Origin of the sequence: Ensifer sp. ENS10 (genome assembly GCF_014852025.1) — a bacterium.
GTDB lineage: Bacteria > Pseudomonadota > Alphaproteobacteria > Rhizobiales > Rhizobiaceae > Ensifer.
In genome coordinates this window covers 172024-229694 of the sequence record NZ_JACVAS010000011.1, presented here as the reverse complement: position 1 = coordinate 229694, position 57671 = coordinate 172024, and the positions used below count along the sequence as shown (strand labels likewise).

Below are 57671 nucleotides of genomic sequence, written 5' to 3'. Positions count from 1 at the left end.
TCTTGCCAGCGCCGCCTTGACGCCCTCGCGGATGCGGCGATGCGCGACGGCCGGCGTCAGCGTGATCGCCGATTGCGTGCTGTAGACCTGCTTCACCGGCACCGTCACGATGTCGCCGATGCGCTCCCTGATCTCGTCCAAGGCAATGTTGTCGCCCGAGGCGAGCAGCACCGGGACATTGAAATGCCCGGCGATGGCCGCATTGATGCCGGCCTCCGGCATGACGACGCCGTTGATCCGCACCTCGGCGAAGGCTGTGCCGCCGATGGTGTGCGACAGCACGCCCCCCGAGTGGCTTGCCCCGGCGTGATAGCCGAGAAGCATGGCGCCGACGAAGGACCCGAGCTCGATGCCCTGCATCATCATCAGCGGCCGCGGCCAGCTACGCACGACCTGCACATAGTCGGGCAGGCGGTCGATCAGGATGCTCTCGCCATTTCCATGAGAATCGCTGAGGATGACTTCCTCCACGCCTTCTTCACGCGCAGCCTCGCAGGCATGGACCACTGTGTCCGTCATCCAGCGCCGGGCGTTCTCATACTCGAAACCTTCGGGCATCAGCTGGTCGCGGCTGACGACCCCAACGATGCCCTCGATATCCGCGGAAATATAGACGCGCATTCCTGCCTCCCCAGTCAGCCGCGCGAAGGCGCGGATAATGCATTTGACTTTCCGACGATAAACATAGTTTTATGATTAGAAAATATCTTTCTTGATAGGCAAGAGGTAAAAATGAAACTGTTCATCGCTGGGCTGGACACCGAGACCAACACATTTTCGCCGATGCAGACGGGCCTTGAGGCCTTCCGGGAAAACCTGATCGCCTACGGCGATGCCACCAGCAGGCCGCGCACCTGCTGCTCGTCGCAATTGTCTGTCTGGCGCAAGGCCGCTCAAGAAAAGGCCTGGTGCGTGGTGGAGAGCCTGTGCGCGGTGGCCGAGCCAGGCGGCAGGACCACGCGGGCGGTCTACGAGAGCTTCCGCGCCACCATCCTTGGCGACCTCAAGGCGGCCATGCCGGTCGATGCCGTCATGCTTGCCCTGCACGGCGCCTGCGTCGCCGAAGGCTATGACGATGTCGAGGGGGATCTGCTCGAGCATGTGCGCGGGCTGGTCGGGGCGAATGTGCCGGTTGCCGCCGAACTTGATCTCCATTGCCATATCACCGACCGCATGCTCGCCAATGCGACCATGATCGCCACCTACAAGGAATATCCGCATACGGACATCGAGGAGGTAGCCGGCCAGTTGTTCCGGCTGGTGGAGCGGACCCTCGCGGGCGAAGTGCGACCAGCCATGGGCGTTTATGACTGCCGCATGATCAACACCTTCCACCCGCATCGCGCGCCGTTGCGCGGCATTGTCGATCGCATGAAAGCCGTGGAGGGGCAGGATGGCGTGCTGTCGGTCTCCTTCGGCCACGGCTTCCCCTGGGGCGATGTCGAGGATGTCGGCGCCAAGATGCTCGTCGTCACCGACAATGACCCGGAAAAGGCTGCGCGCACCGCCCGGTCCTTCGGTCGGGAGATATTCGATGCGCGCGAAGAAATGCGCGGAGACTATCTCGGTATCGACGCGGCGCTGGATCGGGCCATTGCCGCGAAGAGCGGTCCGATCGTGCTTGCCGACGTCTCCGACAATGCAGGCGGCGGAGCGCCTGGAGACTCGACCTTCATCCTGCGTCGCATCATCGAGCGCGGCATCGAAGACGTGGCGACCTGCCTCTATTGGGACCCGATTGCGGTGCGCATGTGCCGCGAGGCGGGAGAGGGGGCCACATTGGCGCTGCGGATCGGCGGCAAGGTCGGGCCGGCTTCCGGCGATCCGCTCGATCTGACGGTGACGGTCAGGCGTGTCGCTTCGGGCATCACACAGCGCTTCGGGCCGACGCCGCTCGGCATCGGCGATGCCGTCTGGGTCAGTGTCGGCAACGTCGACATCGTGCTGAACACCGTGCGCACACAAACCTTCCACCCGGAATGCATGACCGCGCTCGGCCTGGACCCGGCGCAGAAGAAGATCGTCGTGGTGAAATCCAGCAACCACTTCCGCGCAGGCTTCGAACCCATCGCGCGCGAAATTCTCTACGTCAGCGCGCCCGGTGCCTTGCAGCCCTCATTCGAGAAACTGGCCTTTACCAAGCTGAAGCGACCCTATTGGCCCAGGGTCGCCAACCCATTCGAGGGGTAGGGCAAGGGCGGTATCGATCCGAAGACGATCGCGGGCAGGGTTGTCGCCGGCACGCATTGCCTTCGAGGCAATGTTGATTTCGGCCACGTATTATAGGAAATGGTTTTCCTATCATGCCAGTCGGATTCTGCCGCGTCGCGGGCTGAGCCGAAATCGGCACGCGGTCCGGAACGGCTGCAGGCAAATTGGAGACGCCAACGATGACCGATGCGAAATCCAGCCTCGGCGATATCCTGAAGGAGATTCGCAACCGCAATCGCTGGACGTTGGCAGAGGTGAGTTCCATGACCGGGCTTGCGGTCTCGACCCTTTCCAAGGTTGAGAACAACCAGATGCAGCTCACCTACGACCGACTGATCCAGCTCGCCCAGGGCCTGAAGGTCGACATCGTCGAGCTTTTCGGGACCATGGCGGGCGCTGAGGAAGCCCCCAACATGCTGGGGCGGCGCACCTACACCAAGTCCGGCGACGGGCGGGCGATCATCACGCAGAACTACGACTATCTTTATGTTTGCACGGAGATTTCTAAGAAGTCGATGGTTCCGATCGTGGCGGTAGCCCGGGCACGCACACTTGAGGAGTTTGGGCCGCTTATCCGGCACAAGGGCGAGGAGTTCTTCTACGTTCTCGAAGGGGAACTGGAGCTTCACACCGAGATCTATGCGCCTTTGCGGCTCAAGAAGGGCGATTCCTGCTACTTCGACGCGATAATGGGTCACGCCTATCTCAGCGTCAGCGAAGAACCCGCGCATATCCTGTGCGTTTGCTCGACCCCGGAAACCGAGCTGGTCTCCACACTGGCGAACGCGCAGACGATCAAGCTCAAAAGCTGATCGAAACTAAAAAACAAATACGATAAGAAAAAAATATTGCACTTAGGAAAAGCGTTTCCTAGTCTAGCACTGCGGTTGGTGCCGGGAGGGCATCGTGCGCCGCAGTTCTGGGGAGGACTACGAGATGAACGGTTCCAAGTGGAAATCGATCGGCGTTGCATTGCTTCTGGCGTCGACGCCTCTTTCCGGCGCGATCGCAGCGCAGGACGTGCTGGTGATGGCGCGAGCGGAAGATCCGCCGACCGCCGATCCTGGAGTTGAAATCAGCAACAGCGGCTACACACTGATTTATGCCGCCTACGAAAGGCTCGTCGCCTACAAGGGCGGCTCAACGGAGGTCGGGCCCGAACTGGCTGAAAGCTGGACCGCCGACGATGCCGGCCTCGTGTGGACCTTCAAGCTCGCCAGCGGCCACAAGTTCGATGACGGTTCACCGGTCGATGCCGCGGCCGTCAAATTCAGCTTCGACCGGCTGATGAAGCTGAAGGCCGGACCGTCCGACGCGTTCCCGGTGCTCAAGGAGGTCGAGGTCGTCGATCCGCAGACTGTCAGATTTCATCTGACGGCGCCGTTCGCGCCGTTCATTTCGACGCTGGCCGTCTCCGGGGCAGCGATCATCAATCCCAAGGTGATGGAGCATGAAAAGGACGGCGACATGGCGAAGGCCTGGCTTGCCGAGCACTCCGCCGGCAGCGGGCCCTACCGTATCGCCTCCTGGGAGCGGAACCAGAGCATCGTGCTCGACCGCAACGAACATTACGCAGGCACTGAGCCGGCGCTGAAACAGGTCGTCATTCGCATCGTCGGCGACGTGTCGGCCCGCCGCCTTCAGTTGACCAACGGCGATGCCGACATCATCGAACAGATCCCGCTCGATCAGGCGGAGGCGCTGCAAAAGGACGCTTCCGTCGTGGTCGAGAGCAATCCCAGCATGTATGTGAACTACATCTACATGAACAACCGCCAGCCGCCGCTCGACGACGCCAAGGTTCGCAAGGCGATTTCCTATGCGGTCGACTATCAAGGCATCATCGACGGCATCATGCTCGGCCAGGCCAAGCAAATGCGCGGCGCGGTGCCGAGCGGCATGTGGGGACACGACCCGCAGGGCTTCCAGTACACATACGACATCGAGAAGGCCAAGGCTCTGCTTGCCGACTCCGGCAAGAGCGATATTCACCTGACCTATACCTTCTCTCAGGCGGACCCTGCCTGGGAGCCGGTTGGGCTGGCGCTGCAGGCGTCACTGGCTGAAGTCGGCATCAAGCTCGATCTGCAGGCGGTCGCCGACACGACCAAACGCGAACTGGTGGCCAACGGCAAATTCGATATGGCTCCCGGTGCCTGGACGCCTGACTTTGCCGACCCCTACATGTTCATGAACTATTGGTTCGACGCCGACAAAATGGGCGGCCCGGGCAACCGTTCCTTCTACGGCAACAAGCAGGTGACCGATCTCGTGCGTGAGGCGGGATCGATCGTCGACGAGGTCAAGCGCAAGGCTCTTTACATCGAGGCGCAGAAGCTTTCGACCGAGGACGCGCCCTATCTCTACATCATGGAGAAGAATGACATCTTCGCCCGTCGCGCCGTGGTGAAAGGCTATGTCTACAATCCCATGCTGATCCAGGTCTACAACTTCGGGACGATGTCGAAGACGGAGTGAGGGGCCGGATTGAAGCGATCCTCTCGCTCAACAGGCCTCAATCCACGGAACACCTGCCGCCGGCCCCAACGGCTGTGACGGCAGGGTTTCATCGTTTCCCAAGCAAGGTTTTCCTGCTGGAAAGGCTGACGTCCATGGCAATCACCCGCATCATCATTCCGCGTCTGATATTGCTGCTTTTTGTGGTGCTCGGGGTCGCGGTCATCACCTTCACGATCTCTCACCTCATTCCGGGAGATCCCGCGCGCATGATTGCGGGCGATAGGGCAAGCGCCGAAACGCTTGAGAACGTCAGGCGCAACCTGGGTCTGGATCGCCCGGTCGTCGAACAATTCACCATCTATATCGGCAATCTCCTGCAAGGCGATCTGGGAACGTCCTTGCGGACCAACCGCCCGGTTGCAGCCGATATTCGTACCTTCTTGCCGGCAACACTGGAACTCGGAACGGTCGCGCTCTTCATTGCGATCTGTCTGGGCGTACCACTCGGCGTGCTGTCGGCCGTCTACAAGGACGGCCCGATCGACCAGATCGCGCGGACGGTCTCCGTCTGCGGCATCTCAATGCCGGTGTTCTGGTTCGGCCTGATCCTGATCTACCTCTTCTACGCCAAGTTCCAGATACTGCCCGGCAGCGGTCGCCTGGCCATGGGCATCGTTGCACCCGAACGCATCACTGGGTTCCTGCTGATCGACTCGCTGCTGCAAGGCCGCTTCGATGCCTTTTGCAGCGCCGTCTACCACATCATCCTGCCGGGCTTCGTGCTGGCCTTCGCCAATATGGGCGTGATCACCCGCCAGATCCGCGCCTCGATGCTGGATGTGCTGCAGGAAGATTATATCCGCACCGCCCGCGCGAGCGGCCTGCGCAAGGGCATGATCGTCTTCAACTACGCACTCAGAAACGCGCTGATCCCTTCGATCACCCTGTTGGGACTGGCGCTTGGCGACCTTCTCTATGGAGCAGTGCTGACCGAGACGATCTTTGCCTGGCCGGGCATGGGCACCTATGTCGTGACCTCCATTCAGACGCTCGATTTTCCCGCCATCATGGGTTTCACGATCGTCGCATCCATCGGCTATGTGCTGATCAACCTCCTGGTCGATCTCGCCTACATGCTCGCCGACCCGCAAATCAGGGAGGTCTGATCATGTCCGCCGTCATGCCGACAGAACCTGCTGCGTCGAGTGCCGCGATGCGCAGGACCAAGTCCATCTCCGAGCGGCTGCACTATCTGTGGTACCTCAGCCGCCGCAGCCCGCTGACCCTCGTTGGCGCTGCCATCATCCTGCTCGTTCTCATCATGATCATCGCCGCACCGGTGGTCGCACCGTACAATCCCGACAAGGTTTCCCTGACGGCGCGCCTGTTGCCGCCAAGTGCCGCGCATTGGTTCGGCACGGACGAGGTTGGCCGCGACCTGTTCTCACGCGTGATCTATGGGGCGAGGGCGTCCTGCGGCGCCGCCTTCATGATCGTCCTGATTTCGATGTCGGTCGGGGTGCTGATCGGTTGTTTTTCCGGCGTGGTCGGCGGACCGGTCGACACCGCCATCATGCGGCTCATGGACGTCGTTCTTGCTCTGCCGGCGCTGGTGCTGGCCATGGCGCTGGCCGCAGCCCTTGGCCCGAGCCTGTTCAACTCCATGCTGGCCGTGGCGATCGTGCGTATTCCCGCCTATGTGCGTTTGGCCCGCGGTCAAACGCTTTCCTTGCGCGAGCAGGTCTTCGTGAAGGCGTCGCGCACCTTCGGCGCTTCGCCGTTCTACATCCTTCGCTGGCATATCCTGCCAAACGCGATGTCGCCGATCATCGTGCAGGCGACGCTCGATCTTGGCGGCGTCGTGCTGATCGCAGCCGCGCTTAGTTTCATCGGCCTCGGTGCCCAGCCGCCGACCTCCGAATGGGGCGCCCTGGTTAGCAGCGGCCGCAGCTACATGCTCGATCAGTGGTGGTACGCGACCTTCCCGGGTCTCGCCATTCTGGTCACGGCGATGGGGTGCAATCTGGTTGGCGACGGCATTCGCGATATGCTCGACCCGCGCTTGAGGGGCAGATGATGACAGGCACGGCAGAACGACGCGGCCAGGCGCTGGCCATTCACAACCTGTCTCTGGAGTTTCCCACCTTCAGCGGCGCGATCAAGGCGCTCGACAATGTGTCGATCAATGTCGGAAAGGCTGAGATCGTCGGGATCGTCGGCGAGTCAGGCTGCGGCAAATCGGTGACGACCATGGCCGCGACTGGGCTGCTGCCCAGGGGGCGCTACAGGATCACCGGCGGCTCGGTCAGGCTCTTTGGCCATAGCACCCTCGCCATGGACGACAGTCAGTTGCAGGATGTGCGCGGCAAGGTGTTCTCGACCATCTTTCAAGAGCCGATGAACGCGCTGAACCCGACGATCCGCATCGGCAAGCAGCTGACTGACGTCATCATGCGTCACGAGGAGACAAGCTTGCCGGATGCCAGGCGCATTGCGCGGGATATTCTCGCCGACATGCTGATCGGCGAGCCAGAGCGGGTCATGAAGCTCTACCCGTTCGAACTCTCCGGCGGCATGCGGCAGCGCGTGCTGATCGCCATGGCGTTCTCATGCAATCCCGGCCTCATCATCGCCGACGAGCCGACGACCGCGCTCGATGTCACCGTGCAGGCGGTGATCCTGAGGCTGATCCAGAACCGCGCGCGCCGCACCGGCACATCGGTCATCTTCATCTCGCACAACGTCGCCGTCGTGTCGCAGCTCTGCGACCGGCTCTACGTGATGTATGCCGGACGGATCGTTGAGCATGGTGCGACCCGCACCGTGCTCGAGGCGCCGCAGCACCCCTATACCCAGGCGCTATTGCGCTGTCTGCCGGATCGGGTGGCGCCAAAACAGGAGCTCGAAGCGATCCCAGGCGCGGTGCCTAATCTCCTGCATCCACCGGCGGGCTGCTATTTCCAGCCGCGATGCAAGGAAGCGGTTGATCTCTGTCGATCCCAGTCTCCGCAATTGGCTGGGGCCGATCGCCAACAGGTGGCGTGCTGGCGGCGCGGTGACGCGCGAGAACTGTCAGAGCAAGGGAGCCGGAAATGACCGCAGGCGTTGAAACGATGGCGCGGCCGGTTCTGGAGGTTTCCGATCTCCATGTCCGCTTCCCGGCGTCCCGCAACTGGCTCGGGCGCCCCACCTCGCATGTGCACGCAGTCAACGGCGTCACCCTTAGAGTTCGTGCCGGCAGAAGCCTCGGCATTGTCGGCGAATCCGGTTGCGGCAAGAGTACGCTCGCCCAGGCGATCATCGGACTTGCGCCTTACGAGCAGGGTAGGGTGGCGATTGACGGTCAGGATTTTCAGGCAGCGCAGGGCAGAGAGAAGCGCCAGCTGCGGCAGAAGATGCAGATCGTTTTCCAGGATCCGCAATCCTCGCTCGATCGGCGCCTGCCGGTCTGGCGGCTCATCAGCGAGCCGCTGCATATTCGCGGCGGGCATAGCAACGCCGAGCTGCATGCGAAGGCGGAACAACTGGCGACCGCTGTCGGTCTTAGGCCGGAACATCTCGATCGTCTGCCACACGAGTTTTCAGGCGGACAGCGCCAGCGCATTGCCATCGCCCGCGCCATCAGCACGGACCCCGACCTCATGGTGTTGGACGAACCGACATCGGCGCTCGACGTGTCGGTCCAGGCGCAGATCATCAACCTGCTTCTGAATCTGCAGCGGGAGCGGGGGCTCGCCTACCTCATGATCTCGCACGATGTCGCACTGGTGCGCCACTTCTGCGACGATGTCGCGGTGATGTATCTCGGCCAGATAGTTGAATCAGGCCCGGCCGACGTGGTGCTGGGCGATCCTCGGCACCCATATACGCAGACGCTTCTGGCCGCGGCTCCGAGTTTCGCAAGTCCCTTGCCGACCATTGCGGAGGTGCGGACCGCCGAGCTTCCAAACAACCGAAAACTGCCAACCGGTTGCTTCTACAAGGAACGCTGCGGCAAGGCTGCAGCCGGCTGCGAGGCGCCGCAGGTTCTCCAGCACCTAGGCGAGGGCGCACGCTGTGCAAGGTGTCATCTGGCGCAGGGGTGAGGCGCAGACGAGCGTTATAGACACACTCCGCCGACCGTTGGCACGGCTGGCGGGGTGGCCGCTCCATATCATTTGATGCGCTGTTCCGATATTTTAAGAAAGATAATTTTCGTATCGGAAAAATAATTTGATTGATATTTCCGACTGTGCATATTTGGAGCGGATCCCACCACTGCACTCGAACGAAGCGCGACCTACGCCGCCGGAGACTACATTGACCTGACCGATGCCGATCGGTGCCCCTGTCAGCTGCCGCTTCCGCATCTTTCCCCATGTCGGCGGACGCCGTCGCGCGTGCGGCAGTCCACGCGGCTACGAGCCGAAATGAATTTGATCTGATGAAAGAGGCCTAAGATGAAGAAGGAAGTCGAATGGGCGCGCATGACCGCACCCAGCCTGCGTGAACTCGCCGGAAAGCCGGGCGCGCTTGCCGTCCTGCCGATCGGTTCGCTGGAACAGCATGGGCCGCACCTGCCGGTCATTACCGACACAGCCAGCGCATCGGCCGCGGCCATCCGTGCCGCCCGTCTCGTGGCCGACGACATCCCGGTCGCCGTTCTTCCCGGCCTGTGGCTCGGCATGAGCGAACACCACCTGCCTTTCGGCGGCACCATCACGCTGGACTACGATACGCTGAGCCGCGTCATTCGCTGCATCGTCCGATCGCTGAAGACGCTCGGTTTCTCGCGGCTGTTCATCGTCAACGGTCACGGCGGCAACATGGACCCGCTCGCGGTTGCCGTGCGCGAACTGGCGGTCGAGTTCGCCATGCCGATCGTCGCCACAACGCCGTGGATGCTGGCGCCAGAGGAGGCCAGCAAGATCTTCGAGGTCGACACCGGTGCGCACCATGCCTGTGAGGGCGAAGCGTCGGTCATGCTGGCGATCGTTCCGGATGCGGTAAAGACCGAGATGTTCGGCCAGGCCTTCGGCAACCAGCAGCATCCCGTTGACGTACCTGCGGACGTGTCGCGCTTCTATTCCTTCGCCGAGCGGGCGCCGGTCACCGGCACCTGGGGCGATCCTCGCAGCGCAACCGCCGAAAAGGGCGAGCGCTTCCTCGACCTGCAGGCGAACGAGTTGGTGAAGCTGATCCGCAACGACGTGCTTTGGACCGCGCCAGACCCGGTCTGGACGCCAGGCCGTGGCCTCGGCACGACGGCCGGCAAAGCCGATTGACCTCAGCCGGCGAGACATCCGCCGGGCATTTCGCATTCCATTCCCAAGGGAGGACACGCCAATGACTTTGAAATTCGCGCGGACGCGCAAAACCCTTGTTTCCCTGTTTGCAGCAACCATGCTTTCGGGCGTGGCGCTGACGCCTGCCATGGCGAAGACGCTCGTCTATTGCTCGGAGGGCGCGCCAGAGGGGTTCGACGCAGCGCTCTACTCGGCCAACAGCACGTGGGATGCTTCGGCCGAGACGATCTACGATCGCCTCACTGAATTCGAGCCCGGCACCACCAACGTCGCCCCGGGCCTCGCCGAAAGCTGGACCATTTCCGAGGACAATCTCGAATACACACTGAAACTGCGGGAAGGCGTGAAGTTCCAGACGACGGATGATTTCACCCCGACACGGGATTTCAACGCAGACGACGTGCTCTTCACCTACATTCGCCAGTTGGACAAGGACGACCCGTGGAACAGCTACTTTCCTGGTGCGAACTGGGAAATGTTCAACGCGATGGACATGCCAACGGTCATCAAGGACATCGTCAAGGTCGATGAAAAGACCGTCAAGTTCGTGCTGAAGCAACCGGATGCGTCGCTTCCGGCGAAGCTTGCCCTGAACTTCGGCTCGATCATGTCGAAAGAGTATGCCGACAAGCTGGCGGCTGAGGGACGGCGCGAGGACCTCGACCGCAAGCCCGTCGGCACCGGGCCGTTCCGGTTTGTCGACTACCAGCAAGATGCGGCGATCCGCTTTGCAGCCAATGCAGACTATTGGGCCGGCGCGCCGAAGATCGACAATCTCATCTTCGCGATCACCACCGACCCGACGACACGCATGCAGAAACTTCAGGCGGGCGAATGCCATATCGCGCCGTACCCGGCGCCGGCCGATGTTGCCGGGCTGAAGGCAAAACCGGACCTGACGGTATTGGAACAACCGGGTCTCAACGTCTCCTATCTCGCGATGAACACCTTGGTCGCGCCGTTCGACAAGCTTGAGGTGCGCCGCGCCATCAACATGGCGATCGACCGCAAGGCGATCGTTGATTCCGTCTATCAGGGCATGGGCCAGGTCGCCAAAAGCGTCCTGCCGCCGACGATGTGGGGCTATAACGGCAGCATCGAGGGCTACAGCTACGATCCGGAAGCGGCAAAGAAGCTTCTCGACGGAGCCGGCGTCAAAGATCTGAAGATGAAAATCTGGGCGATGCCCGTCAGCCGTCCATACATGCCGAATGCTCGTCGCGCGGCCGAGCTGATGCAGGCGGACCTTGCCAAGGTCGGCATCGGCGTCGAGATCGTTTCCTATGAATGGGGCGAGTACCTGAAGAAGGTGCGCGACGAAGCGCGCGATGGCGCCGTCATCCTGGGCGGCACGAGCGACAACGGCGATCCCGACAATCTGCTCAGCTACTTCTTCAGCTGCTCGGGCGTTGGCGGCAGCAACAATGCCAACTGGTGCGACAAGCCGCTCGACGAGATCTTCCAGAAGGCGCGTACCAGCTCGGATCAGAGCGAGCGGACGAAACTGTACGAAGAAGCGCAGGCCATGATCAGCGACCAGGCACCTTGGGTTCCGATTGCTCATTCCACCGTTGTGCTGCCGATGTCGAAAAAGGTGAAGAACTACGTGATGGAACCCTTGGGTTCGCATCGATTCGACAAGGTCGATATCGAGGAATAATCCCAACACGTTGGGTTTCTGCGCGCCTGTTTCGGCAGGCGCGCACCATTGATATAATTTGAAAAAAGTCTCCCAGTTAAGTTCCATTGATGTGTCATCTGCGACGGCTGGCAGGTGAGTCTCGTATCCCGCTTAATCAGGTTCGTGGTTTCGCACGACAAGCAGAAGGGTCGCACGGTGTATCGACCGGAACAGGATTTTCTTGCCATTGGCTGGGGAAGTCCGAAGGCGCACAGAACGGCTCCGTCGCTTGAGAGTTCCCACTTTGCTTGCACATGCAACACGTCAAGCAAACCGTCTTACAATCTCAAGCAGGCGGTCGCAGGATCTCGCAAGCTGCCGTGGCGGCGCCGTGGCAAGGCCTAGAAGCAAGCCGGATTTTGCAGAATCCGGCGACGCGTACCAGGCCGAAAGCGGTGCGGGCGACATGCCGAAAGCCAACGTTTCTCTGGCAATAGCGAGATCCGGCGCCCCGTCCGGCAAACGCAACAGCACGGCCAATCCGGCAACTGTCGCTTCCTCTGGCCGCAGGGATTTCAGCAAGGCGTCGCGTTGGGCGGAGTAGACCCGCTTCGTCCGCCGGAGATGCCGCAAATAATGCCCCTCGCGCATGAACTCAGTGGCTGCAAGCTGCACGGACGGCCCGGGGGGCGGTGCGAGACAGGCTGCGACTTCCGCAAAACGGGAGGCGAGCGCCGGCGGCGCGACGAGAAAGCCGAGCCTGAGGGCCGGGCTGATGGTCTTGCTGAAGGAGCCGATGTGAATGACGCGTCCACCGCGGTCGAGGGAGGCGAGCGCCGGTGCGGCGCGGCCGTCGAGCTGCAACTCGCTGAGATAGTCGTCCTCGATCACCCAGGCCTGCGCCCCGGCCGCCCAGTCGAGAAGACGCAGTCGGCGTGCCAGCGATAGGGTGGACCCGAGCGGCGCCTGTTGCCCCGGGGTCGCGACAACCAGCGCTGCATCCGGGGCACGGCGTATGCCATGCTCGACGTTGACGCCATCGGCATCGACGGGGACCGGCACAATCTCCAGTCGCGCAAGCTCCAGCCCGCGCCGGGTGAATGGGAACCCTGGCTCCTCCATCCAGACCTTTTGCCCTTCGAGACCGAGGACGCGGAGCGCCATTCCAAGCCCGCTGGCGTATCCCCCGGTGATGATGATTTCGGAGGGCGAGCACTCGATGCGACGTGCGACGGCAAGATAGGCGGCAATTTCCCGGCGCAGTTCCAGTTCGCCGCGTGGGTCGGGATAGATCGCCGGAGCGCTCGTCTCCACGCGTACGGCGTGCGCGCGGATCCGCGCGAAGAGCGTTGCGGGAAAGGTTTCCTGCGCCGGTACGCCCATCTGGAAGATCGCCGGGCCGGCTGTCATCTCCCGATAGCGCTCCATGAACGAGCCGGGATCCGGCGGCGGCTCGATCCGCGCAACCGCTGCAGGACGAGCGGCGACGCGGGTCCCGGTCGAGCGTGAGGCGACGATGAGCTGGGCCGCGGAAAGCTTGTCGTAGGCCGTACGCACAGTGCCGCGTGCAACACCAAGCTGAGCGGCGAGATCCAGCCAGGACGGCAGACGCGCGCCTGGGGCAAGCACCCCGCTTTCGATCGCGGCGCTGATGCCCTTTCGTATCTGCTCGGCCAGTGGCGTCCGCGCCGACCGATCGAGGTTCAGTTCCAGCAGCTGATCCATGCTTTCCTGGTACACGTTGTTTGTCGGTTCTTGGTGCTTTTTTTAGAACCAGGAAGTCGTCATTTCTAGGGGCAGGAAGAAACGTCATCAGGACCACACGGAAAGGAGATCCCTGGCATGACCTTACGATTCTTCATTGGCGCTGCTGCCGCCGCCCTTGCAATCGTCACCACGCTGCCGGCCGCTGCGCATGATCCCGGCGACGTTGTCACGCCGCACTTCGAAAAGGCGATACCCAATATTCCGGGCAAGACCTTGACCGCCCTGATCGTCGACTATCCCCCAGGCGGTGCCTCGGTTCCCCACACGCATGCAAAGTCGTCCTTCATCTTCGCCTACGTTCTCTCCGGAGAAATCGTCTCCAAGGTCAATGACGGCCCGACGCAGACCTATCGCGCCGGCGAGAGCTGGTACGAGCCGCCGGCGTCCACCCACCTCGTCAGCCGCAACGCGAGCCAGACGACGCCGGCAAAGCTGCTGGCGGTGTTCGTCGCCGACAGCGATGAAAAAGAACTCACCACCCCGATCAAGTAGACCCGAACCCAAGGAACGGAACAATGAGCAAGCGTCTCGACTACAACCAGATTGCACCGGCCGGCGCCAAGGCCCTTGGCGGTGTCTACGGCTACGTCCTGCAAAGTGGCCTTCCGCCAGTGCTGGTCGAACTGGTCTATCTTCGCATCTCGCAGATCAACAATTGCGCCTACTGTCTCGACATGCACACCCGCGACCTCCTGAAAAAGGGCCAACAGATCGAAAAGATCGCATTGGTCCAGGCGTGGAGGGAAGCAGGCAACCTCTTCGACGCGCGTGAGCGGGCGGCCCTTGCCTGGGCCGAAACAGTCACACGCGTCGCCGAGACGGGTGTGCCGGACGAAGCCTACGAGGCTGCGTACGCCGAGTTCAACGAGCGTGAACTCACCGACCTCACGATCGCGATCGGCCTGATGAATGCCTACAACCGCATGGCGATCAGCTTCCGTAACACGCCACAGGCAGCACTTGAAAAGTAAAGGCGGGCGCACGCCCGAAACGCTCAAATTAAGGAGTTGGCTATGAAGATATTCATCGCGGGCGCCACAGGCGCCGTCGGCTCGCCGCTGGTGCGGGCGCTCTTGACCCTTGGCCATCAGGTGACCGGCATGACGCGCCCCGGCCCAGGCGTGGATCGTCTCCGCGAACTCGGGGCCGAGGCGTCGACCGCCGATGCCTTCGACCCCAGGCGGTCCATGAGGCAATCGCGGCAGCAGCGCCGGACGTCGTGATCGATCAACTTACCTGGCTTCCGGCCAACCCCGCCGACATCATCAAGGCCATGCCGGACGATACGCGCCTTCATCGCGAGGGCGGCGCCAACCTGCTCGCTGCGGCGGAGAAGCTGGGCGTTCGCCGCTACATCATGCAGTCTCGTGGCTTCTACCTCGATGCCCCGGCAGGACAACTCGCCGACGAGACCGCGAGGCTCAGCTACGACGCGCCCGGGGAGATCGGCGAGAGCACGCGCACCATCGGCGCCTATGAGGACCGTGTGCTCGCCTCGCCGTCGCTCGATGGCGTCGTCCTGCGCTACGGCTTCTTCTATGGGCCCGGTACCTGGTACCGGCCGGACGGAGCGATTGCCGATCAGGTTCGCAATGGCGAGGCGGTGATTATCGGCGAAGGAAATGCCGTTTGGTCGTTCGTCCATATCGATGACGCGATCGCTGCGACCGTCGCCGCGCTTACGGCCGAACCGGGGGTCTACAATATCGTCGACGACGACCCGATGCCCGTCGCCAAATGGCTCCCGGCTTTCGCTCGATGGGTTGATGCATCGGAGCCGGGGCGGGTCAGTGTGGAGGACGCGCTGAAGTCGGCCGGCGAGGAAGCGGTCTACGACCACACCCGTCTGACCGGCGCCGCGAACACGCGAGCGAAGGAAAAACTCGGCTTCGCACCCCGGCCGCTGCTATGGAAGTGCGCGTGATTGCCGCCCGACGGGGCAACGGAAATAGTCGGACCCGCTAGAGGGATAATTGCCACGACATCCAACCGCCGCCAACAACACAGAGGCGCTTCGCACGGACGTCGATCGCAGCGCTGCGATCATCGATCGCATTCCTGCTCGCCGCTGGGGCACCCCCGAGGATATCGGCGAGGCTGCCGTTTTCCTGCTGACGCCGGCTTCACGCTACCTGCATGGTGCCGTCATCCCGGCTGATGGCGGCTGGTTGGCGCGATGAACGGAGATTCGTTGGCGGGCCGTTCAGTGACGCGAGCACGAAGCGCTTCGAAGTGACCGGCTGGCGTTGGTGCGGCAGATGATGGAGCGGAAGCTGTCCGCCCGACGCACCTCGTCGAAACTGCCGGAACTGAGTGAGTTGGTCATGGCCATGCCGCTGGTCTCGGCCGGTATGGTCCACCAAGGCGTTCGACGTTGGGCCGAAGCAGCCCGCCGGATCGTCGGCGAGCTTGGCTTGCGGGAAATGACGGGAGGGGGAGGTCTCGCGCGTGGGGCGTCCTATAAAGATAACGAGTACCGAACGCCTGCCGCGGTATGCTCGCGGATGGAGCGGGATGCGGCGCGAGTACCATCGGTGTTCCGCACCCCGCTTTACTGACCCCGGGGAGGGTTAGCGAACGTAGATCGTCAGCCCGCCGTCAGTCGCCTGTTCAGCGCCGCCAATGTTGTCCATCTCGACGTTCTGCGCCTTCAGCTTTTCAGCCAAGGACTTGTTCGCTTTGACCGCCTCGAGAAGCGCCGCACGTTGTTCCGGCGTGGCATGCTCGACCCACATGCGCGTTTGGTTCTGCTCCGCAAGTGTGCTTACATCGACGACATTGATCTTGTCGCCGCTGTAGCTACGCACAGTTTGCTCAATCTCTTTAGGCCAGTCCATTGCGGCACCTTGACCGTGCACGATTCCAACGAAGCTAAGGGCGGAGAGGCTGGCAATCATAGAAAAAGTCGCAATGCGGTTCATTGTCATGCTCCTTCCTAGGTTTTGCGCTTGTGACGGGGTGGCAACCAAGCGCGGCTGCTCAAGCAACTCGTCCCAACTGAGATTACGCGAAACTCCACTGAGCGATATTGTCCTTAGGGGAAGTCGTCTGAACTTGCCGGCCGCTGGTAGGATCGACGGCCGATACTCTGCAAGTTTCACTGACCGGCTAAGGTCGGTGCGTCTTAGGATCATCCAGGGCCTCCACCGTCTCCAACACCGGCCCGAGGACCCAGTTGTACATCTCAGCGATATTGTGCTCCTCATGCGGATCCGGTTCGATGTTGAACACCTTAGGATAGCCTTTCATCGGTGCGGCACTGCTTCCCACGCCGCCCAGCAGCGTTGCGCCGCCAGGGCCGCTGCGGCTGGGTGCCACTTTGACGAAATAGGCCCGGAATTGCTTCCTGCGGACGGCGATCAGATCAGAGCCGACCAATGTCAGCAAATGTTCGCGACGTCCGCGTCATTGTCGCCGAGCAGCAGGTCGCTCAGGTCGATCCCGTCGAACGGCCGGTCGTCCCGGCACGTTGCCGCCCGCAAGCTTTGCGAATGTCGGGAAGAAGTCGATGATCGAGAACATCGCGTGGGAGAGTTGTGGCTTAATCCGTTGCGGCCGGCGGATCACCGGGGCCCATTGACGTAGAGAAAATACGTGTCTTGGGGCGCGCCCGGTGGATGCGGTAGCGAACGGGTCCCCGCAAGTTCGAGCGGCAAATCGGACAGGACGATGGCATGCGGCGAAAGGACCGCCGGGAGGCATCGGCTCAGTTTGGCGCTTGTCGCAATATTATTCGCTTCGACATATGAACCCATGTCCGCATGTGCCAGGATGACCTGTCCGCCAAAGCGGGTGGCTGCGGCAGCAAGCGTCTCCTCGATGTCGCCGAGCAGCAAATAGTTCTGTGGCGGCGTGCAGTCGGCGAAACAGTCGGTCTCGCGATCCAGCACATAGATCTCGCGCTCCGGGAGATGGATGCGCAAGTGGTCGTAGGTGCGACCGTGACCCAGACCCATCTCGAACACAATGCCCGGACGGCCGGCTATCTCTCTGAAGGCCCATTCGAGGCAGATGCGCTGGGCCTCCAGGCGGAAGAGCAATTTTTCGAGCCGGGAGTCCTTGCGTCTCCCTTCATCACGCGATTCTTTCGATCTGGCGTCCGTCGGCATACTTATCGTCCCTGGCGCGGTGCTATCATTTCTCAGGTGGCGGCGGCCTCTTTTCCAATCCGATCCATTGGTAGCGGTGAGCGGCTGAACCGACCTATGGTCCTTAGTCGGCCCTCGACCTACATCGGCGTGACGCCGTCGGTGGCAATATGATCGCGTTCAAACCAAAAGGCCCGCCTTCACAACGTATTGACGTTCAGAACCTCGTCATGTTTGCGGCGGGCGGATTGGGTGACCGCGCGAGGCTCGCCTTGTATTCCTCTACCGTCTTCAACAACGGCCCGAGGACCCAGTTATACATCTCGCCGATATTGTGCTCTTCGTGCGGATCCGACTCGATGTTGAACACCTTTGGGTAGCCATTCATCGGCGCAGCGCTTGATCCGACACCGCCCATCAAGATTGCACCGCCTGCGCCGCTGCGGCCAGGTGCTACGTCGGCAAAATAGGCCCGGAACTGTTTCCAGCGGACGGCGACCAGGTCGGAGCCGACGAAGGTCAGCAAATGCTGGCGATGTCCGCTGTCATTGTCGCCGAGCAGCAGGTCGCTCTGGTCGATCCCATCGAACGGCCGGTCGTCCGGCACCTTGCCGCCCGCAAGCTTCGCGAATGTCGGGAAGAAATCCATGATCGAGAACATCGCATAGGAGGATCGCGGCTTGATCCGTTGCGGCCAGCGGATCACCGCGGCGGTGCGGATCGCGCCCTCGCTGACGTCGCCCAGCGCGCCACGATAGGGTCCTGTCGTTCCCATATCCGGCATGTCGGTGCCGAACCGGCTCGCACCGGGGCCGTCCGGTCCATTGTCGGAGGCGAAGACCACGATGGTGTCTTCCTCAATGCCAAGATCCTTCAATGCGTCGAGCATCGTGCCGACGATCGCGTCGCCCTCCATCAGGGAGTCGCCGAACTGGCCGATGCGGGAAGCTCCTTCGAAGCGCTTCGAGGGGAGGTTCGGAAAGTGCGTCCGGGAAATCGGCAGATACAAGAAGAACGGCTTGCCGGCCGCCTTTTGGCGCCTCATGAAATCGACGCCGCGGTCCACCAGTTCCCAGTCGATCCCGCGACGCACTTCCTCGGTATAGGGTTTCACCAGCTTCACCGGCTCTCCCCGTTTGGCCTCGACGATGTGCGGCCCCTTGTCGAGCGGGACGTCGATGGACTTGGTCTGATGGCCCTGGCGGATCATCCCGAACGCGTCCCAGGTGTCACCAGGAGGGATTCCGTAAAACTCGTCGAAGCCCTGGTTCTGCGGCTGGCTATAGACCTGGGCGCCAAGATGCCACTTGCCGAAGATCGCCGTGGCGTAGCCGGCGTCGTGCAACATTTCCGCCATGGTGATTTCCTTGTCCGGCAGCGAGAAAGGCGTGCCTGCGACCGCGACCAGCGATAGCCCGGAGCGGATGGAATAGCGACCTGTCATCAAAGCGGCGCGCGACGGCGTGCAGGATGGCTCGACCAGGAACTGCGTCAGCCGCAGGCCCTCTGCGGCGAGCTGGTCGATGCGCGGCGTCGGCGACCCGCGCAGCTCCCCGCCGCCGTAGACGCCGATGTCGCCGTAGCCGATGTTGTCGGCGAGAACGAAGAGGATGTTTGGCGTCGATTGCTGCGCAGATGCTGTTCCGACAGGCAACGCATTGGCAACGAGACAGGAGCCGATCGCCAATACAAAGCACATTCCCCGCCACGGTCCGAGCCACTTCATGTTTCGTCTCCCCTTTAGAAACCGCCGTCCGCGAGTGCTGCTTCGGAGCGGCTTCCGCTGGCTCGTCATTCAATCGTCGGGCGAAACCGTCATCGCCCTTTCGATGGCGTCGATCAGGGATTCGGCCGGGAACGGCTTGTGCAGATAGGCGACGCAGCCCGCTTTGACCGCCTCCTGTTCGAGCGCCTGATCGTCGACGGCGGTGATGAAGATGACCTTTATCTTCGAGCCGCCGTCCTTCAGCCGGTGCCAGAGTTCGATGCCGGATATGCCGCCGAGATGGACATCGAGCACGATGCAGCCGATTTCGCTCGACGTGGCGCGGTTCAGAAAGGCCTCGGCCGAGGCATATCCTTCCGTCGCGAAACCATGCGCGTTCAACAGCCGCGCGACGCTCTTGCGCATGCTCGGATCGTCTTCCACGACGGCCACTTTGCGTGGTTGGCTTTCCAAGGGATGCCTTTCTGAGGCCCATGCGGAAAGGCATGTCCAGCCCCGATCATGACGATCGTATGACCAACGTCGAAGGCTGGATATTGTCCTATGGGGAAGCGCGGCGAACAGCACCGTGCGCATCATCAGACGGTTTTGCTGTCAGGTCGAGAAGTCCCAGTCTCTCTGCGATCGACACGGCCTCGGCCAGCGAATGCACGCCAAGCTTTTCCATGACGTTGTGCCGGTGCGCCTTGACGGTTCGTTCGGAGGTGCCGAGTTCGTAAGCGATCTGCTTATTGAGCTTGCCGCGGACGATCAGGCCGAAAACGTCGAACTCGCGTGGCGTCAGGGCGTCCAGACGCGCCTGGAGTGTATGGACGCGATTGTGTTCGGCGCGCCGTATCTCTGAGCGAAGCAGCGCCCGCTCGACGGCCCCCAGCAACGCCTCCCTCGAGGCCGGTTTCTCCAGGAAATCTTCGGCGCCGGCCTTCATCGCCCGGACGCTCGCCTTGATGTCGCCTCGCCCCGTCAGAAACACGGTCGGCAGCAGTGGTGCTTTCTCGGTGAGCCGGTCCTGCAACTCGAGCCCGCTCAGACCTGGCATCTGCAGGTCGAGGAGGATGCATCCGGGGTCGGAGCCCGACAGGTTGGCCAAAAGCTCTTCGCCCGAGCCGTAGGTGACGACGCGATAGCCGGATGCCTCCATCAACCGTGCCAGCGCGGTGCGATAGGAGTTGTCGTCGTCGACGATATGAATGATGGGTTCCAATTGGGTCATCCGTGCTGAGCAAGCGGCAGGACGAAACGAAACACGGCGCCGCCTTCGGCACGATTGTCCGCCCATATCTTGCCGCCATAGGTTTCGATAATCGCGCGGGCGATCGAGAGACCCAGCCCGGTGCCTGTCGGCTTGGTCGTGTAGAACGCATGGAAAACATGGTCGAGCTGGTCGCTCGGGATGCCGCGGCCGGTATCGGAGATCGACAGCTCGACCTCGGAATTCTCGATCAGCGCCGTCCGAAAGACCAGCTTCCGCTCGGTCGTCGCCGCATCGACCATGGCGTCCATCGCATTGGTGGCGAGGTTGAGAATGACTTGCTGGAGATGTACCTTGTCGGCCCGCACCGGCAGCGCCCGGGTCGGGTCGCTGGAGCTGACGACGATGCTTTTTTGTCCCGCCTCGGCGTGGAGGATATGGATCGCGCTGTTGACCACCTCATTCAGGTCGAATTCCTGCCAGTCGATCTCGCTTCGCTTCTGCAGCAGTCCCCGCAGTCGAACAATGATATCGCTGGCGCGCTGGTCGTCCTCGCGGATGTCGATGAGAATCTGCCGGATGAGGTCGAGATCCGGCTGCTCTTTCCGAAGCAGGATTTCGAGGGCATCGACATTGCTGCGGATCGCTCCGAGCGGCTGGTTCAGTTCATGGGCGATCGATGCCGACAGGGCTCCCGCCGTTGCCGACTGGTTGAGATGCACGAGTTCGAGCAGACGAAGCCGCGCTTCCTGCTCCGCGGCCAGCCGGCGCTGCCGCTCGACCAGAAGCACCGTGATGATCGCCCCCTGAAGCGCAAGCGCTGCAACGATGCCGATGATCGCCGCCCAGTATTCCTCCCAGAGGCTCTTCTCCTTGAAGCTCAGGACGGTTCCGGCAGGAAGCCCGCTCTCCGGCAAGCCCCAGCGCGTCAACTCTCTCGCATCGGCGACAAAGGTTTTCGGCACGTTGACGCTGGCGATCGGTTTTCCCGCGATCGCGTCGAGGGCGAGTTCGGCGACCGCCGTTCCGACCGACTCGAAGGTGACGGTATTACCGCCGACGGCGCCATGGCCGATATACGTGGAATAGGGACCGTAGACGGGAGCGCTCGCCTTGGCGGCAATCCGTTCGAGCGCGTTGCGCGGAATGAAGTTCCTGCCGCTGCGATCGGTAAAGACGGTCAGAACCAGAATGATGCTCCCTTCCGGCACACGCGAGGCGCGGTCTGCGAATTCATCGATGGTCAAATCCTCGACGTAGGTCGTTTTAAGACCGCTTGCGGGGCCGGGGAGATCCGAGCGCGCCGTCGCAAGCCAGGAGCGGTCGAAATCCGAGGACCCGCCGATGATGACGAGATCGCGGGCTTCCGGCTGGAGACCGCGCGCCATGAGAAGGGTTTTTGCGATGTCATACTCGCTGAAAGCCCCGACGACGTCGCTCGGCAGACTCAACTTCACGGCGTCCGCGCTGCTGAAGCCGCAGAACACGATCTTCGCATCCGGGGCGATCGCATGCCGGTACTTGACGATGAAGCCCGTTGCCTCCTCACCAAGCGCAATCACTACATCCGGACGTCGGTCGGCGTATTTCTCACTGAGATATCGCGCCATCCGGTCGATGTGAACCTTCTCGGGGAATCTGGAAAGATCGAGAAATTCCGAGAACAGATCGACCTTGCCCATTGTCGCCTGCTGCAGTCGATGTCTCAGGGTCTCGCCAGCAATGGTCGTTGCCGGGATTTTCTCGTCATAGGGATAGAGGATGAGGATGCGTGGCACCTGGTCCACGATCTCCGCCGACAAGGGCTCGGCCATCACAACGATCAAGAGCAACAGAAGGCAACGAAATGCGGATGCGATCCGGGTGAACGGGCTCGATGGTTTCGTCGATGCACGAGCCATATTGAACGTCCTTTGCGCCATTCTCCGTCAATGCGTTCGGAGGTGACGATGCGGCCGGGGCGATTGCCCGTCGGCGTTCAACTATTTCAAAAATTAGTCCGGCCCCCGCGCCGAAACCTTCCTGCCCTGCGTACGGCTTCCACACCCAATGCGATTGCTGACCGATCCATACCGCGCCAACTCGTGCGCGCTGCCCCAAAGGACAATACCGCCGAGGCGCGTTCCTGACTAGGCTGCGATGCGATGAATAGCTTTCGCGTAAGTAGCAATTGCGTGAACTCGGCGTAGTTCCAGTTTCGACGACAACAGACGCGCGGCGTGCTTCGGTGCATCCATCAATGCAAGGTCTGCATGTGGTCAGGCCACCGTCAGCTATCTTCGGCTGGCAGAGTGCGTCATCACACGTTCGTCGGGGGGACCGGCAATGAGTCGCACAACCATAAATTATGGTCTTGGTGCGTTGAGGAGAAGTGTCGGACACGCACGCTGAGAAGTCCCTTCGAGGAAACTGCTCCGCTGTGTCGACGATAACAATCGACCCGCCTGCGATAACTGGAAGATGCGGCATGAGGCGTTGCCATATGGGGCGCAGGCTGCCGGCCCATTTCGGGCAGCCAGGAAGGGAATCGAGACCATGAGCAAGATGAAAAACATCTGGTTTGGTCTGCTGGCTTCCACTTTTGTTGCGTCAGCAGCAATCATGCCGGCAGCCGCGCAAGATCAGCAAAAACCCAACATTGTCGTCATCATGGGCGATGATGTTGGCTGGTTCAACATTGGCGCCTATCACCGGGGCATCATGTCCGGGAAGACGCCGAACCTCGACAAGCTTGCCTCCGAGGGCATGCTATTTACCGACTACTACGCGGAAGCGAGCTGCACTGCGGGCCGAGCAAGCTTCATCACAGGTGAAATCCCGTTGCGCACCGGCTTGACGACGGTCGGACAAGCGGGGGCAGACGTCGGCATGCCGGACAAGGCCGCAACCATTGCCGCCGCCCTCAAGACCGAGGGCTACGCCACCGGTCAATTCGGTAAGAACCATCTCGGCGATTTGAACAAGTTCCTGCCAACGCTGCATGGCTTCGATGAGTTCTTCGGGTACCTGTATCACCTCGATGCGATGTCAGACCCCTACTGGTATTCGTTCCCGAATGACCAATCGTACCGGGACAAAGTGGGGCCGCGCAATTTGGTCCACAGCTTTGCAACGGACACGGACGACACGACCGAGCAGCCGCGTTGGGGCAAGATCGGCAAGCAGCGGATCGTCGACGAGGGACCTCTGGCGCCATTCGCCGACATGACCAACGTGCCGAACATGCATGACATCACGCCCAAGGCAAAGTACGACATGGGGACGTTCGACGAAGTGCTGGTCAAGGCCTCGTGCGACTTCATGGACAAGGCCAAGACTGACGGCAAACCGTTCTTTGTCTGGCACAACACGACGCGCATGCACGTCTGGACGTTTCTGTCGCCAAAATACCAGGCGCTCATGAACAGCGACAGCAATTACGGCCTCGAAGAAGCCGGCATGGCGCAACTGGATGACAGCGTCGGCGCCATCATGAAGTGTGTGGAGGATGCGGGCGAGACCGACAACACCATCGTCATCTTTACAACCGACAATGGGGCGGAGGTATTTACCTGGCCCGACGGTGGCATGACCCCGTTCAAGGGCACCAAGGGTACGGTGATGGAAGGCGGCTTTCGGGCACCGGCAATCATCCGCTGGCCGGGTAAAGTCAGGCCGGGCACTGTCGAGAACGGCATCTTCTCCGCTCTGGATTGGTTCCCCACGCTGGCGGCGGCAGCTGGCAACACCGAGATCACTGAGCAGTTGCTCAAGGGTGTGAAGCTGGGCGACAGGACCTACAAGAATCACCTTGATGGCTACAATCAGTTGGACCTGCTGGTGGGCAAATCCCCATCCGCACGGCATGAATTTTTCTACTTCGGCGGCCCTTCTCTGGGGGCGGTTCGCATCGACAACTTCAAGTTCCAGTTCTTCCAACAGCCGCAGGGCTGGCCCGGTGGGAAGGTCACAACGGACATGCCCACTATGGTGAATATCCGCCAGGACCCATTCGAGCGGACACCATCGATCGGCGGCCAAAGCCTCAATGACCTCGGCGGAGGCTATATGAATGACTTCTTCGCACGCGAGTTCTGGCGGTTCGTCAGCGTCCAGCAGGAGGTCGCAAAACTGGCGCTCACGGCGATTGACTATCCGCCGATGCAAGACCCGGCTTCGTTCAATCTTGATGCTGTCAAGAAGCAGATCGACGCCGCAATTAAGAACAAGCCAGGTAACTAGAAGGCCCGCTCAACACGACGGGCGGTTTTCCAGGGCCGCCCGTCTGGTTTCAAGGCACAGTCCTCCGCATGTCTCAAGGGACGATGCGGGAATCTGGACACCTAACCGATGGAGGGGTCGTTATGACTTTGGGACGTAACTTCCTCAGACTGGCCGGCGGAGTCGTGCTTGGCCTGGCAACGTTGTTTGTTGTTGCCTCGGCGCAGGCCCAGACCGCTCCGCTGCCGTCGTGGAATGACACCGTCCCGAAGGCGGCCATCGTCGCCTTCGTCGAGAAGGTGACCAAGGAAAACTCGCCCGACTTCGCTCCCGAACCGGAGCGCATCGCCGTTTTCGACAATGACGCCACGCTGTGGGTCGAGCATCCGATGTACACCCAACTCGCCTTCGCACTCGACCGCGTGAAGGCCGAGGCAGCTTCCCATCCCGAATGGACGGACACGCAGCCGTTCATGCGCTGCCCCAAAGGACAATATCGCTGAGGCGCAATCCTGACTAGGCTCCGATGCGATGGGTGGCGTTCGCATAGGTAGCGATTACGTGAACTGGGCATAATTCCAATTTCAACGGACAGCAGACGCGAATGCTCCGGCGTGCTTCCGGCGCATCCGTCAATGCAAGGTTTTACATGCGGTCGCCGAATTTCGATGGATTGTCGTCCATGCGTCCAGAGTGTCCTTTGTGCGCTCCCCCTTGAACGCGCGGCGCTCCAGCGCGAAGGCCACCGCAACGGATATCTTCCGAACGGGAGATGTGTATTCACCGGAGGAGCTGAAAATGATCCGCAAAAGCCTTAGTTACAGTCTCGGTGCGTTGACGACTGTGGCGTTTCTCTGGGGCGCGATCGCCCCGGCGCAAGCTCAGGAGACGAGAAAGCCGAACATCCTGTTCATCATGGGCGACGACATCGGCTGGATGCAGCCGAGCATCTATCATCAAGGCATTGCGGTGGGAGAAACGCCCAACATTGACCGCATCGGCAATGAGGGTGCGAAGTTCATGACGTACTACGCCGAGCAGAGCTGCACGGCCGGACGCACTGCCTTCCTCACCGGCATGCAGCCGGTGCGCGTCGGCATGGTCCTACCGGAAATTCCCGGAAGCCCGTCCTACTTGCGGACCGGCACGCCTTCGCTCGCCAAGTTCCTATTCGATCTCGGCTACAACACCGGCGAGTTTGGCAAGAACCATCTCGGAGATCACACTGAATCCCTGCCGACCGCGCACGGCTTCCAGGAGTTCTGGGGGTATCTGTATCACCTCGACGCCATGCAGGGAGTAAGCTTCCCTGATATCAACAGGACACCGACCGAGCAGACACTCGCGCCGCCTTGCAAGAACACGCCGATCCCAGGACTTGCAGAGGATCCCGCGGCCGTTGATCCCAAGACGACAACTTGCCTGACGCCACCGCGGCCGATGCTCGCGTGCACATCGTCCGACGGGACTGCGGCGAACCAAAGCTGCAAGGATCAGGGCCCGCTGACGCTGGAGCGATCGAAGACCGTGGACGAGGAGATCTCGGCCAAGGTTATCGACTTCCTCGACCGCAACGATCCCGAGAAGACGAAGAAGCCGTTCTTTGTCTGGTACAACCCGGCCCGTATGCACATCACGACCGTGCTCCCGGACAAGTACCTGGCCATGGTCGGCGAGCCTGGCGGCAAGGACTGGGGCGTCAACGAAGCCGGCATGAAGCAGATGGACGACAACATCGGCTACGTGCTGAAAAAGCTTGAGGAGATGGGTGAGCTCGACAATACCATCATCGTCTTCACCACCGATAACGGCGCCGAGACGATCACCTTCCCCGACGGCGGCACCACCCCCTTCAAGGGCGGCAAGCTGTCCACCTGGGAAGGCGGCATGCGCGCGCCGCTGGTTGTACGCTGGCCCGGGCATATCGAGCCCAGAACGGTGAAGAACGAGATGTTCGCCGCTCTCGACTGGCTGCCCACCTTGGTCGACATTGCCGGCGGCCCCAAGGGCAACGAGCTGAAGGCGCGGATCGAGAAGGGCGAGTATCCTGGCATCGCCAAGACCACGCTCGACGGGGTCAACCAGCGCGACTACCTGGAAGGCAAGTCGGAAAAATCCGCGCGCGACCACTTCTTGTACTACTCCGGTAAGGAGCCGTCGGCAGTGCGATACAAGAACTGGAAGATGTACTTCGCGATGGTGTCGGACGACCCGGCTGGCTTTATCACGGGCGTGGTCCCCTACGCCTGGACGCAGGTCGTCAACATCAAGCGCGATCCTTTCGAGACTTCGGTCGGACAACAGTTGAAGACGCTCTTCGGTACGGGCGGAGCCATCGCATCACCGTCCACCGCCTACGTCTACGATTGGAACATGCTACCCATCGGGCAGCAGTTGTGGCTGAAGCACCTCCAGACCTACGTCGACTTCCCGCCGATGCAGGACCCGGCAAGCTACAATCTGGAGCAGGTCATGCAGCAGGTCCGGGAAATGAAGACCGGTCACGACTGACGCGCCAATGGGCGTACGACATGGCGGGGCGGCCCAGGACGGCCGCCTGCCAACCGGACGCGCTGCGGATCGCTCTGTATTTTTCACGGGAAAGTAGCGGAACGACCCCCAAGGCGCTTGCCGTTACCGCGGCAACTGCTCGGCCAACAACAGGAGACACGACATGGGAGTGTTCCATCATTTCGAGCGCGGCCGTCGTCGACTGTTCGTAACGCTCGCGGCAATCTTGGTTCCGATCGCTGTCGCCTGCTCCGGCGATCCTTCCCAGGCCCAGACCGATCCGCTGCCGTCATGGAACGACACCGCCCCGAAGGCGGCCATCGTCGCCTTTGTCGAGAAGGTGACGACAGAGAACACGCCCGACTTCGTCCCGGAGCCTGAGCGCATCGCCGTCTTCGACAATGACGGCACGCTGTGGGTCGAGCATCCGATGTATACCCAACTCGCCTTCGCGCTCGACCGTGTGAAGGCCGAGGCTCCGTCCCATCCGGAATGGAAGGACACGCAGCCGTTCAAGGCAGTGCTCGAAGGCGACATGAAGACCCTTGCCGCATCCGGCGAAAAGGGCCTCATCGAGCTCATCATGACAACCCATAGCGGAATGACCAGCGACGAGTTCCAGAAAGTCGTTTCCGATTGGCTTGCCACCGCACGCGATCCGCACTTCAAGCGTCCCTACACCGAACTCGTCTACCAGCCGATGCTTGAACTGCTGGCCTATCTGCGCGCCAACGGCTTCAAGACCTTCATCGTATCCGGCGGCGGCATCGAGTTCATGCGGCCGTGGTCGGAACAGGTCTATGGCGTCCCGCCCGAGCAGGTCGTAGGCTCGTCGATCAAAACCCAGTTCGAGATGCGTGACGGGATGCCGACCCTGTTTCGCCTGCCGCAGGTCAACTTCATCGATGACAAGAGCGGCAAGCCGGTCGGCATCAACGAGCATATCGGCCGCCGCCCGATCGCCGCCTTCGGCAATTCCGACGGCGACCTGGAAATGCTGCAATGGACGACAATGACGGGTGGGAGCGTCCGTTTCGCCATGCTCATTCATCACACCGATGCCGAACGTGAATACGCCTACGATCGCGACACGGAATTCGGCCGCCTCGACGAGGCGCTCGATGCAGCGGCGATAAACAAATGGACCGTGGTCGACATGAAGGCAGATTGGAAAGAGATCTTTCCGAAGAAGTAGACTGCGTTGCGTGCATCGTGTGCGACCCTCTTGTGCAGTCAATGTCCATCCACGTTCGTGAGGCCATCAGGACAGGCGGCCCTGCCGCTTATCCCAAACTCGAAGGACATCCACGATGAAAATCAATCATGTCGCCGGCTTGATAGCCGTTGTCGGAGGCCTGGCACTGGCGGCAACCGCTGCACTCGCCCAGGATTCCACGAAGAAGCAGCATGTGCCGCTGGGCAAGGCGATCGGAACGGTCGCGCCCACCGGTCCGGTGCCGTCACTTGCGGTCATCAACTCGGATGGCGCCAAGATCGATGGTGACAAATTGGTTCTGACTGGCGTGTCGGCAAATTCGATCGTCTTTGCCGATCGACCGGTGCGGGCCGCCGGACATGTAACCACCGAACAGTTCATCATGCAGTGGGATGAGGGCAAGGACAACTTCGCCATCGACCCTCCAAACGCAACGGTGTCGGTGCTGGGAGGTGGCGGCTCGGACGTCAGTGACGTCGTGGTCACTCTGAAATCTCCAAAACTGGAAGGTACTACGCTCACATTCGATATTGCCGTTCTGGAAGGAAGTCTGAGTGGTGCGGCCGGACCCGCTGCGGTTTTCATTGATCATTTCGCCGGTGGTTTTGGCGGCGGTGGTTTTGGCGGAGGTGGCTTCCGCGGTGGGGACTTTGGTGCCGGCGGGTTTCATGGAAGCTATGCGCGTGTCGGGGACGCCAGTTTCGCCCATGTCGGAGGTGCCTATTGGCACGCGCCCGTCTATCACGGGGCTTGGTATCGCGGCGCTCCGGTTGCCGCGGGGGTGGTGGCTGGTGCCGCCGTCGGCGCTGCAGCAGCCAATCCGTATTACTACCCGCCGCAATGCGGCTACTATCCGTACCCGCCTTGCTACTAACCTGGCAGGTTGTTGTAGTCAGCACGAACACAGCCGCCACGAACAAAAAATGGAAAGCTCGGCTGATTGGGTTCTCTCAGTTGCTTTTCTGCCCGATGCTTTGGTCACGCTGCCGGGTGCAGCGAGACCTTTGTTCCAGAACGATACGGAGCGTTCGATTGACGGGGTTTGTTCTCTCAGCGGCATTTATTCGGGCAGCCCTATTGTTTGGCGCCTTGCTTGCGTTCGCCGCACAGACCGTTGCGGCCGAGACGGTTCCGCCTGCCGCCGATCCGCTGATCGCGATTCATGACGGGTTCGTGGCCGAGACGACATGTTCGTCCTGCCACGCCGATGAGGCGGCCGCATTCGCCACGTCGCATCACGCCAAGGCGATGGCCCTTGCCGACGACAAAACCGTGCGTGCCGATTTCAACAACACCCGGTTCGAGCGCGATGGCATTGCGGCAGAGTTCTTCCGCCGCGACGGTCGCTTCTTCGTCCGCACGGAAGGACCGGACGGCCGGCAAGCGGACTTCGAGGTTAAATACACTTTTGCCTACGAACCCCTGCAGCAATATCTGATCGATCTCGGTCACGGGCGATTGCAGGCTTTCGACGTCGCCTGGGACACAGACAAGCAGGCGTGGTTCTGGCTCGGCGAAAGCAAACCGGCACGGCCAGCATCCACCTATCATTGGACAGGGCCTTTCTATCGCTGGAACCGCACCTGCATCGACTGCCATTCCACCAACCCTCAGGTCAATTTTCGGCCGGAGACGAACGAATACAAGTCGTCCTACGTCGCGACCAGCATCGGCTGCCAGTCCTGTCACGGCGGCGGTGCGAAGCATGTCGAGTGGGCCAAGGCCAAATCCAAAGATGCCCCGACGGCGGCTCCCGGTCTGGGCCTGTCGAAGGTCGATGCAGGCACCTGTTTTGCCTGTCACGCGCGGCGGACCAAGCTTGTCGATGGCTATCGACCCGGAAACGCCTTCCTCGACCATTTTTCGCCGGCACTGCTCCGCCGGGACCTCTATTTTCCGGACGGACAGATTCTCGACGAGGTGTTCGAGTACGGCTCCTTCCAGCAGAGCAAGATGGCGAGAGCGGGCGTCACCTGCTTTGATTGCCACAAGCCACATGAAGGTACGGTCAAGGCCGTCGGCAACGCCCTATGCACGCAATGCCACACTGAAACGGCACCGGAGCGTTTTGAAAAATACGATCCCAGCGGAGTGTTCGACACGACGGCACATACCCATCACCCGACGGGGTCGCCCGGCGCGCAATGCGCCAACTGCCACATGCCCCAGCGCACCTACATGAAGGCGGATCCGCGACGCGACCACTCCTTCGTGATCCCGCGCCCAGACCTTTCCGAAGCCTACGGCGTCCCGAATGCCTGCACCTCGTGTCATGAAGGCAGGACAAACGCATGGTCAGCGGAGACCATGGACAAATGGTACGGCACGCACTGGCGCAATCGCCCGACGATCGCGCACGCCTTCGCGGCAGCGGCGCAGGACGATCGTGCAGCGATCGATGATCTGCGCAGGTTTTTGGCCGACCGCGAACAACCAGGCATCGTCAGGGGCAGTGCGATTGCCGAAATGACGAGGCTCGACGGAGTAGCCACGGCCGCAGACGTCGAAGTTGCAGCGAAAGACTCCGATCCGCTCGTCCGACTGGGGGCAGCAGAAGCGGCTGCCAGCTTGCCGCCTGAACTTCGATTGGCCGCGATCGGCGTTCTTCTTGGCGACGAAGCCCGAGCAGTCCGGGTGGCCGCAGCCAGGGCTCTTGGCAGCACCCCGTCACTGGACCTTCTCGGCGACCAACGCCGGGTCTTCGATGCGGCCGTCGACGATTTGCGCGCCTATGTCGAGGCCAACGCGGACGTCGCCGAGGTACAGAACAACCATGGGACCTTCCTGTTCGAACAGGGGCGCGACGCGGAAAAGGCGTTCCGCCAGGCGATTATTCTCGATCCGACGCTTTCGGGTGCGCGCATCAATCTCGCCGAGCTGTATCGTGCCAGCGGTGACAATGAGAAATCCGAACAGGCCTACGCTGAGGCGGTCGCCGCCAACCCGGATATGGCAGACCTTCGCTACGGACATGGTTTGTCGCTCGTTCGCCAAAAGGCGATGCCGGACGCGATCCGGGAACTGGAGGCTGCCGTGCGCCTGGCCCCTGCCAACTCCCGATACAGGACGACGGCAGCAATCGCGCTGGATGCGGTGGGCCGCACGGATGACGCTTTCGAACTATTCGATCCGACCGTTCCGGGGGGTGCGACTGACGCCAATCTGCTCGGCACTGCCATTCAGCTTGGACTCAAACTCGGCCGCTATGCCGAGACGCTTGAGTTTGCGGAGGCGCTCGCTCGTCTCCAGCCGAACGATCCACGGACCGCAGAACTCGTCAGGCAATTACAGGATGCAGTTCAACATGGCAGGTAAGCGCGCCTGTCGGACGAAGTGACCTATCCAGCAGTCAGAATTTTTGTGGGATCAATATCACCGGACCCAACGGGCTCACGTCGGCAGGCCAAAAATTGTGGCCGGGGAGCGACCGCAGTTTTCCCATCATCTCCATTACGAGGTACGGAGAACCGGGAGAATTGGGATATTTGGGGTTGCCCACAATCCGGATGAAGCCATTTTCGGTCATTGGGCAGGTCGCCTCGGCGAGCTGGCCAATCGCTGCGAACCATTCGTGCGCATCGTCATGGGTTACATGGCTTGGATCAAACAAAGCAATCAAAATATTGCTGTAAAACAATAATATAACGGCAATTCATCACACAAGACATTAATAACTTCGAGCGTTATTGGCGGCGCATCCAGCCGAGGTGACAGGAGAGGAACGCCATTGCGCTCGCCGCCACTGCGCGGCCGGCGCAGAGGCGTGGCTGCAACCTAAGCGCTCTTTCTCGGCTGGGTTGACGGTAAGCGTTCAACGCTGAAAAACGTTTCTCCGTTCGACGAAAGCGGTTTTCAGACCAACCAGCAACGAAAATTGTGAGCCACTATGTGATGGGGAGGTCGGAAATCAGGCGCGCTGACACCTTCCGAGCAGAAGTCCGCCGTGCCGTGCCAGGAAGTTCAACGACGGACATAATCCCTGAGGAAACGGAGCCAGGCGTGGATTTTCTGCGGGACCATCTGCATGGGCAGGTGCATCGCGTAAATCTGGTGATCGGGGAAGCGATAGGACGGCAGGGCGTCGGCCAACTTGCCCTCGGCGAGTTCTGGCGCCACGAACCAGTCAGGCAGAAGTGCTACGCCTGCGCCGGCAACCGCCAGCGCCTTGACGACCGACGCGTTGTTGGCAAGCAGCCGGGACTGACGAGGCACCTCGAATGTGCATTCGCGGCCGTCTTCGTCGTACATTTTCCAGCTTTTCACACGGTCGACGGTGGCATTGCTGATGTACGGCAACGCGCTCAGCATCTCCGGCGTACCAATAGCAGTTTCTTCGACGCCGGCGATGATGTCCGGCGACGCGACCAGCCTGATCTGATACGTCCCCAAATGCACACCGGCATATGGCGAGGTCTGGAATTGCTCGTTGCGCCCCAGCCGGATGGCGACGTCGAAGCGATCGCGCACGAGGTCGACATTCGTCGGATAGGCCTCGAACTGGATGTCGAGGTCTGGATGCAGCGCGGCGAATTCCTGAAGGGCCGGAGCAATCACCGCGACGCCATATTCAACGGTCGATGTCAGCCGCAAGCTGCCGCTCAGCACCGTTTGCTCCATGCGCGCTTCGGCAATCGCCTCATCGGCTTCCGTGAGAATGCGCAGGCAGCGCGCATAAAACCGTTCGCCGGCATCGGTCAGACCAAGGCTGCGCGTGGTGCGATGAAGGAGTGTGACGCCCAATTCGCTTTCGAGCTGCTTGAGGTTGAAACTGATGGCGGCTCTGGCCTGATTGAGTTGCTTGGCAGCCGCTGTGAACGATCCTGTTTCCACGACGGCTCGGAAAACAGTCAGGCGATCCAGACTCACCGCCATGCAGTACTCCAATTGGTAAAAATATACGACAGGTGATGTCTAATTGTATCGACTTATTCGACGGCATGAAAGGGAATATCCCTGCGGACGTCATTCCCATCGAAGGTTTTCCCGTTGTCCGCCCCCTCCCGAATTGCCACCCTCTACCTTCTCGGATTCGCCGTCGATCTCGCGAATATGTTCATCTTCAACGCCGCCCTGCCGGCGTTGCAACGCGAGTTGAGCGCATCGGTCGTGCAGCTCGCCTGGGTCGGCACGATCTACATGCTTGGCCTGACTGTCGCCATTCCGCTGGGGAGTTGGCTTGCGCGCCGGATCGGCGAACGCCGCGTGTTCATTGCCTCCCTGCTCATTGTTGCGGTGGGCGGTATCGGCGGAGGCAGCGCCACTGGGATTGAGACGCTTCTTGCCTGGCGCCTCGTTCAAGGTCTCGGCGGAGGACTGCTCGTGCCGGTCGGCCAGAGCATGGCCTATCGCGCCTATCTTCCGGAAGACCGCGCCCATCTGACGGCCGTGGTCATGACGGTCGCGCTGTTGGTGCCGGCACTTTCACCCGCCATCGGCGGGCTCGCGGCCGATCATGTGTCCTGGCGCTGGGTATTTATCGGCGTTGCGCCACTGGCAGCGGCGATAGCTGCGTTGGCCCTTGCCTGGGCTCCCGTCGATCGATTGGCGGAAGCGAAGCCGGCGCTCGACATTCCCGGCTTCCTGCTGAGCGCCATCACCCTGTTTTGCCTTCCCCTTGGTCTGACGCTCATTAGTCAGACGGGAAACGGCGTTCATGCCGCAATTGTCCTTGCCTTGGCGATCGTCGCGGGCGCTGCCTATGTCCGCCATGCGTTGCGCTCGCGCAATCCGCTGCTTGATCTGCATCTGCTTTCCGATCCGATGCTCAGGACTGGCAGCATCATCTACCTGTGTGTGCCGGGCGTTTTCACGGGCGTAAACCTGGTCGCCTCCCTGTACTTGCAGGACCGCCTTGGTCTGACGGCCACACAGACCGGCATGCTCATGCTTCCATGGGCAGCAGCATCCTTCGTCGCCATCATGTCGACGCGGCGGCTGTTCGCGTCCCGCGGCCCGCGCCCGCTCTTTCTCGTCGGCATGACGGTCACCTGCGCCGGCGTGCTGCTGCTGGCCACGCCATTCGCCGGAAAGTTCATCATCGCGTCCTTTGCTGTAATGGGCTTCGGGGCAAGCCTTTGCACGTCCACCGCCCAGACGGCAGCCTTTACGTCGGTTCGGACGGAACGGATGGCAGAGGCAAGTGCGCTGTGGAACATCAACCGTCAGCTCAGTTTCTCGCTCGGTGCGAGTGTGCTGGGAGGCCTGCTGGGGCTTTTCCTGGCGACCAGCGGCGGCGTGGCCGACGTCCTGCCCTACCGCTACTGCTTTGTGATCGCTGCCGTTCTGATCTTGTTGCCGCTGCCCTTCGTTCTGCGGCTGCCGCGAGCCAGTCAGCGCGCGTAACCCATTCTTTCAAGCTGTCCGACAAGGAGCCGAACATGACCGATATTGAAAAATTCTTCCGTGAAATTGTCGATCTCCACATTGAGATCGAGCGCTGGTTCACCGGGACAGCCCACCCCAACGATCTGGTGCAACTGCTCGAACGCTTCTCGCCTGAGTTTCGCATGATTTCCGTGCAAGGGACGGCTCTCGGAAAAGAGGGCGTGGGTGAATTGTTCGCACGTCTGCACGGGAAGCGCCCGGAGCTGCGGATCACGGTCGACGAGATGCAGATCAGTCAGGAATGGTCGGGCGGAGCCTGCGTCACTTATCGCGAGACGCACGCGGATGCGGGCGGGGTTGAAACAGCAAGACGCTCGACCGTCGTTTTGGAAGCTTCAGCGGATGGCTCGCTCCGGTGGCGGCATCTGCATGAAACGCCGATTGCGGCTTAGGCACGTCTACGATGCCCTGTGCGCACTATCCTCGCTGTACAGGAAGTGTGCTTCAACGATCGCATAAGTACGCGGTTCAAACCTGGTCAAGAGCAAGGGAATTGTTAGTCGCGGGGCGTGCAAGTCTCAGCTGGATCATAGACAAGTGAAACGACAGCGCTTATATTTAGCGCCTGGTATTACCTTTAACTAAGGAGGGTTGCCATGGCATCCCCGACCTCGCTCAAGCTCGATGATGAGCTCAAGGGCCGCGTTCAACACTTGGCCGAAATCCGCCGCCGGTCTTCTCACTGGATCATGCGTGAAGCGATTGCACAATACGTGGAGCGAGAAGAGAAGCGAGAGGCATTGCGACACGCCACGCTCAGCGCGTGGGAGGAGTATCAAGCAACCGGCCTACATGCCACTGAGGACGAGGTCGAAAAATGGCTATCCACGTGGGGAACGGACGACGAGAGCGCCGCACCTGAATGCCACAAATAGTCTTCTCGCCAGCAGCTGTTCGTGATCTTGAACACCTTCGCAAATTCTTGCAGGCCAAAAGCCCATTGGCAGCCAAGCGAGCAGGTGAAGCCATTCTGAAGGGTGTGCAAGCCCTTGGCGCACATCCTAAAATGGGGCGCCTCATTGATGATCTGCCTGATCAATATCGAGAGTGGCTCATTGATTTTGGAGATCGCGGATACATCACGCGCTACCGTATTGATGGGGACATTTTGACAATCCTCGCCGTGCGCCATCAGAAAGAAGCTGGCTTCTGAGAGTGCCGGCGGTGTCGTCTTTGAGCGATTGCTCGTCCTATGTGACTGTCCTCAATGCTGGACTGAAACGGGCTTCGCCGGTTTAGGCGGAAGTTTCACTTATTGCATGGGCCGATCACCAGCGGATGCACACGGGCTATACTGCATCCTTCCGCAAACCAAAGGTCAGCGATGGCTGGAACCTCAAGCGTTGAGCCAGGCAAGGCGCTCGACGAATACAGCTTTGGGGGCATGCGGCGGCCCGATAGAATTGCTGCTCCTACGCGAACGCCGCTCGCTTATGCTATATATTCCTAATCCATCATACATGCGAGCGGTGGGGGTGGCGGATGCTCGAAAGTCGGGTCAACAACCCACGACAACCGACGAAACCTTCGGGACGCAAGGGACGCCTCTCCGAATATGGAGGTGAGCGGCGGATCGTCACCGCCATCTGCTATGATCTCGTCGGGTCGACGAGACTTCTCCACCTGCTCGACATAGAAGACTATCAGGAACTGATCGTTGCGTTTCAGAATGCAGCGAAACACGCGATAATCTCTCATTCCGGCGTCATGCAGCTTGAGGCTGGAGATGGCGGCGTGGCGCTCTTTCCGATCGAGTTGGGTGCGAAGGATGCGGCTTCGCTCGCCATTCGCGCGGGTCTCGCGATCGTCGAGGGCTGCGCGGGCGTTGCCCGAGAAGCCGGGCGCGACGACTTGCACGTTCGAGTCGGGATCGCGACATCCGTTGCGCTCATTCAAGAGACGCAGGAGGAGAAGGGGGAACCGGTTACGGGTGCTGCACTGGCCATAGCCACCCGTCTGGAAGAGATTGCCGACCCAGACAGCGTTTTCGTTTCGGAGGACACGCGCGACCTGGCCGGTAGGTCGCATGCTTTCGTGTTCGAAGGCGCCAGGACGCTCAAGGGCTTCACTGTGCCCGAGAAGGTATGGCGCGCACTCGGTCACAAGATTGATGTCGACAGGTTCTACGCTTTCGGGAGCCTTGGCGGCCCCTTCATTGGCCGCGAAAGCGAGTTGAACACGATCGCCGCCTGTTGGGAAAAGGTCACCGCGCAAGGTGGCGAAATCCTCCTGCTCGAAGGAGATGCAGGCATCGGAAAATCGCGGCTTCTGCGGGAAGTCCGCAAGATGACGCGCGACCGGCGATCAGGGCTGTACTTCTTTCAGTGCCTGCCAGGCGGGCATCGCTCGACGCTGCATCCCCTGTTGAACAGTCTTATGGGCGCAACGTCGGGACAAGACGATCAACTGGGCCTGTCCGCCTCCGCTGTAGCAAACCCCTTTGAACGAAACGGCATTCGCGACGCAGAAACGATTGAAACATTCGCGTATTTGCTGGGTGCGCTGGGACGAAATCAACGGCTCGCCGACAACGACCCAAAAGCCATCCGGGAAAAGGCTCATCGCGCCGTGTTTCGCGCACTCGCGGCGTTGTGCGCGAACGGCCCGATCGTCCTGGCTGTCGAAGACATCCACTGGATCGATCCAACCTCCCGGGATTTGCTGGCGGAGGCCGCTCGGGTTGCACACCAACTTCCGATTTTCCTCGTCGCGACCTCACGTCTCGGGTTTGCGTCGGATTGGCTGGACGCGGCCAACCCCACGCGGCTGACGCTGCTCCCGCTTGATCGTGACGAAACACGACGGGCGATAGAGGCAAGATGGCCGGAGCAGAGGCAGGGCATGCTTCCTGAGCTCTATGACGTTATCGAGAGGATATCCGGCGGCGTCCCACTCTTCATCGAGCAGATCTGCCAATGGGTCTCGGAGAACGTTGCTGCAGACACTATGAGCCTGTCGGAAAACGTCAAACCCAGCCATGTGTCGGCATTCGAGGAAATACTGGACGCACGCCTCAACCACCTGGGCACGGCCAGAGACGTGGCGCGAGCGGGAGCAGTTGCGGGCAGCCGGTTCACGCTATCGTTGCTTCGCGAACTGCTGCCAGGGCTGGGCAAAAAGTCTTTGGTCAAGGCCGCCGATACCCTGAGTGATTCAGGGTTCCTGATGCGGATCAGGACGCGAGGGCATATCGCCTACGGCTTCCGGCACGTTTTGATTCAGGAAACGATCTACAATGGGCTCTTGCGCAGGCAGCGGCAGGCATTGCATCGGCGGCTGTTCATTGCTGTCAGTCAAAACCGCCAAATGGCCGCTTGGATGGACACCGGAACGCTCGCCGAACATGCGGAACGAGCGGGCTTCATCGAAAACGCAATCGAATTGTACACTGCGGCAGGGAAGGAAAGCTCGAGCCGATCGGCGATGGTAGAGGCGCGCAACTACCTGGAGCACGCCGTGGAGATTTGCGACCGGTTCGGCGCGGGACATGCGATCGAAACACTGCAGCTATCCGCGCTGATTTCGCTCGGCCCAGTTTTGACCGGTCTTGTCGGACTGAACTCACCTCCGGCTCGCAAGTTATATGAGGATGGCGTAGCCATCGCCCGCCGGCAACCGATGGAAGAGCAATCCAGATGGTTTCCGATCTATTGGGGGTGGTGGCTCACGGGAACAGACTTTCGCGTTATGCGCGAACGCGCTCTGCAAGTGCGGGCCATGCAGGCTGGGACGGAAGATCCGGAGATCAAGCTCCAGGTTAACCATTGCATCTGGGCCATTGCTTTTAACCTTGGCCACCATCGAGAGGCCCAGGATGCGATTAAGGCCGGACTGGCGCTTTATGACGAGCAATCGGCGAAAACCAACCGAACGTTATTTGGCGGCCATGACGCCAAGGTGTGCGGTCTAGGGCAACTGGCCCTTTCGCTGTGGCTGACAGGACAATCGAAAGCATCGGATTCGGCTCTTTCGAAGATGGTCGCGTTCGTTGACCGGATATCACACGCGCCCAGCAAGGCGCATTCGCTTGATACGGAAGCGGTGTCTGCGTTCTATCGGGACGACTATGGGCGTCTCACCGAAATTTCCAAGAGAATGGCAGACTTCGCGAGATCGCATGAAATGCAGTCGCTGTCCGGCCTGTCGCTGCTGTTTGCTGGATGGGCTCTAGCGCATGGGGAAAGCCTCACGAGCGGACATGCGATGTTTCGCGAAGGGCTGTCGCTCTTGAGAAGCCTCGGTGTCGTCGCAGATCTCCCGATTTATCTCTACATGCACGCCACGCTGCTCGGGCAAGCCGGCAACTATGAGTCAGCGCTCGAGGTCACGAATGACGCGATCGAAAAGGCGAAGGAAACCGGTCATGCCTATTGGCTCGCGGAGCTCTACCGTCGCCGCGCCGTTCTTCAGGCGCGGGGCAACACCACCAAGGATCCCATCATCCTCGACCTGCGCTCAGCCGTAGATATCGCCGAACGTCAAGGAGCAAAGGCACTTCTGCGACGGGCGAGACATTCAATGCAGGAGCTTGGCGTTGCCGGTCAACATTGAACGAACGAGGCAGAAAACCGACGATCCGTCAAACCTTGAGGGGATGCTTGCGCGTTTTCGCGACGCCATACTTGCCGGCTTAAGCAACCCGCTCTCTCCTCCCGCGGACCTAGAAGCCGAGCAATGCTTGCGCGCGATTTTACGGCTCTGTCGTCGTGCGGGCATAACCCGGCTTGGTGATCTGACCGGACTTGACCGGATCGGCCTGCCGGTGGCTCAAGCCGTTCGACCCGCCGCTCTTTCTGAAGTCACGTCGCACGGGCGCGGCCTTTCCATGGCGGGAGCGGCGGTGGGGGCGATCATGGAATCGCTTGAGCGGTTTTACGCCGAAGCCATTCCCTCGGGGCGGGTATTTTCCACCACGGCGGATGAACTCAAGATCGCCGACGGCCTGTTTGAAAACCTTCTGGCACCTGATCGCCAGGGGAACTGGCGGGTACGGGCGATACCCTGGATCACCGGCGTCGACATCACGGCTGGTTTCCCACAATCGGTCCCCCTGGAACTTGTTCACACCTGCTACACGGACCCGCCGCCCGCTCATGATGGCCTGTTCATGCGCACGACCACGGGTCTCGCCTGTCATATGACCGTCTTCGGTGCATTTGCGCATGGATTGTTCGAATGTATCGAGCGCGACGCCCTCGCGCGCGCCTTCGCCACCCACGGCTTCTTCGATCGAATGCGCATTTCCCCGTTCGGGCTGGGTGACGGAGTTGATCACATACTGTCCGTTGTGGGCGAGCACCATATTTCCTTCGGCCTTTGGCTAGCTCCTTCGCCGGCAGATGTCCCAGTGGTCTGGTGCCAGACGATCGAGACAGGCCCCGGCGAACCGATCCTTGCTCTTCCGACCGAGGGTTACGCGGCAGGACCGAGCATCGCCGCGGCAGCGGAGAGCGCGATGCTCGAAGCGCTGTCAGCGCGGGCCGGGGCGATATCGGGGGCGCGCGACGATCAAACCCGGGAGCATTACAGACGTAGCACCGACTCGGTCGTCGCCAAGGCCCGCCAGCTTATTCTTATGGGTACGTCCGGGTTGCCGCGTCAGGCAATCGAAGCACGCGCCGTTTCGGATCTCGGCGCGCTGATCGACAGGGTCCTATCCGCCGGCATGGGGCCCATATTGGCCGTGCCGGTGGGAACGGACGTCGAAACAGGCGTTCAGTGCGTGAGAACCATCCTTCCCGGAGCCATTCCCTTTTCCATCCTGCGGTGAGTGTTCACATGGTCGATGCGAGCGAGAAAGGTCCGATCCTGGTGTTTCTTGGTCCGACGCTTCGGTTGACCGAGGCGGAGCCGGTTCTCGACGCCACCTACCTGCAGCCCGCCGCGCAAGGCGACATTCTGCTTGCCGCCCACGCATTCCGCCCGCGGGCGATGGTCCTGATCGACGGGCAATTCGAGGACAGGCCGGCTGTCCGACACAAGGAAATCCTCTGGGCAATGGCACAGGGGATCGTCGTGATCGGCGCGGCAAGCATGGGCGCGCTCAGGGCGGCGGAACTCAGTGAGTTCGGCATGATCGGTGTCGGCCTGATCTACAGGTGGTATCGGCGCTGGCGGCTTGCTCCCGATGATGCGGTCGCCGTTCTTTCGGGGCCGCCGGAGCTTGGCTTTCTTCCTTTGACAGACGCCTTGGTCGATCTCCAGCGGACGTTCGCCAGCCTGACACGCCGGGATTTCATAACGGCAGCCGATCGCGACTTGCTCACAACAACTGCGCGAAACATGAACTTTCGAGAGCGCCGGTTCGAAGCGATTTTACGGGATGCAGGATGGCAGGAGGAGGGGCTCAAGCAATTGCAGAAGGAGATGGTGTGGCAAAAAAAACGGGACGCTCTGCTTGCGCTGCGAAACGCGCGGTCCCTCGTGATGCAGGAAAATACGGGTCCTGTGAGCTGTGCGTGGGTTGCAACGAACACCTTTGTCCGGGATCTTGAGGCGGGCGGCATTGACTCAACATTAGCAAACACTTATAAATTGAATCCTTAATCCCAGATTTTTCAATCGAGGGGGGCAATTGTGCGATGCGTCTGCTTCGGGACGATGCCCTCGACTCTGGAAATGCGCGTGTCGGCACGCGGTTTTGGATTTATCCGCAGCCCCCCTTCATTCCCGGATACGAACAGCCCGATCGTGTGTGGCTATCGATACCACGCGACGAATTAGGCGAGGGCCCCAGTGACCTCTCCATGTATGTCGCGGATCCGCTCTATGACAAGCAGCCCTATGGCCTCGCGAGCTTGCCGCCATTCGGCGGGGCGAAGCGCGCGCCGGTGAGGCCGGGTCCGGATCGTCACTTCGACAACATCGATCCGACCTCCCGGCCATTTCTTGCTGTTCACGCCTACGCCTGCGTGCGTTTCGTTCTCGACATTTGGCAGAGCTATTTGGGGCGGCGGGTCCACTGGTTCTTCGATCAGACCTTTCCAAGGCTAGAAATCGTTCCATTTGTCGATTGGGACAATGCTCAAGCGGGCTACGGTTTTCTGGAACTGGGTTGGTCCGACGTCGACGGCATCCTGAGACCTTACGCGTTGAATTTCGACACGATCGCGCACGAGGTCGGGCATCTGATCATGCTCTCGGAGACGGGTGTACCGACTGTGACATCGCCTGATGGCGACTTCTTTTCGTTCTCCGAAGCCTTTTCGGACTGTGTTTCACTGATCTCGTTCTTGCACTTTGATTCCGCGATTGACCGGCTTTTGCGGCGAACGAGAGGCAATCTGCTGCTCTACAACGAACTGAACCGCTTTGCGGAGACGAGCCCCGAAACGCAGATTCGCTTGGCCACCAATTTCCGGCGAATGTCCGCAACTACCCGCGAGGTGCACGACCGCGCGCTGCCGTTCGTTGGCGCCATCTTTGACAGCATCGTTGCACTTTATCATCGCGATCTGGTCGCGAACGGTTGCGCCGACAGGCGGCTTCTGGATGTCGATATCCGGGAACTGGCGCGGGACGAATTTGATACTTTTCGGCAGGCGACGGCGGAGGCCTTCGGCACCAAGCCATTATATTTCAAGCTGGCATTGACCGCCGCGCGAGACGCGGTGGGTGCGGCACTCGCGACGTCATTGAGCACACTCGATCTGAACACACTGCGCCTTGAGCAGGCGGCAGAGGCCATCGTCGCCTCGGCGGACGGGCCGGCCGCCGAATTGCTCGAAGAGAATTTCGCTTGGCGCGAAATCATCGCTTCAAGGTAAGTCAAGGGAGGAAAAAATGAGTGGTTGTTGCGCGAATCCTGTTGTTGGATATCCACTAGATCCAAAGGATCTAGAAGATGTAATTGAATATAAGTCGTATCGACCAGGAGATATTAGATTATATGGACGGCCGACAAGGTTTTATGAAAGGAAGAATAAAGATAAAAATATTAGAGAAGCTCTCGATGGGATTGAGAAGAAGCTAAGAGCCATTGGAGAAACGGGGATAATTGATGATATAAACAGGATGATAGAGGAGATTTTGGATTACATAAAGAAAAGCTCTGGAATTGTTGGCGATGGAGTAACGATCGCATTATTTGATGGAAAATACTATAGCTTCCTTCCCGTTAGTTTTGGGGGTGAAGTAGAGTATCTAAAGAGCATTGGCGTGATTTATGGTTATGCCTATGAGGGGCACTGCTACAAGCTGCCAAAACCGCAGATCATGTGTCTATCTGAAAGGCCGACGGCAATCGCCGACGGCGATTGCGGCTGCGATTGTGGATTTGACGCGAAATTCGGCTACGCTGTTTGGTCGATCGACAAACTCGAGCGGGCCATATCTCTCGACATCCGCGCCGACAACCTCAAGACGTTGGTGCTGGACGAAAACCTGCCAGGCAACCGGTCGCCGCTCGCCTATGCGCAGACGATGGCGTTGGCCCCACAGCGGCAACGCGACTGACGGGCGCGCCCTTTTATCCTCGGGAGCTCACGGCCTGCACCAGTGAGTTGCCAACCTTTCAGGTTGGCAACTGCGCGATTTTCGCCGGACCGCACAGACTTTGCAATGAACCACGCTACCATTCTTCGGCGAGTTCAGACCGGCCGGCAAAACAACACCCGCCTCCAACTGTTCGAAAGCTTCGGACCGCAGCGAGAGACGACATTATCGACATTGCCCGGTCGCTGGCGCGGCCGGGCAGGTGAGGGGCGGGGATTTATCGGTCCGCCTCGCATGTTGAGCGGGAGCCCGAACGCCTTGCCGTTCCAGCTCCGCGCGAGGGTTACTCCGCGAAATGAGTCAGCCAGTGGCGTGGCTTGTTGTCCGCCAGCTGAGCGACCCGGTCGATCCTGTTGCTCATCACCCAGGCCATGGGCTGCTGGTGCAACGGCAACATGATCATTTCGTCCTTGACCATCTGGAGTGCCTTGGTCTGCAGCTCGAGCCGTTTCGTCCGATCCATTTCGGTCGATGCCTGGATGACGAGCTTGTCAATCTCCGGATAGCTCCAGCCACCCCAGTTGAACACGCCCGCCTTGTCGCTCTTCGTCTCGATCATCTGGAGCAGGATCGAGTAGCTGTCGAGCATCGGCTCGTTCGCCCAGCCGATGATGTAGACGTCGGAGAGACCACCCGTGCGCTTGGGCGCCTGTGCGGCCGTCGGGCCGATGTCGAGTTGCGGCTTGAAGCCGGCGCGGCTCAGCATGTTGACGATGCTCTGGCAAAGCTCCTCCTCGTTGACATAGGCCTCGTTCGTGCAGACGAGTGTGAAGGGGAGGTCGGTTGCGCCGGCTTCTGCCAGCAGCTTCTTCGACAGGTCGGGATTGAACGGCACCACCTTGTCCAGTGCTTCGCTATATCCGGGAATCTCCGGCGCAATGATCGCGCCCGCCGTCCTCGACTTGCCGCGCATGACCCGTTTCTGGATGAGCTCCTTGTCGAGCGCGTGAGCGACGGCCTGGCGAACACGCAGGTCGTTGAACTTGTTGTCGACGCCGTCGGCCAGTTTCGGCTTGCGGTTGAAGCCCATCATGATGGTGCGCAGGTCGGTGCGCTCCATGACCTTCAGATCCGGCTGCGCGAGAAGGCGCGGTAGATCCTGCGCAGGCGCATTCTCGGTGAAGTTGATCTCACCCGACAGCAGTGCGGCGACGCGCGTCGCGGCCGAGACGATCGGTGTAAACTCGATACGATCTATGTTGGATTGCGACTTGTCCCACCACTTGTCATTCTTGACGAGAACGGTCTTGCTGTCGGGCGCGCGGCTCTCGAGCTTGAACGGAGCCGTGCCGTTGGTGTGGTAGGTGGCGTAGCCTTCGATCTTCTTGCCGACGTCGGTCGGCTTCAGCGAGTTGTTGTCGGTGAGCCAGGTAGCGTCGAAAATGTGGATGTTCGTCAAGTCGTTCAGCAGCAGCGGATAGGGTCCGACCAGTTCGATATCGACAGTGTGGTCGTCCACCTTCTTCGCCGACTTGTAGGCGGGAAGGTTGCCGCGGAGTGGAGACACCGGATCGCTGACCCGAGTGAGAGAGGCGATCACGTCGTCCGCGGTGAAATCGGCGCCATCGTGGAACTTGACGCCCTCGCGCAGATGAAACCGCCAGACCGTGTCTGATACCACCTCCCAGGACGTTGCCAGCGCCGGCTCGATCTTCAATTCGGCGTCAAAACGGACAAGCCCCTCATAGACGTGGTTGAGGAAGGACAGCGTGTAGCTGTCGCCATAAGAATAGGGGTCGAGCGAATAGATGTCGCGCGAGGCGCCCCATTTGAGCGTTTCCGCATGGCCCGGCGCGGAAAGCGCAGCCGACATGACGGCTGCGAGAATCAATTTCTTGAGCATTCTGCTGTTCTCCTTTGTTAAGGTCACCGGTCCCCTTGAACGGGAATCTTCTTCTTGAGAGGCAAGGACGGCTCACAGGCTGTCCGTCTCGCCGCCCGGTAGGGGGCGGCTAGTGGCGTGGTCCGTTGTTGGCGCGGGCATGGCCTGCTCGGTTGTGTCGATCACCGCAAAGGCCGTCGACGGCCCCCTGGGGATCTTGATTAACTGGCGTCCCTGGGCAGCGAGGCATTCAAGCGAAAGCCTCCCGGCGATGCTGAAGCGCCAAGTCCTGTCGTCGATATGGCTGTCATTCGATGGCCAGCGCCAAACGTCACCTCGAACAGGGGTAATCTCCGCACCGCTTTATAGATGCGGCACAGAAACCCAAGGTTCAGTGTTAGAAGCTGGAATGGCGATCGAATGAGGGGATGTCAGGCGAGCCGGCCGGGCGGTGCGGGCTCGTATGTGCGGCGCCGCCAAAAGTTGCATGAACTCGCTATCGCGGCGGTCTTCTGAAGCCCTTGCATCAACCTGCTCCTCCCTAGCTCGTTGCTGCTGATCGGCACCATCGCACGCCAAAAGTTTTTGTCAACGACTTTGTCGACAATATTGAATACGATCGCAGCGACAATCCAAAGCGACAACAAGATGGCGGTTGCGGCGAGCCCGCAGCGTTCGAAGCAAAGGAAAAAGCTGCGTTAGGTCGTCGCGCGCACCAGCCCGCTCGACGGGAAATGGCCGACAGTGGTCCAGCCCCTCTACTTCGCAGTGGAGGTCTTGTCGTTGCTGCTGCAAGCAAGGGCGTCGATGCGGGCGCGAACGCGGGCGACGCCCTCGGCAATACTGGTGCCTGGAATGGACGAATATCCCATGCGGAAAAAGCGGCAGGGCCGGTCGCTTCTAGGGAAGAAGGGCGAGCCGGATTCGACCAGAACGCCATCCTGGCGCAACTCGCTGACCAGACGGTCGGCGTCGAGCCCTTCCGGCCCCTCCATCCAGAAGGACGTGCCGCCGAAGGTCGAGGACCCGGCGACGGTCAAATTCTCCCGACGCAGCGCCTCGGCCATCAGCACGTGGCGCTTGTGATACTCGGTCCGCATGCGGTGCAGTACGGCGTCATAATGCCCAAGCGCCAGGAAATAGGCAGCGGTGCGCTGCAGGTGGCCGGGCGGGTGACGCAGCATCAGCGAGCGAAGCGCGCGCGCCTCGCGAATGAAGGGTGCAGGCGCCACGAGATAGCCGAGCCGAAGCCCGGGAAACAGGGATTTTGAGAAGCTGCCGATGTAGAGCACCCGGCCCGTCGGATCGAGCGCTTTCAGCGCCGGCGAGGGCGGAGCGAGGTAGCTGATCTCGAACTCGTAGTCGTCCTCGACAATGACGAAGTCTTTCTCCTCCGCAGCTACAAGCAGTTGCGTTCGCCGGTCGACCGGCATGGTCGCGCCTGTCGGCGAATGGTGGCTCGGGGTCACGAAGACGGCGTCGACTTTCTCCGGTAGCGCATCCGGCGACAGGCCCTCGCGATCGACATCGACGGTCGTGACGTCAGCACCGCTGAGCAGGAGCGAGGCGCTGATATCCGGGTGGCAGGGGTTTTCGCAGACGGCGGCTGAGCCCTTTTCCAGGATCAGTCGGGTGACGATCCAGAGCGCATTCTGCGCGCCGACGGTAACGAGGATTTCGTCCGGAGTGGCGTGAATGCCGCGCCGCGGCAGCGTGCGCGAGCAGATGTAGTTGACGAGCCGCACGTCGTCGGCAGCGGCAAAGTCGCTCGCCATCAGCACGAAGTCCTCGCGCGCAAGCGCCCGGCGGGCGCAATCACGCCAGGCGTTAAGGTCAAACAGCGTGGGGTCCATCTGGCCGTAGAGGAAGGGGAAAGGGTAGCGTCGCCAGTCCAGCGGTTTGTGGACTTGGCGCACGACATCGAAGCTCATCTTGATCTTGCGGCTCCAATCGACCGGATCGGCGCCGCCCGATGGGCGTTCCCCTTCCACATCCATGCCTGGCGGATTGCCGGCGATACGATAGGAACTGCGGTTGACGGCCTCGACATAGCCTTGGCTGATCAGTTCCTGATAGGCGAGCGTTACCGTGATGCGCGAGATCCGGAGATAGTCCGCGAGTTTGCGCGTGGAAGGCAGGTGCGCGTGCGGCTGCACCCGCCCGGCAAGCACGGCCGAAACGATCGTTTCGCGCAGCTGTGCCTGCAGGCCAATCCCGCTGTCGCGATCGATGAAGAAGATGGTTTCGGAAACATTCGTCCGCACGACGCCGGCCTCCAATGACGTTAATCTGGATCTATTCAACTTCCATACTGGATATAACGCAAGCCGGATCTCGGCCGTATCGTCATGAGCAAGATCGGAAAAACCGGTCAGTGAATAAACAAAGAGGAGGACGAAGCATGCTACATGGACATTTCAGACGACTGGCTGCAGCAGCCAGCATTGTGGCGAGCCTGGCCGCATCCGGCGTGGCTTATGCCGAGACGAAGCTCGTCGTCGGCTATCAGCAGATCGTCGGCCCGTTTGTGGCTGCGATCGCCGACGGGCGCTTCGACGCCGCCGCCAAAGAGGCCGGCTACTCGATCGACTGGCGCCAATTCAGCTCGGCCGGCGACATCACGACGGCGCTCGCCTCGGGCGACGTGCCGATCGGCGTTCTCGGTTCGACTGGCACCGCGGCTGCCGCCACGCGCGGTGTCGAACTGCAACTCTTCTGGATCCTCGACAATATCGGTCAATCGGAGGCGCTGGTCGCCCGCGACGGTTCCGGCATCGAAACGCCCGCGGACCTCAAGGGCAAGAAGGTCGCCGTGCCCTTCGTCTCGACCTCGCATTTCCATCTTTTGGTCGGCATGAACAAGGTCTGGAACGTCGACCCGCGCGAAGTGGAAATCCTCAATCTGAAGCCGCCGCAGATCGTCGCCGCCTGGCAGCGCGGCGATATCGATGCCGCCTATGTCTGGCCGCCGGCGCTTTCTGAAATTCAGAAGACTGGCAAGACGATCTCCGATTCCGAAGTGATCGGTGCTGCGAGCGTGCCGACCTTCGACGGGCTGGTGGTTGATAAGGCCTGGGCCGCGGAAAATCCGAAGCTCATGGAGGCCTTCACCAAGGTTCTGGCGAAAGCTTATGCCGACTACAATGCCGACAAGGCGGCGTGGACGGAGGAGTCTGAGCAAGTCCAGGGCATCGTCAAGCTGATCGGCGGCGATGGCCCGAGCACGGTCGAAGCCTTGCGTCTTCTTTCCTTCCCGAATGCGGATGAGCAGGCCTCCGAGGTTTGGCTCGGCGGTGGCGCCACGCGCGCGCTCACCGAAAGCGCCAAGTTCCTCGTCGAGCAAAAGCAGATCGGCAATTCGCTCGACGATTACGCGCCCTATGTGAACGCCGACTTTGCCAAGGTGGCCGCGCAATAATTTGATCTGCTGATTGCGCCGGTCCTGAGGAGCGGCCGGCGCGTCCATCTTCAAGACCGTGACCGAGGTGCAGGGAGGCATTTCTCATGGAAACATTGAGCGTCAGGAACATCAGTCTGACCTATCCGGGCCTGTACTCGGACCAGGCGATCATCGCCCTGAAAGGTGTCAACCTTACCATCAACAGCGGCGACTTCGTCGTCGCCCTCGGGGCTTCGGGCTGCGGGAAAACCACCTTGCTCAACCTGATGGCGGGCTTCATGGCCCCCTCAGAGGGCGACATCACGCTTGGCAATCACCAGGTCAACGGACCGGGCGCCGAGCGCGGCGTGGTCTTCCAGAAGCACGCATTGCTGCCGTGGCTGAACGTCATCGAGAACACCGAATTCGGCCTCAAGCTGCGCGGCGTCGACAAGGCGACCAGGCGGGATCTCGCCACCAAGAACCTAGCCTTGGTCGGCCTGCAGGACTTCCACCGGCATATGATCTACCACCTGTCGGGTGGGATGCAGCAGCGCGTCGGCATCGCACGGGCGCTGACCTGCGATCCCGCCATGCTCTTGATGGACGAGCCGATGGCGGCACTCGACGCGCTGACGCGCGAGACGATCCAGGAGTTGCTTCTGAAAGTCTGGCAGCTCACCAACAAGATGTTCTTCTTCATCACCCATAGCGTCGAGGAGGCGCTGTTCCTCGGCTCGCGGCTGATCGTCATGTCGCCGCGCCCGGGCCGCATCACCCACACCTACGAACTCAACTTCAACAAGCGTTTCCTCGCCGAGGGCAATGCCCGGGCGATCAAATCCAGCCCGGAATTCATCCGCATGCGCGAGGAGGTGCTCGGCATCATCTATGGCGACGAACGTGCGTCCGGCAACCCGGAGGTGGCCCATGCTTGACAGAGTGACACGCGCCAAGCCCGTAAAGGCCGGCAAGATCTTCGGCGCTCCGGGTGACGGAAGCAGCGGTCTCATCAGTTTTTCAACGACACTCGTGCTCGTCGCCCTCTGGTTCTTCGTAACCGAATCCGGTTGGGTCAAGCCGCTGTTCCTGCCGTCGCCGCTGGCGGTCTGGGACAAGTTCATGCTGGCGCTGACGGACGGTGTTTCGAACTCGACCCTGATCGAGCACACGCTCGCCAGCATCAGTCGCGTCTTCGGTGCCTTTCTGCTGGCGCTGGTGACGGCGGTTCCGATCGGCATCCTGATGGGCGTCAACCGCTTCGTGCGCGGTCTGTTCGACCCCATCATCGAATTCTATCGGCCGCTGCCGCCACTTGCCTACCTGCCGCTTGTCATCATCTGGCTCGGCATCGGTGAGTTCCCGAAGGTGTTCCTCATCTATCTGGCAATCTTCGCGCCGATGGCGATTGCCGCCAGAGCAGGGGTGCGTTCGGTCTCTACCGAACAGATCCACGCGGCCTATGCGATGGGGGCCACCCGCGGGCAGGTCATCAGCCAGGTCATCATGAAGGCCGCCTTGCCCGAGATCTTCACCGGCATGCGCATCGGCATCGGTGTCGGCTGGACGACCCTGGTGGCGGCGGAAATGGTGGCTGCCAACCGAGGGCTCGGCTTCATGGTTCTGAATGCAGCTGAAAACCTCGAAAGCGACACGGTGATCATGGGCATCTTCATCATCGGCATCTTCGCCTTCGCCTTCGATCTTCTGATCCGCTACCTAGAAAAGGTGCTGATCCCCTGGAAGGGCCACCTTTAACCAGAGAATCCCGCTCTCAAGTCGAATCACTGGAGACGGAAAGATTGCCTAGAATCAAAGTGCTAGAGCGTTCCTTTGCGCGTTCAATTGAACGCACGGCGCTCTAGGCGACAGCTTCGACAAATCATTCGTACCCGGCCTGGCGGCCTTTGAAGACGGCGTCTCCCGTCTCCGGCGAAGCCATGCCTGACGACTAAGCCAAAGGACAGGACGATGACACTGACTGCAACCGACCTCAAAACCTTGTTCGATGCCTTCAACCGGCACGACATCGATGGGGTCATGCGCTTCTTTGCCGAGGACTGCGTTTTTAACGCGGTCGGCGGACCCGAGGTCTACGGCGCCCGCTTCACGGGTAGAGCGGCGATTGCTGACGCCTTCAGCGGCGTCTGGACATCGATGCCGGATGCCGAATGGGGCAATCACAGCCATTTCGTCGAAGGCGACCGCGGCGTGTCCGAATGGACCTTCTCCGGCACGGCCGCCGATGGCAGCCGCACTGAGGCCGAGGGCTGCGACCTCTTCACCTTCCGCAACGGCAAGATCGTGCGCAAGCAGGCGTTCCGCAAGAACCGCCCGGTCCTGCAACCCCGCTACTGACGGCTGGAGCGAAAGCAATGCAACTGCGCGCCACTCCCTTGAAGCCTGCAAGAGAGCCGTTCGACCCGGCCTATGACCCCAACCATGCCCGCAGCCCCGGCAGAGGCAAGGACTACGCGCCGACCTATTGGATCGGCACTGCCGGGCCTGAACCGGAGGATGACGGCCCAGTCACAAGCGACATCGACGTCGAAGTCGCCATCATCGGCTCGGGCTATACGGGCCTCTCCTGCGCCATTCATCTGGCGCGTGAGCACGGCATCAAGGCGACGGTGCTGGAGGCAAACGGCGTTGCCTGGGGCTGCAGCACCCGCAATGGCGGGCAGGCGCAGATTTCGGCTGGCCGTCTTAAGCGCTCGCAGTGGATTGCCCGCTGGGGCGTCGACGTCGCCCGCAAGATGCACGCGGAGATTTCCGAGGGATTCGACCTCTTTCGCACTCTCGTCCGCGAGCCCGAAATCGACTGCGATCCGCAGGATGGCGGCCATCTCTATATCGCCCACCGCGACAAGATGCTGCCGGCGCTGCAAAGCGAGGTCCGTGTTCTCAACGATACGTTCGGCTATCGCGCCCGCATGGTCTCGCGCGACGAGATCCACCGCGATTTCGTTCGCGACGAGGAAGCACGCGGGGCGATGTATGAGCCCGATGGCATGGGCATCCATGCCGCCAAGCTAGCCTTCGGCTACCTCAGGCTTGCCCGCAAGCTGGGGGCAAAGGTGCATACGTCGAGCCCGGTGCTTGATTGCACTGCCAAGGGCGGCATGCATTACCTGACGACGCCTGGCGGAACGGTGCGGGCGCGTGCCGTCTGCATCGCGACGGCCGGTTACACGTCACCCGGCATGAACGCGCTCACCCGCCACCGACTGATGCCGATCCTGTCGAACTCGATCGTCACTCGACCGCTGACGGAAAGCGAGCAGAAGGCGCTGAACTTCAAGGCGCGCATCCCGCTCACCGATACGCGGACGCTGCGTCACTACTATCGCATGCTGCCGGATGGCCGGGTGCAGATCGGCAGCCGCAGCGCCATCACCGGACGCGACGCGAGCAATCCGAAGCATCTCGAGATCCTGCTTGCCGGCCTCTACCGCAAGTTCCCGGCGCTCCGCGGCATCGACATCGACTACTCCTGGTGGGGTTGGGTGGATGTCAGCCACGACATGATGCCGCGCATCTTCCAGCCGGATCCGGGGCAGAGGCTGTTCTACGCCATGGGCTATGGCGGCAACGGCGTGATGTATTCCGCCCAGGCCGGCCGTCGCATGGCCCAGATGGTCGCCGGCAAAGGCGGCGGCCTCGACCTCCCCATCTTCACTTCGCCTCTGCCGGGCCACGGGCTTCTGACGCCGTTCCGACGGCTCGGCCAATGGGGAATGTACCGCTGGTACTACCTCCGTGACGAGATCCTCTAACTCTTTGAAATAATACCAGGAAAGGAACCACCCCATGAAAATGACCACCGAGGAAGCCTTCGTCAAAGTTCTTCAGATGCATGGCCTCGAACATGCCTTCGGCATCATCGGCTCGGCCATGATGCCGGTGTCGGACCTTTTCCCGAAGGCCGGCATCAAGTTCTGGGACTGCGCCCATGAGACCAATGCCGGCATGATGGCGGATGGCTTCAGCCGCGCGACGGGCACGATGTCGGTTGCGATCGGCCAGAACGGCCCTGGCGTCACCGGGTTCATCACCGCGATCAAGACGGCCTACTGGAACCACACGCCGCTCCTGATGGTGACGCCCCAGGCGGCCAACAAGACGATCGGTCAGGGCGGCTTCCAGGAAGTCGACCAGATGGCGATGTTCGAGGAAATGGTGTGCTACCAGGAAGAGGTACGCGATCCCTCGCGTATACCTGAAGTCCTGAACCGCGTCATCGAAAAGGCCTGGCGCGGTTGTGCGCCTGCGCAGATCAACATCCCGCGCGACTACTGGACCCAGGTGATCGACGTCGACCTGCCGGCGATCGTCCGCTTCGAGCGTCCGGCCGGCGGACCGCAGGCGATTGCGGAAGCCGCAAAGCTGCTGTCGGAGGCGAAATTCCCTGTTATCCTCAATGGTGCCGGCGTCGTCATCGGCAATGCCATTTCCGATTCCATGAAGCTTGCCGAACGCCTCGACGCGCCGGTCTGCTGCGGCTACCAGCACAATGATGCCTTCCCCGGCAGCCATCGCCTCTCGGTCGGCCCGCTCGGCTATAACGGCTCGAAGGCAGCGATGGAGCTGATCTCCAAAGCCGACGTCGTGCTGGCACTCGGCACCCGGCTCAATCCCTTCTCGACGCTTCCGGGTTATGGCATCGACTACTGGCCGAAGAACGCTTCGATCATCCAGGTCGATATCAACGCCGACCGGATCGGGCTGACCAAGAAGGTGTCGGTCGGCATCTGTGGCGATGCCAAGCAGGTCGCCCGCCAGATCCTCGAGCAGCTCTCGCCCTCGGCCGGCGATGCCGGCCGTGAGGAGCGCAAGGCGGCGATCCACCAGACCCGTTCGGCCTGGCAGCAGCAGCTCTCCTCGATGGATCATGAGGACGACGATCCGGGCACGGAATGGAACGAGAGCGCACGCTCGCGCGAGCCGAACCGCATGTCGCCGCGCCAGGCCTGGCGGGCGATCCAGGCGGCTCTGCCGAAAGAGGCGATCATCTCCACCGACATCGGCAACAATTGCGCGATCGGCAACGCCTATCCAACCTTCGAGGCTGGCCGGAAATATCTGGCACCGGGCATGTTCGGCCCCTGCGGCTACGGTTTCCCGTCGATCGTCGGCGCCAAGATCGGTTGCCCGGATGTGCCGGTGGTCGGCTTTGCCGGCGACGGCGCCTTCGGCATCTCGATGAACGAGATGGGCTCGATCGGCCGTGAGGGCTGGCCGGCGATCACCATGGTGATCTTCCGCAACTACCAATGGGGTGCTGAAAAGCGCAACACGACGCTCTGGTACGCCAACAATTTCGTCGGCACCGAGCTCAACCCCAACCTCTCTTACGCCAAGGTGGCCGAAGGCTGCGGGCTGAGGGGCGTGACCGTCAATACGACGGCAGCACTCACCGAGGCGCTGTCCAACGCGATCGCCGACCAGAAGAGGGGTGTCACCACCTTCGTCGAAGTCATCCTCAACCAGGAGCTCGGCGAGCCTTTCCGGCGCGACGCGATGAAGAAGCCGGTGCCGGTTGCCGGCATTGATCGTGCCGACATGCGTCCGCAGAAGCGGGCCTGAGCCGACCCGATTGCACGATGCCCGCCCGGCTTTTCCGGGCGGGCGCAGCGTCCCGCGAGCGACCGGAATGACATCATGACCTTTACCGCATCTGTCCACGAACGTATCCGCAGCGTGCCCTCCGGCTTTGCGACCTACTGGCCGGGCTTCGCCGTCACAGCGGCCGTCGCCGTCGCCGCCCAGTTCCTCTCCGATCACTACGGCGCGCCGGCCATGCTGATGGCGCTTTTGCTCGGCATCGCCTTCCACTTTCTGTCCGAGGAGGGGCGTTGTGTCGCCGGGATTGATTTCTGCGCCAAGAAGGTGCTGCGCATCGGTGTGGCGCTGCTCGGCATGCGGATCAGCGTCGACCTCCTGATCGGACTCGGCGCCGGCACCATCCTGCTGCTCGTCTCGGCGATCGCGGCCACCATCGGCTTTGGCCTGCTCGCCGCGAAATTGCTCGGCCGCGGCTGGCGGCTGGCGCTCATCACCAGCGGTTCGGTCGCCATCTGTGGCGCGTCGGCGGCGATGGCGATCGCCGCCGTCTTGCCGAAGAACGAGTTTTCCGAGCGCAACCTGATCTTCACTGTGCTCTCGGTCACGGTGCTCTCCACCCTTGCCATGATCGCCTATCCGATCATTGCCCAGACCATGGGGCTCGATGCCCGCGCGACTGGCATCTTCTTCGGCGGCACCATCCACGATGTCGCGCAGGTCGTCGGCGCCGGCTTCTCGGTCTCGCCGGAGGCGGGGGAGACGGCGACGCTCGTCAAGCTGATCCGCGTCACCATGCTGGCGCCGGTCGTGCTTATCTTCTCGCTGTCGCTGCGCAAGGTGCCGCAGCCCGAGGGCGAGACCGGCAAGCGTCCGCCGCTTTTGCCCGGTTTCGTCGTCGCCTTTCTGATCTTTGCGGCGTTCAACTCCTTCGGCCTCGTGCCCGAACTGGTGGCCAAAGCCGGCATGGAAACCTCCCGTTGGGCGCTGATTGCCGGCATCGTCGCCGTCGGCATGCGCACCTCGCTCAGGCGCGTTCTCGACGTCGGCGGAGATGCGGTCGCGCTTATCGTCGCCGAAACCGTCTTCATCGCCCTCTTCATTCTCGTCGGCATTCACTATTTGGGACACGCCTGATGAAACCGCTCGATCGCATTCTCGAAGCCGCGAAATCAGCACCTCGCCATATCGTGCTTGCCGAAGGGGAAGACCCACGCATCGTCGAGGGGGCCTTGCGCGCCGTGCGCGAGGGCGTTGCCGAGACAACCCTCGTCGGCAGCCGGAACATCGTCGAGGAACGGTTGGCGGCCGCCGGCGCGCGCCCGGGCGAAATCCGCATCGAGGATCCGGCGTTGTCGCCGCTCACCCCGCGCCTTGCTGCGGCCTACCATGAATTGCGCCGCAACAAGGGCGTCGACGCGGCGGCGGCAGCCGAGGCTGTGCGTTCGCCGCTCGTCTTTGCCGCGATGATGGTGCGCGAGGATGCCGCCGACGGCACGGTTGGCGGGGCGGTTGCGACCACCGCCGATACGGTGCGCGCCGCGCTCCAGACCATCGGTCGCGCGCCGGACGTTGGCCTGGTGTCGAGCTTCTTTCTGATGATGCTGTGCGCGCCGCATCACGCAAAGAAGGGCGCTTTCGTCTTTGCCGATTGCGGCCTCGTCGTGGATCCCGATGCTGCGGGTCTCGCCGACATCGCGGTGACGTCGGCGCGCTCCTTCGAGCAGCTTGCCGGCAAGCCCGCGAAGGTGGCGATGCTTTCCTTCTCGACCGCCGGCAGCGCTGCGCATGAGCGCGTTTCCAAGGTGGTGGAGGCGACCAGGCTCGCCCATGCCGCAGCACCCGGTCTGGTCATCGACGGCGAGCTGCAGTTCGACAGCGCCTTCGTCGAGGCCGTCAGTGCCGCCAAGGCCCCCAACTCGGCGCTCAACGGCGAGGCCAATGTCTTCGTCTTCCCGAACCTTGATGCGGCGAATATCGGCTACAAGATCGCGCAGCGGATCGGCGGTGCGACGGCGATCGGCCCGATCCTGCAGGGGCTCGCAAAACCGGCCAACGATCTTTCGCGCGGCTGCAATGTCGAGGATGTCTTCCACATGATCGCCGTCACCGTCGTTCAGGCCTCAGGCGGGAAATCGAGTGGGTAGGCGGATGAAAGCCGACAGCTCACGTTACCGCTTTTGAAAGACTGCGCGCGATGTCGAAGAAGGCGCTGACAAGCTTGCCGTTGCTACGTTCGCGCAAGCAGATCAGTGCTTCATCCATCAGCATTTCCGGCGCCTCGATCCGGATCGGAACGAGGCGATTGTCCTGGCCGAACTCGGCCGAGGAGACGAAGCCAACGCCGCCGCCCGCAGCAACGATCTCGCGCACGGCCTCGCGGCCCTCGGCTTCGATGAGCGGCGTCAGAGGCACGCCGCATTGTTCGGCCATCGCTTCCAGTTTCTGCCGGGTCTTGGAGCCCTGTTCGCGCATGACGAGCGGGTGTTTGGCAAGGTCGGAGAAGGTGACGGTCTTTTGACCGGCGAGGGGATAGTCGCTGCTGGCAAAAGCGATGATCGGCGTCGAGTTCAGTTTCAGGATGTCGAAATCGCTCGATTGGGGGATCTCGCCGAGTACGCCGATATCCGCCTCGTAGGCGTGCAGGCTGGTGATGACCGTCTCGGTGTTGCCGGAATCGATCGAGACCTGCACCGTCGGATAGGTGCGCCGGAAGGCGGCGAGAATGTGCAGCAGGTGGTGGGCGGCGTCCGCCACGATGCGCAGCTTTCCAGCCCTCAGTGCCCGCGATTCCGAAAGAAGATCCAGCGCCTGCTGTTCGACATCGAACATCCGGCGCGTGACTTCGAGAAGCTGCTGGCCCGACTGGGTCAGCGTCACCTGCTTCTTGTTTCGGTTGAAGAGCAGGACGTCGTACTCCTCCTCGAGCTTGCGCACCTGATCGGATACCGCAGGCTGGGTGAGGAACAGCGCTTCCGCCGCGCGTGAGAAGCCGCCGTGGATGGCCACGTTGTGGAAGGCGCGAAGCTGGACATAGCGCATGCGTGCGACGCCTTTCAGGATAGATTTGATCTATGGATTCATTAAAACGAACGATTTGATTTATGTAAAGCGGCAAAGGATAGTTTTCGGATTCCATCCTCTTTCCGGAGCGCGCCCATGAACCTCCCGGCTGTCGCCCTCGAACTTGCTGCTGCCACCGTCCTGTTGCTCTATGCCGTCAGTCTCGTGAAAAAAGGCGTCGAAGCAGCTGCCGGCGACATCGTCGCGCGAACGGTCGGCGGTGCTGGCGGCCGGCCGCGCGCCGCCGTCTGCGGCTGCATGGTGGCGATTGCTCTACAGAGTTCGACAGCCGTCGCCATGCTTGCCGCCGGCTTTGCCGTCAGCGGCGCGCTGGGGCTCGATACCGGTCTCGCGGTGCTGCTTGGCGCCGATCTCGGCTCGGCGCTCGTCGTTAAGATCCTGTCCTTCGATCTGCATTGGCTGGCGCCGCTCCTGGTCGCGGCCGGTGGCCTCGTGCATCTGAAGGCATCAAGCCGCAAGGCGGTCGAAGCCGGACGCGCCGTGCTTGGCATCGGCCTGTTGCTTCTGTCGCTGCAGATGATCGGCCATGCGACGCAGCCGCTCGCCCAAAGCCCGGTCCTGCCCTCCGTCGTCGCCTTCGTCGGCAAGGATGCGCTGACGGTTATGATCCTCGCTGCGTTTTTCACCTGGGCGCTGCATTCGAGCGTGGCGGCGATCCTGCTGATCCTGA

Annotated in this window: 47 protein-coding genes and 5 pseudogenes (2 of these 52 only partly in view); 38 read left to right on the top strand and 14 right to left on the bottom strand. The window is 61.3% G+C overall.

Going from position 1 to position 57671, the window contains the following annotated elements; genetic code table 11:
- On the bottom strand, positions 1–621 hold the 5' portion of the coding sequence (locus IB265_RS30180) for a M55 family metallopeptidase (protein WP_057249676.1). It extends 204 nt beyond the left edge of the window; 621 of the gene's 825 nt are visible here — the first part of the coding sequence; its start codon is at positions 619–621; its stop codon lies off the left edge, out of view.
- A 111-nt stretch (positions 622–732) separates the two neighbouring features.
- Between IB265_RS30180 and IB265_RS30175 the strand changes: the two genes are divergently transcribed.
- The 9 genes from IB265_RS30175 (at position 733) to IB265_RS30135 (ending at position 11616) form a co-directional block, all read left to right on the top strand.
- Positions 733–2190, top strand: coding sequence for a M81 family metallopeptidase (locus IB265_RS30175; protein WP_057249678.1), 1458 nt, complete (start codon positions 733–735; stop codon positions 2188–2190).
- A 200-nt stretch (positions 2191–2390) separates the two neighbouring features.
- Complete coding sequence (locus tag IB265_RS30170; protein WP_057249680.1) at positions 2391–3023, top strand: helix-turn-helix domain-containing protein; 633 nt, start codon at positions 2391–2393, stop codon at positions 3021–3023.
- Positions 3024–3117: 94 nt separating this feature from the next.
- The gene (locus IB265_RS30165) at positions 3118–4689 is read left to right on the top strand and encodes an ABC transporter substrate-binding protein (protein WP_245299257.1); all 1572 of its coding nucleotides are present in this window, start codon (positions 3118–3120) and stop codon (positions 4687–4689) included.
- A gap of 134 nt (positions 4690–4823) precedes the next feature.
- Positions 4824–5837, top strand: coding sequence for an ABC transporter permease (locus IB265_RS30160; protein WP_057249683.1), 1014 nt, complete (start codon positions 4824–4826; stop codon positions 5835–5837).
- 2 nt (positions 5838–5839) lie between these two features.
- Entirely contained in the window at positions 5840–6748 is a 909-nt protein-coding gene (gene ddpC / locus IB265_RS30155; RefSeq protein ID WP_057249686.1) for a D,D-dipeptide ABC transporter permease, read from the top strand.
- The gene (locus IB265_RS30150) at positions 6748–7767 is read left to right on the top strand and encodes an ABC transporter ATP-binding protein (RefSeq protein ID WP_057249725.1); all 1020 of its coding nucleotides are present in this window, start codon (positions 6748–6750) and stop codon (positions 7765–7767) included. Before ddpC ends, IB265_RS30150 begins: the two co-directional genes overlap by 1 nt.
- Positions 7764–8756, top strand: coding sequence for an oligopeptide/dipeptide ABC transporter ATP-binding protein (locus IB265_RS30145; RefSeq protein ID WP_244495582.1), 993 nt, complete (start codon positions 7764–7766; stop codon positions 8754–8756). Before IB265_RS30150 ends, IB265_RS30145 begins: the two co-directional genes overlap by 4 nt.
- Before the next feature lie 354 nt (positions 8757–9110).
- Positions 9111–9935 (top strand): creatininase family protein, encoded by an 825-nt coding sequence (locus tag IB265_RS30140; protein ID WP_057249688.1) that lies wholly within the window; start codon positions 9111–9113, stop codon positions 9933–9935.
- Between the two features lie 61 nt (positions 9936–9996).
- Positions 9997–11616, top strand: a complete 1620-nt coding sequence (locus IB265_RS30135) for an ABC transporter substrate-binding protein (protein ID WP_192495609.1) — start codon at positions 9997–9999, stop codon at positions 11614–11616.
- A gap of 285 nt (positions 11617–11901) precedes the next feature.
- Here IB265_RS30135 and IB265_RS30130 read toward each other — a convergent pair whose 3' ends face one another.
- Positions 11902–13302 carry a PLP-dependent aminotransferase family protein gene (locus tag IB265_RS30130; RefSeq protein ID WP_057249692.1) on the bottom strand — a complete coding sequence of 467 codons (1401 nt, stop codon included), beginning with the start codon at positions 13300–13302 and terminating at the stop codon, positions 11902–11904.
- Between the two features lie 117 nt (positions 13303–13419).
- Here IB265_RS30130 and IB265_RS30125 point away from each other — a divergent pair, with 117 nt between their 5' ends.
- From IB265_RS30125 to IB265_RS30105, 5 genes and pseudogenes are all read left to right on the top strand, one after another.
- The gene (locus IB265_RS30125) at positions 13420–13836 is read left to right on the top strand and encodes a cupin domain-containing protein (protein WP_112996009.1); all 417 of its coding nucleotides are present in this window, start codon (positions 13420–13422) and stop codon (positions 13834–13836) included.
- Between the two features lie 23 nt (positions 13837–13859).
- The gene (locus IB265_RS30120) at positions 13860–14315 is read left to right on the top strand and encodes a carboxymuconolactone decarboxylase family protein (protein ID WP_192495608.1); all 456 of its coding nucleotides are present in this window, start codon (positions 13860–13862) and stop codon (positions 14313–14315) included.
- 42 nt (positions 14316–14357) lie between these two features.
- Positions 14358–15268 (top strand): annotated as a pseudogene (locus tag IB265_RS30115) (NAD-dependent epimerase/dehydratase family protein).
- A gap of 73 nt (positions 15269–15341) precedes the next feature.
- Positions 15342–15524 (top strand): annotated as a pseudogene (locus IB265_RS30110) (SDR family oxidoreductase); the annotation flags it as partial.
- A gap of 54 nt (positions 15525–15578) precedes the next feature.
- Positions 15579–15808 (top strand): annotated as a pseudogene (locus IB265_RS30105) (helix-turn-helix domain-containing protein); the annotation flags it as partial.
- A gap of 106 nt (positions 15809–15914) precedes the next feature.
- Here IB265_RS30105 and IB265_RS30100 read toward each other — a convergent pair.
- The 7 genes from IB265_RS30100 to IB265_RS30070 all read right to left on the bottom strand — a co-directional run bounded on the left by IB265_RS30100 (position 15915) and on the right by IB265_RS30070 (position 22251).
- Positions 15915–16265, bottom strand: a complete 351-nt coding sequence (locus tag IB265_RS30100) for a hypothetical protein (protein WP_058328599.1) — start codon at positions 16263–16265, stop codon at positions 15915–15917.
- 187 nt (positions 16266–16452) lie between these two features.
- A complete protein-coding gene (locus tag IB265_RS30095; protein WP_192495607.1) occupies positions 16453–16731 on the bottom strand; it encodes a hypothetical protein in 279 nt (92 codons plus the stop codon).
- A 176-nt stretch (positions 16732–16907) separates the two neighbouring features.
- On the bottom strand, positions 16908–17453 hold the full coding sequence (locus tag IB265_RS30090; protein WP_113132769.1) for a class I SAM-dependent methyltransferase: 546 nt from the start codon (positions 17451–17453) through the stop codon (positions 16908–16910).
- A 196-nt stretch (positions 17454–17649) separates the two neighbouring features.
- Complete coding sequence (locus IB265_RS30085; RefSeq protein WP_246806088.1) at positions 17650–19158, bottom strand: arylsulfatase; 1509 nt, start codon at positions 19156–19158, stop codon at positions 17650–17652.
- Positions 19159–19227: 69 nt separating this feature from the next.
- Positions 19228–19611: a response regulator transcription factor gene (locus IB265_RS30080; RefSeq protein ID WP_057252239.1), complete on the bottom strand. Its 384-nt coding sequence runs from the start codon at positions 19609–19611 to the stop codon at positions 19228–19230.
- An 88-nt stretch (positions 19612–19699) separates the two neighbouring features.
- Positions 19700–20371, bottom strand: coding sequence for a response regulator transcription factor (locus IB265_RS30075; protein ID WP_192495606.1), 672 nt, complete (start codon positions 20369–20371; stop codon positions 19700–19702).
- Entirely contained in the window at positions 20368–22251 is a 1884-nt protein-coding gene (locus IB265_RS30070) for a sensor histidine kinase (RefSeq protein WP_192495605.1), read from the bottom strand. The genes IB265_RS30075 and IB265_RS30070 overlap by 4 nt, the downstream gene beginning before the upstream one ends.
- Positions 22252–22885: 634 nt before the next feature.
- Here IB265_RS30070 and IB265_RS30065 point away from each other — a divergent pair.
- The 6 genes and pseudogenes from IB265_RS30065 (at position 22886) to IB265_RS30040 (ending at position 31592) form a co-directional block, all read left to right on the top strand.
- Positions 22886–24571: an arylsulfatase gene (locus IB265_RS30065; RefSeq protein WP_057252242.1), complete on the top strand. Its 1686-nt coding sequence runs from the start codon at positions 22886–22888 to the stop codon at positions 24569–24571.
- 122 nt (positions 24572–24693) lie between these two features.
- Positions 24694–25050: pseudogene (locus IB265_RS30060) on the top strand (haloacid dehalogenase-like hydrolase); the annotation flags it as partial.
- A gap of 298 nt (positions 25051–25348) precedes the next feature.
- Positions 25349–27061 carry an arylsulfatase gene (locus IB265_RS30055; RefSeq protein WP_256436678.1) on the top strand — a complete coding sequence of 571 codons (1713 nt, stop codon included), beginning with the start codon at positions 25349–25351 and terminating at the stop codon, positions 27059–27061.
- A gap of 163 nt (positions 27062–27224) precedes the next feature.
- The gene (locus IB265_RS30050) at positions 27225–28256 is read left to right on the top strand and encodes an HAD family phosphatase (protein ID WP_057248776.1); all 1032 of its coding nucleotides are present in this window, start codon (positions 27225–27227) and stop codon (positions 28254–28256) included.
- 115 nt (positions 28257–28371) lie between these two features.
- The gene (locus tag IB265_RS30045; protein ID WP_113133994.1) at positions 28372–29151 is read left to right on the top strand and encodes a hypothetical protein; all 780 of its coding nucleotides are present in this window, start codon (positions 28372–28374) and stop codon (positions 29149–29151) included.
- Positions 29118–31592, top strand: a complete 2475-nt coding sequence (locus IB265_RS30040) for a multiheme c-type cytochrome (RefSeq protein ID WP_246806095.1) — start codon at positions 29118–29120, stop codon at positions 31590–31592. The genes IB265_RS30045 and IB265_RS30040 overlap by 34 nt, the downstream gene beginning before the upstream one ends.
- 26 nt (positions 31593–31618) lie before the next feature.
- Here the strand turns inward: IB265_RS30040 and IB265_RS30035 are convergent.
- Positions 31619–31920: pseudogene (locus IB265_RS30035) on the bottom strand (VapC toxin family PIN domain ribonuclease); the annotation flags it as partial.
- Positions 31921–32237: 317 nt separating this feature from the next.
- The gene (locus IB265_RS30030; RefSeq protein ID WP_057248774.1) at positions 32238–33149 is read right to left on the bottom strand and encodes a LysR family transcriptional regulator; all 912 of its coding nucleotides are present in this window, start codon (positions 33147–33149) and stop codon (positions 32238–32240) included.
- A gap of 114 nt (positions 33150–33263) precedes the next feature.
- Here IB265_RS30030 and IB265_RS30025 point away from each other — a divergent pair, with 114 nt between their 5' ends.
- The 9 genes from IB265_RS30025 to IB265_RS29985 all read left to right on the top strand — a co-directional run bounded on the left by IB265_RS30025 (position 33264) and on the right by IB265_RS29985 (position 43115).
- A complete protein-coding gene (locus tag IB265_RS30025) occupies positions 33264–34619 on the top strand; it encodes an MFS transporter (protein ID WP_192495604.1) in 1356 nt (451 codons plus the stop codon).
- 35 nt (positions 34620–34654) lie between these two features.
- Positions 34655–35053, top strand: coding sequence for a DUF4440 domain-containing protein (locus IB265_RS30020; protein ID WP_057248772.1), 399 nt, complete (start codon positions 34655–34657; stop codon positions 35051–35053).
- Between the two features lie 204 nt (positions 35054–35257).
- Positions 35258–35536: a CopG family ribbon-helix-helix protein gene (locus IB265_RS30015; RefSeq protein ID WP_093233766.1), complete on the top strand. Its 279-nt coding sequence runs from the start codon at positions 35258–35260 to the stop codon at positions 35534–35536.
- Positions 35524–35814 carry a type II toxin-antitoxin system RelE/ParE family toxin gene (locus IB265_RS30010; protein ID WP_192495603.1) on the top strand — a complete coding sequence of 97 codons (291 nt, stop codon included), beginning with the start codon at positions 35524–35526 and terminating at the stop codon, positions 35812–35814. The genes IB265_RS30015 and IB265_RS30010 overlap by 13 nt, the downstream gene beginning before the upstream one ends.
- 329 nt (positions 35815–36143) lie before the next feature.
- Complete coding sequence (locus IB265_RS30005) at positions 36144–39212, top strand: AAA family ATPase (protein ID WP_192495602.1); 3069 nt, start codon at positions 36144–36146, stop codon at positions 39210–39212.
- Positions 39213–39255: 43 nt separating this feature from the next.
- Positions 39256–40431 carry a YcaO-like family protein gene (locus IB265_RS30000; RefSeq protein WP_192495620.1) on the top strand — a complete coding sequence of 392 codons (1176 nt, stop codon included), beginning with the start codon at positions 39256–39258 and terminating at the stop codon, positions 40429–40431.
- Positions 40432–40439: 8 nt separating this feature from the next.
- Positions 40440–41207, top strand: coding sequence for a TfuA-like protein (locus tag IB265_RS29995; RefSeq protein WP_112995849.1), 768 nt, complete (start codon positions 40440–40442; stop codon positions 41205–41207).
- 35 nt (positions 41208–41242) lie between these two features.
- Positions 41243–42427: a hypothetical protein gene (locus IB265_RS29990; protein WP_057248766.1), complete on the top strand. Its 1185-nt coding sequence runs from the start codon at positions 41243–41245 to the stop codon at positions 42425–42427.
- Between the two features lie 16 nt (positions 42428–42443).
- Positions 42444–43115, top strand: a complete 672-nt coding sequence (locus IB265_RS29985) for a hypothetical protein (RefSeq protein WP_112995847.1) — start codon at positions 42444–42446, stop codon at positions 43113–43115.
- Between the two features lie 322 nt (positions 43116–43437).
- Here the strand turns inward: IB265_RS29985 and IB265_RS29980 are convergent, their stop codons facing one another.
- Both IB265_RS29980 and IB265_RS29975 read right to left on the bottom strand, forming a co-directional pair.
- A complete protein-coding gene (locus IB265_RS29980) occupies positions 43438–44997 on the bottom strand; it encodes an ABC transporter substrate-binding protein (RefSeq protein ID WP_192495601.1) in 1560 nt (519 codons plus the stop codon).
- A 737-nt stretch (positions 44998–45734) separates the two neighbouring features.
- Positions 45735–47240, bottom strand: coding sequence for a PLP-dependent aminotransferase family protein (locus IB265_RS29975; protein ID WP_309140519.1), 1506 nt, complete (start codon positions 47238–47240; stop codon positions 45735–45737).
- 137 nt (positions 47241–47377) lie between these two features.
- On the opposite strand from IB265_RS29975, the gene tauA reads away from it, so the two are divergent.
- From tauA to pta, 8 genes are all read left to right on the top strand, one after another.
- Positions 47378–48394: a taurine ABC transporter substrate-binding protein gene (gene tauA, locus IB265_RS29970; protein WP_112995845.1), complete on the top strand. Its 1017-nt coding sequence runs from the start codon at positions 47378–47380 to the stop codon at positions 48392–48394.
- A gap of 86 nt (positions 48395–48480) precedes the next feature.
- A complete protein-coding gene (locus tag IB265_RS29965) occupies positions 48481–49293 on the top strand; it encodes a taurine ABC transporter ATP-binding protein (protein ID WP_034790429.1) in 813 nt (270 codons plus the stop codon).
- Positions 49286–50113: an ABC transporter permease subunit gene (locus IB265_RS29960; protein WP_057248762.1), complete on the top strand. Its 828-nt coding sequence runs from the start codon at positions 49286–49288 to the stop codon at positions 50111–50113. The genes IB265_RS29965 and IB265_RS29960 overlap by 8 nt, the downstream gene beginning before the upstream one ends.
- A 219-nt stretch (positions 50114–50332) precedes the next feature.
- Positions 50333–50713 carry a nuclear transport factor 2 family protein gene (locus IB265_RS29955; protein WP_112995857.1) on the top strand — a complete coding sequence of 127 codons (381 nt, stop codon included), beginning with the start codon at positions 50333–50335 and terminating at the stop codon, positions 50711–50713.
- Between the two features lie 17 nt (positions 50714–50730).
- Positions 50731–52131 (top strand): FAD-binding oxidoreductase, encoded by a 1401-nt coding sequence (locus IB265_RS29950; RefSeq protein WP_057248760.1) that lies wholly within the window; start codon positions 50731–50733, stop codon positions 52129–52131.
- A 34-nt stretch (positions 52132–52165) separates the two neighbouring features.
- Positions 52166–53941 (top strand): sulfoacetaldehyde acetyltransferase, encoded by a 1776-nt coding sequence (gene xsc / locus IB265_RS29945; protein WP_057248759.1) that lies wholly within the window; start codon positions 52166–52168, stop codon positions 53939–53941.
- A gap of 75 nt (positions 53942–54016) precedes the next feature.
- Positions 54017–55054: a YeiH family protein gene (locus IB265_RS29940; RefSeq protein ID WP_192495600.1), complete on the top strand. Its 1038-nt coding sequence runs from the start codon at positions 54017–54019 to the stop codon at positions 55052–55054.
- Positions 55054–56064 (top strand): phosphate acetyltransferase, encoded by a 1011-nt coding sequence (gene pta, locus IB265_RS29935; protein WP_113131872.1) that lies wholly within the window; start codon positions 55054–55056, stop codon positions 56062–56064. The genes IB265_RS29940 and pta overlap by 1 nt, the downstream gene beginning before the upstream one ends.
- A gap of 19 nt (positions 56065–56083) precedes the next feature.
- On the opposite strand, the gene IB265_RS29930 is transcribed toward pta, so the two are convergent.
- The gene (locus IB265_RS29930; protein WP_113131871.1) at positions 56084–56959 is read right to left on the bottom strand and encodes a LysR substrate-binding domain-containing protein; all 876 of its coding nucleotides are present in this window, start codon (positions 56957–56959) and stop codon (positions 56084–56086) included.
- A 117-nt stretch (positions 56960–57076) separates the two neighbouring features.
- On the opposite strand from IB265_RS29930, the gene IB265_RS29925 reads away from it, so the two are divergent.
- Positions 57077–57671: the beginning of a Na/Pi cotransporter family protein gene (locus IB265_RS29925; protein ID WP_192495599.1), read on the top strand. Its footprint extends 1058 nt past the window's final position; only the first 595 of its 1653 coding nucleotides appear in the window; its start codon is at positions 57077–57079; the stop codon falls past the right edge of the window.

Bases quoted from the DNA above. Each gene is read 5' to 3' on its own strand.
- IB265_RS30175 (WP_057249678.1), top strand. From the start codon at position 733: ATGAAACTGTTCATCGCTGGGCTGGACACCGAGACCAACACATTTTCG.
- IB265_RS30170 (WP_057249680.1), top strand. From the start codon at position 2,391: ATGACCGATGCGAAATCCAGCCTCGGCGATATCCTGAAGGAGATTCGC.
- IB265_RS30160 (WP_057249683.1), top strand. From the start codon at position 4,824: ATGGCAATCACCCGCATCATCATTCCGCGTCTGATATTGCTGCTTTTT.
- ddpC (WP_057249686.1), top strand. From the start codon at position 5,840: ATGTCCGCCGTCATGCCGACAGAACCTGCTGCGTCGAGTGCCGCGATG.
- IB265_RS30150 (WP_057249725.1), top strand. From the start codon at position 6,748: ATGACAGGCACGGCAGAACGACGCGGCCAGGCGCTGGCCATTCACAAC.
- IB265_RS30145 (WP_244495582.1), top strand. From the start codon at position 7,764: ATGACCGCAGGCGTTGAAACGATGGCGCGGCCGGTTCTGGAGGTTTCC.
- IB265_RS30140 (WP_057249688.1), top strand. From the start codon at position 9,111: ATGAAGAAGGAAGTCGAATGGGCGCGCATGACCGCACCCAGCCTGCGT.
- IB265_RS30135 (WP_192495609.1), top strand. From the start codon at position 9,997: ATGACTTTGAAATTCGCGCGGACGCGCAAAACCCTTGTTTCCCTGTTT.
- IB265_RS30130 (WP_057249692.1), bottom strand. From the start codon at position 13,302: ATGGATCAGCTGCTGGAACTGAACCTCGATCGGTCGGCGCGGACGCCA.
- IB265_RS30125 (WP_112996009.1), top strand. From the start codon at position 13,420: ATGACCTTACGATTCTTCATTGGCGCTGCTGCCGCCGCCCTTGCAATC.
- IB265_RS30120 (WP_192495608.1), top strand. From the start codon at position 13,860: ATGAGCAAGCGTCTCGACTACAACCAGATTGCACCGGCCGGCGCCAAG.
- IB265_RS30100 (WP_058328599.1), bottom strand. From the start codon at position 16,265: ATGAACCGCATTGCGACTTTTTCTATGATTGCCAGCCTCTCCGCCCTT.
- IB265_RS30090 (WP_113132769.1), bottom strand. From the start codon at position 17,453: ATGCCGACGGACGCCAGATCGAAAGAATCGCGTGATGAAGGGAGACGC.
- IB265_RS30085 (WP_246806088.1), bottom strand. From the start codon at position 19,158: ATGAAGTGGCTCGGACCGTGGCGGGGAATGTGCTTTGTATTGGCGATC.
- IB265_RS30075 (WP_192495606.1), bottom strand. From the start codon at position 20,371: ATGACCCAATTGGAACCCATCATTCATATCGTCGACGACGACAACTCC.
- IB265_RS30070 (WP_192495605.1), bottom strand. From the start codon at position 22,251: ATGGCTCGTGCATCGACGAAACCATCGAGCCCGTTCACCCGGATCGCA.
- IB265_RS30065 (WP_057252242.1), top strand. From the start codon at position 22,886: ATGAGCAAGATGAAAAACATCTGGTTTGGTCTGCTGGCTTCCACTTTT.
- IB265_RS30055 (WP_256436678.1), top strand. From the start codon at position 25,349: ATGATCCGCAAAAGCCTTAGTTACAGTCTCGGTGCGTTGACGACTGTG.
- IB265_RS30050 (WP_057248776.1), top strand. From the start codon at position 27,225: ATGGGAGTGTTCCATCATTTCGAGCGCGGCCGTCGTCGACTGTTCGTA.
- IB265_RS30045 (WP_113133994.1), top strand. From the start codon at position 28,372: ATGAAAATCAATCATGTCGCCGGCTTGATAGCCGTTGTCGGAGGCCTG.
- IB265_RS30040 (WP_246806095.1), top strand. From the start codon at position 29,118: ATGCGGCTACTATCCGTACCCGCCTTGCTACTAACCTGGCAGGTTGTT.
- IB265_RS30030 (WP_057248774.1), bottom strand. From the start codon at position 33,149: ATGGCGGTGAGTCTGGATCGCCTGACTGTTTTCCGAGCCGTCGTGGAA.
- IB265_RS30020 (WP_057248772.1), top strand. From the start codon at position 34,655: ATGACCGATATTGAAAAATTCTTCCGTGAAATTGTCGATCTCCACATT.
- IB265_RS30015 (WP_093233766.1), top strand. From the start codon at position 35,258: ATGGCATCCCCGACCTCGCTCAAGCTCGATGATGAGCTCAAGGGCCGC.
- IB265_RS30010 (WP_192495603.1), top strand. From the start codon at position 35,524: ATGCCACAAATAGTCTTCTCGCCAGCAGCTGTTCGTGATCTTGAACAC.
- IB265_RS30005 (WP_192495602.1), top strand. From the start codon at position 36,144: ATGCTCGAAAGTCGGGTCAACAACCCACGACAACCGACGAAACCTTCG.
- IB265_RS30000 (WP_192495620.1), top strand. From the start codon at position 39,256: ATGCTTGCGCGTTTTCGCGACGCCATACTTGCCGGCTTAAGCAACCCG.
- IB265_RS29995 (WP_112995849.1), top strand. From the start codon at position 40,440: ATGGTCGATGCGAGCGAGAAAGGTCCGATCCTGGTGTTTCTTGGTCCG.
- IB265_RS29990 (WP_057248766.1), top strand. From the start codon at position 41,243: ATGCGTCTGCTTCGGGACGATGCCCTCGACTCTGGAAATGCGCGTGTC.
- IB265_RS29985 (WP_112995847.1), top strand. From the start codon at position 42,444: ATGAGTGGTTGTTGCGCGAATCCTGTTGTTGGATATCCACTAGATCCA.
- IB265_RS29980 (WP_192495601.1), bottom strand. From the start codon at position 44,997: ATGCTCAAGAAATTGATTCTCGCAGCCGTCATGTCGGCTGCGCTTTCC.
- tauA (WP_112995845.1), top strand. From the start codon at position 47,378: ATGCTACATGGACATTTCAGACGACTGGCTGCAGCAGCCAGCATTGTG.
- IB265_RS29965 (WP_034790429.1), top strand. From the start codon at position 48,481: ATGGAAACATTGAGCGTCAGGAACATCAGTCTGACCTATCCGGGCCTG.
- IB265_RS29960 (WP_057248762.1), top strand. From the start codon at position 49,286: ATGCTTGACAGAGTGACACGCGCCAAGCCCGTAAAGGCCGGCAAGATC.
- IB265_RS29950 (WP_057248760.1), top strand. From the start codon at position 50,731: ATGCAACTGCGCGCCACTCCCTTGAAGCCTGCAAGAGAGCCGTTCGAC.
- xsc (WP_057248759.1), top strand. From the start codon at position 52,166: ATGAAAATGACCACCGAGGAAGCCTTCGTCAAAGTTCTTCAGATGCAT.
- IB265_RS29940 (WP_192495600.1), top strand. From the start codon at position 54,017: ATGACCTTTACCGCATCTGTCCACGAACGTATCCGCAGCGTGCCCTCC.
- pta (WP_113131872.1), top strand. From the start codon at position 55,054: ATGAAACCGCTCGATCGCATTCTCGAAGCCGCGAAATCAGCACCTCGC.
- IB265_RS29930 (WP_113131871.1), bottom strand. From the start codon at position 56,959: ATGCGCTATGTCCAGCTTCGCGCCTTCCACAACGTGGCCATCCACGGC.